Here is a 57,671-nt window from a genome sequence, read left to right as displayed (position 1 = left end):
CGCAGAGGTTGCAACCGTGGTACTGGTCGTTCAGCCAACGCCGACAGATAACTGTTCAGGTACGCAAAGTCTGCATTCCTTCCCAGATGCACCGCTTCATTAAAACGCTCTGCCACCGCAGGGGTATAGAGTTCATCCTCGACGGGATATACATAGCCCTGAGTGGGCAGCTGGAACTCACTGCCGGGAGTCGCTGCCTGACCCACCGCATCCGGACGCATATATGACTGATTCGAGGCAATCAGACTCAACAGCATAAAGAAACGCGCGCCATTACCGCTTTGAACGGCAGGCCCGAGATCGACAGTTAACCCGTCGATACGTTGCTGTATCTGTTCTGTTGTTATCGCCACAAATGGATTCGCACGCTGAGAAAAGGGACGCTCTAAACCAATTCAGAGGTTATCGGCAAAAAACGCTCACGCTTGACGCTCAACGGCTCGGAGAAAATTATTTTGGGTAGGTAATCTCATTAACGACCCAGTACATCTCACCCTTGGGTGTGCGCACCAACACCTCTTCACCGACCTCTTTTTTGAGCAGGGCACGGGCCATGGGTGAATCGATCGAGATATAGTCTTTGCGGTCAAAAATTTCATCATAGCCGGCAATTCGGAAGCGCCGGGTTTCACCCGCCTCATTTTCGACTTCGACCCAGGCGCCAAAAAACACCCGCCCCTCCTGCTCCGGGGCGTAATCAACGATCTTCAACAGATCCAGGCATTTGCGCAGATAACGAATACGCCGGTCAATTTCACGCAGACGTTTTTTGTTGTACTGATAGTCGGCATTTTCACTGCGATCACCCAGACTGGCCGCCCAGGTGACCTTCTGGGTTACTTCAGGCCGTTCTTTACGCCACAGATGATCCAGCTCTGAGCGGAGCTGTTCATAGCCATCACGGGTGATCAGGTTGGTTTTCATAAGGCTCACGGACTGCAACGGGTAGCTAGATGTTTAGCCCCGAAAATGGTCACTCTCGGAGGCATTTCAGGCGCATCTTAGCAAAACTCATCCCGTGAAGCGGCATGTAAAACAGAAAATCTGGGCTCGATCGATCGGGCCCAGAGACAGAACGCGTAAATCAGGCGAGCTTAACTTCCAGCAAAGAGAGTGCAGTACCGGTTTCCGTGACGGACACCAGTTTGAGCCCTACCTGTTGGAACAGGCGCTCAAACTCGGCCAGATCACGCTCCTGTCCACCCCAGGTCATCAGAAACGCTTCCAGATCTTTCGAGAAATGCGGCACATTACCCTCAGGTACAATGGCGTCAATCACGTAGAGACGACTTTCAGGGGCCATAGCTGCCTTAACGGTCTGCAGGATTTTGCAGCAATCCTCATCACTCCAGTCATGCAGAATCCGCTTCAGAAAGTAGACATCAGCACCCATGGGGACCTTATCAAAGAAACTGCCGCTGACACGCACCACAGATGTTTCATCAGTCGCTGTATCGCCCAGTCCAGCGATCACCTGTGGCTGATCAAACAACATGCCTACCAGATGAGGATTTTGCTGTAGCACTGCGGTAATAAAGCCACCCTGACCACCACCCACATCCACGACACTGGTTGTGTCCTGTAACGGGCAACAACCGGCAATCACCGGATTTTCCAGTTCGGCATAATTATCCATGGCCCGGGAAAACTGCTCACCCTCATGGGCATGTTCATCCAGATACTCAAACACCCCTTTGCCAAACAGCGCCGTGTAGGTGTCCTGTCCAGTTTCGATGGTGTGCTCCAGCTCGCCATAAGCTTCCCACATTGACCGGGTCACCAGATGAGCGGCATGTCGAACCGTACCATCCACACCCGACTGCAGGACATCTGACAAGGCAGTAGGGATAAATACCCCTTTATCGGTTTCAGCAAAGATCTGATAAGACGCGAGCAGGCGCATCAGTCGATAGAGCCTGTCTTCATTCAGACCGGCCTGCTGAGCAATCAGACTGACGGGCGTGCCCGAGGGATGTACATGATCGGCCAGACCCAGTTTGGCGGCAACATGGATCGCACGAGAGATAGCAAAGCCCCAGTAGAGCTCATTGATGCGGTGAATTGGGTTCACGTCTGTTGATGACATGGGCGGCATTCCTCCTTGTGTTATTTTTATGCGCCCATAACACTCAGCAACCCATATGCCATATATCCAACCTACTGATTTATATTGATTTATACATCACGGATCTTCAGTAGCTCAGTTGTTTCATAACCGCCTGCGACAGACTGTCCCAGTCACAGGCGTGTCATTTAGTCGGGCATCAGGGTTTAGGCAAGGCAAACACCACCAGTGCCCCACCCCGCCGGAAACCAAACAATGAGTTGCCCCCGGCAGCGACAGCCACATACTGCACCCCGTCCACTTCATAGGTGATCGGTGGTGCATTGACCCCGGCCCCACACTGGAAGCGCCAGAGTTTGTCACCATTTTCACTGTTGAAGGCATTCAGGTAACCATCACCCTCGCCCATAAATACCAGTCCACCGGCGGTGGTTAACACACCGCCCACCAGCGGTTTTTCGGTTTTATGCTGCCAGCGAATACGACCTTTTTCAGTGGTCGAGATGGCAGTCAGGGTACCCCAGTTAGGCTCATCCAGCGGTTTGAGTTCGGTATAACGAATCTGTTTTCCATCCTGACCGGTCACCAGATCTTTCACTACATAACGGATCGGAATATGCGATGCCGCCACGTAAGCCAGACCTGTTTGCGGATTAAGCGCCACCGGTGACCAGTTCGCTCCGCCCACGGCACCCGGTGTCACACGGGTACCCTCCGCGGTAGGAGCCGCAAACAGATTTTCCTGCGGTACAAACGCATCGGACTTGAACAACAACTCTCCGGTATGGCGGTTATGCACATAAAACCAGCCGGTTTTTGAGGCCTGCCCTACCGCTTCGACCACATCCTGATCTGTCTTCAGATCAAACAGCACCGGTGGGCTGGCAACATCATAACCCCAGAGATCATGCGGTACCTGCTGGTAGTACCATTTGAGTTTACCGGTATCCAGATCCAGCGCCGCCAGCGACATGGTGTAAAGATTGTCGCCGGGGCGGGAGCTGTCATCCATCTGCGGCGAAGGGTTGCCGATGCCGACATACAGCGTGCGGGTACGACTGTCGTAAGCAGGCGTCGTCCAGGCAGATCCACCACCATGTTTTGCCGCATCCGGGAACTGAGCCAGTACCGCTTTTTCCGCTGCGATATCACGCGGCAGTGCCATACCATCCGGTGTGGTTGTGCGGAAATCACCCTCCCAGCCCTGATCAGGTACGGTATCAAACTGCCAGACCCGTTTGCCGGTTTGCGCATCAAAGGCCGCGTAAAAACCGGGACGACCGTAATTACCGGCAAAACCCACCACGGCGCCGACAGGAGCCCCGTCGGTTTCAGCCTCCAAGTGCAAGCCGTAACCCACCCCGGTGATACCAATAATCACTTTACCGTCTACGACCTGAGGGGCCATGTTGACGCCGACCCCGGTGGTCCCGTAGGAAGCCTGACCCGCCATGCTGTTCGCGGCATCGAGCTGCTTCACAGTCTCTGTGGGGCCGAAATCATGGGCTACAGGAATATCCCATACCGGTGTGCCATTGGCGGCATCCAGCGCGATCAGACGCGCATCCACCGTACCGATATACACCTTGCCATAGGCCACTGCCACGCCGCGGCTGGCAGGACCACAGCACATTTTTTTGGTGGTCCGCTCATGTTCATACCGCCATTTTTCTTCGCCTGTCACCGCATCCAGAGCCACCACATGGTCAAAGGGCAAAGAGAGGTAGATGACACCGTCCACCACAATTGGCGTGGCCTGAAAAGACGCTGGTATGCCGGTTTGATAGATCCAGCGCGGCACCAGTTGGTCGACGGTTTCCCGATTGACCTGTTTAAGCGGCGAAAATCGTTGCTGCTGATAATCACGGCCATAGGCCAGCCAATTGCCCTTGTCACTTGTAGCCGCCAGTAAGCGGGCGTCATCCACCTCTGCGGCAAACGCGACTGGCGAGATAAAAAACAACAGGGGACAGAGCCAGTTTTTTATTTTCATTGGGCACCTCTTCTCCATTTGAATTCAGCAATTCGCTAACGCCAAAAACGCCGAAACTGCGATGTAGCTTAGTTCAGTTTTTCAAGCAATTGCTGCGCCAGCCGATGCCCTCTCTCTGGCTGGTCCAGCCCCCTTTGACTGAGGCTTGAAACGCCTAAAATCATCTATATAAATCAGATAGTTGAAAAAGATCTTTTTTTAAAATTCAGACCCAACATCCCGCGATTACATCAAGTGAAAAAAACCGCATCACTGTCGCAGGGTGAAACACATTGACTCAAAACATGATCAAAGCTGCTAAATTCATCCGTATGTCTGTATCTGCTGCTAGGCTTGTTCAATGGCAGCATGGAAGGGATTACAGATGACCGAGCCAAAACAGGAACACGGCGACAATGATTTTTTAGCGCTGGAAGTCGATGTAGGCCGTGCAGCGCACACGCTGACTAAAGCGCTGGACTATGTGGGCATTGATGATAAAAGCCATGGCCGCCGGGTCGGCCTGATCTGCCATCGCATTTCTCATCGGTTGAACTGGAACCGTGAACACAGACACTTTGTATTGCTGGCGGGCATGTTGCATGACTGCGGCGTCTCCTCAACCAAGGTGCATCAGAAACTGGTAGACGAGCTGGAGTGGCAAGGCGCTGAAGAGCACTGTATTCGCGGTCACTATTTTCTGCAAAGCTTTCCCCCCTTCAGAAGATATGCACAGGCAATCCGTTACCACCACACTCGCTGGGAGCATCTACCGGAGGAACTGACCCAGGAGGTAAAGGAGTATGCCAATCTGATTTTTCTGGCCGACCGACTGGATGTTTTGTTTGCCAGCTACATCAAAGATCACCCCGATTATCTGGTCCTCCTGAATCGGCAGCAGTTTCTCGATGAGCTGCGCCCTCACATTGGCACCCTGTTTTCAGCAGAGCACTTTGCAGCGCTTGATCAAGCCGCACAAAAAGAGAGTTTCTGGTTAGAACTGTTTGATGAGTATCTGGATGACGCCATCTTCGAAACCCTCTCCTCCAATGACTATAGGATCACACTGGGATTTGCTGAGATTGAATCTTTAGGCGAACTGATTTCCCAGATCGTGGATGCGAAAAGTCCTTTCACGCATTACCACAGTATCCGCGTGGCGGATCTGTCTTATGCCCTTGCCGAGCTGGCGGACATGGACCGCTACCAGACGCGGATGCTGCGGATTGCCGGGCTGTTGCATGACGTTGGCAAACTGCGCACCCCCGATGAAGTGTTGGAAAAACCGGGGGCTCTCACTCCGGAACAGCTGGCCCAGATGCATAGCCACCCACTGGACAGCAAGCGAGTGCTGCAGACCATCTTCCCGAATACCCCGATTGCCAAATGGGCCTCAGAACACCATGAGAAACTGGATGGTTCAGGCTACCCCTATGGCTGGAAGGCGGATCAGATTGATACACCCACCCGCATACTCTGCATTGCCGATATTTTCCAGGCCTTGTGCCAGAAGCGCCCCTATCGTAACCGACTGAATATTGAAGAAGTACTGACAATTATGGATGGCATGGACAGCGCGGGTCAGATCGATAGCAACATCTATCATCTGCTAAAAGCCAACAGAGAAAACTTATACAGTATTGCTGTATCTGAAGGGGTCAGAGTATTTCAACCCTGACCTGATCTGTTCCAAACAGCCCCGACCCGACTGGCAGTCAATCTCACTTGGTCATAGATGTCCTGATTAATACTCAGGAGTTAACGCATATTGAATATTTCCTGATGGAAATGTCCCGCAGACAGCCCCCCGGAGATTAAATCCTGCCGCAACTGCTGTCCCAATGCGTGAGGGCCGCAGAACCAGACACTGGCCTGATTCCACGTCGGCACCTGACAGGGCTTAAGGAGATCCATTGTCCTGAGTTTGACTATACTTTTGCGATACTCACTGATCCCGAATCGTTATGCATCTTCATACCTCACAAAACCGAATTCTGAATCCGAATGACGCACCCACTGCACCCGGTTTCCGTCAGATGTTCGCCAAAAACAAACTCACACTGGGTCTGTTTTTTCCGCTGGCCGCCTATGCCAATGACACGCCGAATCTTGAAGGACAGGCCGAGCTTGCCGCGCAAGCGGATCAGGGAGGGTTCAGCGCCTTGTGGAGCCGTGATGTACCGCTGCAGGATCCTGAGTTTGGCGATCTGGGACAGGTGATCGACCCTTTCGTCTGGATGGGTTATATGGCCAATCATGTCCAGAGGGCCACACTGGCTTCGGGGTCACTGATTCTGCCGCTGCGGCATCCCATCCACGTAGCCAAGGCGGCAGCATCAATGGATAACCTGACCAACGGGCGTTTTGTAATGGGCGTTGCATCCGGCGACAGAGCCGTGGAGTTCCCCGCCTTTGGTCAGGAACATGCGACCCGTGATCGTACGTTCCGGGAGGCTTATAACTACATAGAGCAATTACTGACCCGCTCCTATCCTTTGATTCAATCTGAACTGGGCACCATGAGCGGCGGCAATCTGGTACCCAAACCCGCTTATGGTCGGGTGCCAATCGGTGTAACCGGAAGCTGCAGACAAACACTGGAGTGGAACGCAAAACATGCTGATTTCTGGCTGACCCATCCGCGAGGGCTTAACACCACGGCTCAGGTGCTGCATCAGTGGCGCACAGCCGTCCAGGCTGCAGGGTTCGCATATGAGAAACCGGTGGCGCAGTCCCTCTATATCGACCTGAGCGATGATCCCAAACGGCCACCGGCACAGATTCATCTGGGGTATCGGATGGGGCGTGAAAGCCTGCTGAATCTGTTAAACGCCTATCAGGAGATCGGCATCAATCATGTGGCCTTCATACTGAAGTTTTCTCAGCGGCCGGTGAAAGAGGTGATACAGGAACTGACTGAAGAGGTAGTTCCTCTGTATCCGACCCACTCACTCTAGTAGGTTATCAATCCCCGGCCTGAGGCTGACCTGGCACTTTTGGAATATCGTCCCCCAGTGTCGCCCAGGACAGCTTGGAGTCGCACCAGATTTCAAGCCCAGGCTTAACCCAGGTCGGATCATCCAACGTGCCAGCCATAATGAAAGAGACACCCGGCACCACTTCAACCTGGGTCCGAAGAGAGGAGCCACAATGGCTGCAAAATGTACGCGCGACTTTATGCCCGCTGGTTCCGGCGTGCACAAAATCTTTGACGCCATCGCCTGAAATTTTAAGCGTATCCGATGGCACCGCCACATTCATTGTAAAAGCTGAACCTGTCTCTTTTTGACAATCAGTACAGTGACATGCAGCAACCATTACAGGTTCTGCATCCGATGAATAATGCACATTACCGCACAGGCAACTACCTGCAACTTTAGACATACCCTGCTCTCTCATTGTTATTTTGTTACTAAATATGGACCAATGACTGCGTCAGAACAAAGTCATTTTTATCTGACCATGCTGCCGAGAAAAAATCGACACATGTGCGTATGTATGATCGCAAGAACGTCCCACCCTCCTGCATGTTCAAATAGATTGACGTGTTGTTGGGCGTTCTGGGATGAGCCGCAAAACGACTGATGATCACTAAAAAAAACACCCCGACTGGCGGGGTGTAAGATGCTGGAAAACAGGATGTTCAGTTGAAATCAGTCTCCGACTGACAAAGAGGACATATCCATCACATAACGGTGGGCAATATCCCCTTTGCTCATTACGGCAAAGGCTTCATTGACCTGATCCGGTCGGATGATTTCACAAATCGGGTGAATATTGTGCTCGGCACAGAAGTTGAGTACTTCCTGGGTTTCTTTGATACCTCCGATCAGCGAACCGGCAATACGACGACGTCCGAAAACCAGAGGCACCGTCATAAACTCATTCATCGGTCCAATCTGCCCCACCAGCACCAGCGTGCCATCTACATCGAGCAATGGCGCATAGGGCGACACATCATGTTTAACCGGCACCGTATCTATAATCAGATCCAGCGAACTGGAGGCTGCCGCCATGGCGGACTCATCGGTAGAAACCAAAATTCCACTGGCACCAATCGCTTTGGCATCAGCTTCTTTTTGATTGGATCGGCTCAGGACAGTCACTTCAGCACCCATGGCTACGGCCAGTTTCACTGCCATATGACCTAGTCCGCCCAGGCCAATCACGCCGACCCGACTACCGGGACCGATATTCCAGGTACGCAAAGGTGAAAAGGTTGTAATGCCCGCACACAGGATGGGCGCCGCACGAGACAGATCCAACGCTGCCGGAATACGTAAAACAAACTCTTCACGCACCACAATATGCTTGGCATAACCGCCCTGTGTGATCTCACCGGATATACGATCAGGAGCACCGTAGGTCGGAGTCAGACCTTCACGACAGTACTGCTCTTCACCGTGATTACACTGATCACACGACTGGCAGCTATCTACCATGCAGCCAACGCCCACATGATCACCGGCCTGGTATTGAGAAACCTCAGGACCCACCTCCAGCACCCGACCGATAATTTCATGGCCGGGCACCAGCGGGTAGTGCTGGGGACCCCAGTCACCATTCACTGTATGCAGATCAGAATGACAGATACCGCTGTATAAGATTTCGATCGCTACATCGTTGGCGCGTAGCGCCCGACGTTCAAAATGGTAAGGTTTCATCTCTGCATCTGATGAATAGGCGGCATACCCTACAGTTTTCATGGCAACTCCTGACATATCACGCTAACCAGTCACAAACAGGCAACGCCGTCGGCATCACCTCAACAATGGATAGATTGTACTGACGCAAAGCCTAAAACTGCCTGCCAGATACTCGCCAATGTTTGCTCGATCCTCCGGGGTCTAAATCGAAAATGACATATACAGGCTTTATTCTTGCCAAATCCTTAAAATATGAACAGCACAATCCTCTGAGCGATTGGCCAGATCAGAATCTGACACAAAAACACCTCCTCAGGGCGGTTTGTAAAAGTGGTGGGGCGTTTAGGGTTACTCTAACCCAGGGGCCAGCATTACCCGCTCCGCTGTTATTGGCCACACCCTGCTTGGCTAAAACTCACGGCGAGTAAGGTTCTCAGCCTATTCGCCGATAAACTACGTATTGCTTAATTTCACATCACCACGACTGCATTGTGCGTGGTTGGCGCTTTTGAGGGTGACTTGTCTATCAGAGAAGGAGGGTTGGTAGTCTTTGAAAAGCCGCTTAGCGTGTCAGAACAAGGTTTCTCTCGCGTCGTGTGACTTAAGCGTAGATATCCTGAGCAATAAACTGACAAATAGTGAAGTGGCTTAAACAAACGTAAGCCAATAATAAAGGACAGTCTTTCTGACATCCCTTACCTGGCAGCAAGCTATTGATTATGTTGACTATTAGTAGTTTAGAGTGGTGAAAAAAGCGTGTCAGAAGCTATTAAAAACCATGATGAAAAAATACTTACTGCCGATGATCTCGAAGTAGGTTTTGTTTTACCTTGGGATTTATATTCCGCCAATGGATCAATGCTGCTCTCAAAAAATCGAGAAATTAAAAGTCAGCAACAAATTGAGCAACTGATTTCTTACGGCGCCAGATTTTATGAACAAAGCACACTAGAAATCACCGCTTCCGATAACGAACACGCAGAACTCTCAAAGAAACACCCCGCTGAGCCCCCCGTCAGTTTTCTTATTATCCAACAGCTTGCAAAACAGTTAGAAATCGCTTTTTCCCTGCTGACAGATGAAAAAGACAGAACGTTTGCCAATAAAATTCTCAGAATTGCGTTAGATATTCAGACAGCCTGTATGGAAAATGCCAATGCCATGATTGGCAGCATACAGCTCACATCAGAAGCAACGCATAGCGTCTTGCATCCATTGCATAATGCAATCCTCTGCGAGGTCTCCTATTCCCGAATAGGCAAGGGGCCTCTAGAACGCTTACAGGTGGTGGCGGCAGCATTGACCAGCGATATAGGCATGCTGGCGATCAAGGAACAAGTGCATCAGCAAGCTGAGCCGCTTACCCCCGAACAAAAAGAAATTATCAATAATCATCCAAACAAATCCCGTGAAATGCTGGAAAAGAAGGGCGTTACGGAAACCTGTTGGCTTGATGCCGTTCAACAACATCATGAACGAGTCGATGGTAGCGGCTATCCCTCTGCAATCAGTGGTGAAAACCTGATAACAGAAGCTAAATTAATCGCCATTATCGACAACTATACCGCGTTAGTGAGACCCCGCCCCTACCGGGACCGTATTACCCATAAGGATGCGTTGCGCCAGATGCTGCAACAAAGGGGCAATTCTATTGACAGTGAATTGGTGCGTTTGTTTATTAACAGCATTGGCATTTATTCACCAGGTAGCATGGTGAAGATGCAAAGCGGCGAAATAGGCATAGTCACAACACTGACTTCGAAAATTGATCAACCTGATGTTTTGCTTATTACAGATACCGACGAAAAACCTCTTAATCAGCCTTCCCACGTCAAATTGACCAACGAGGGCTATGTCATCAGCGCTATGCTCTGTTCTCAGAAATATAAGGCGCTATTGGAGAACCTGGGCACCATCTGGCCCATGCGCCACCCTTTGGCGCTTCAATCAGAATACGTTTATTGATGCACAGTCAGCGGGGAGTTGTCTCGCCACACCCGGCTCGACTCGAACCTCCCTTCGGGTACGGTTCTCATCCAATACGGCTGAAGATCAGTGCAATCCTGAATTTGAGGCACAAAAAAACCACCTCAAGGTGGCCTGGAAAAGTGGTGGGTCGTATAGGATTACTGACGCCCTGCGGGCCAGCGTCGCTCGCTCCGCTGTTGTCTCACCGCACACGGCTCGACTCGAACCTCCCTTCGGATACGGTTCTCATCCAATACGACTGAAGATCAGTGCCATCCTGAATTTCAGGCACAAAAAAACCACCTGAGGGTGGCCTGGAAAAGTGGTGGGTCGTATAGGATTACTGACGCCCTGCGGGCCAGCGTCGCTCGCTCCGCTGTTGTCTCACCGCACACGGCTCGACTCGAACCTCCCTTCGGGTACGGTTCTCATCCAATACGACTGTAAATCGGTGCCATACCGAATTTCAGGCACAAAAAAACCACCTGAGGGTGGCCTGGAAAAGTGGTGGGTCGTATAGGATTACTGACGCCCTGCGGGCCAGCGTCGCTCGCTCCGCTGTTGTCTCACCGCACACGGCTCGACTCGAACCTCCCTTCGGGTACGGTTCTCATCCAATACGACTGAAGATCAGTGCCATCCTGAATTTCAGGCACAAAAAAACCACCTGAGGGTGGCCTGGAAAAGTGGTGGGTCGTATAGGATTCGAACCTATGACCAATTGGTTAAAAGCCAACTGCTCTACCGACTGAGCTAACGACCCAACAGGTTCACGAATGTCTCGTGTAAGAAGTGGTGGGTCGTATAGGATTCGAACCTATGACCAATTGGTTAAAAGCCAACTGCTCTACCGACTGAGCTAACGACCCACTTGAAGTGGCTCCCCGAGCTGGACTCGAACCAGCGACCAATAGATTAACAGTCTACTGCTCTACCAACTGAGCTATCGGGGAACTGCTTGTTACATCCTTTGCATTTAATGGCGGAGGGATAGGGATTCGAACCCTAGGGCCCTCTCGGACCGCTGGTTTTCAAGACCAGTGCTTTCGACCACTCAGCCATCCCTCCGCAACAAAGGATGGGCGCGTATGTTACCCGAATGAGCTTGAGTGTCAACTGATAAGAAGGGGTTTTTACGAAAAAACCGGGGCGATTCGCAGACACCACCCCAATCAGACAGGAAGTTCAGAAAACACCCATAAATTCAACACCTTTCGTCGGTTAAAAAGTATACGAAAGCCGGGCTTTAGGGTTCTTAGAAACCGCTTTCATCCATGGCCATCAGGGTAGCAGCCCCCGCTTCAATCGCCCGCCTTAAAGCAGAGGTACGAGGCAATAGATGTTCCGCGTAAAAACGGCAACATAGACGCGTGTTATGCAAAAACTGGGGATCTTCTGCCTGCATCCGTTCGGCATCTAGGCTGAGCATGGCAGAACGCAGCAGAACCCAGCCGCCACAAAGGTAACCCAACAACATCATCAGGTTGACACTGACCGCACCAGGCAGATCCTGGTCATCCTGAACATGCTGTGCCAGATAAAGCAGTGCCTGCTGGCTATCCTGCAATGCCAGCTGCATCGCCTGCACCTCTGTAGCCAACTGAACGGAATCAGCCTGTTTCACATCGTTGTGAATTTCAGCCAGTAGCGCTTTCACAGCCTCACCCTGATCCATCAGGATTTTGCGACCCACCAGATCCAGTGCCTGAATCCCGGTGGTGCCCTCATATATGGTCAGGATCCGCGCATCTCGGACATGCTGAGCGACCCCGGTTTCTTCGATATACCCCATCCCCCCATGTACCTGCAGCGCCAGCGAGGTGAGCTCCTGCGCCATTTCAGTCAGCCAGCCCTTAACGATAGGCGTGAGCAGTTCAGTGCGGGACAGATGTTGCTGTTTTTGCTCCGGCTCTGTGGTGTATTCGGTGAGATCAGCTTCTGCTCTGGCAACATAGGCCAGTGCCCGCATCGCCTGCAGGCTGGACTTCATCTGCATTAGCATACGTCGAACATCAGGGTGATGAATGATGGTTACCCGGCTGCCATCGGTAAGGGTGCCCTGTATCCGCTCTTTCGCAAAGGCGACCGCCTGTTGATAGGCCCGTTCAGCAATGGCCAGTCCCTGCAGACCCACCGCCTGCCGGGCGTCATTCATCATGGTAAACATATATTTCAGACCGGCATGGGGTTCGCCGATCAGATAGCCCACGGCACCGGCATTTTCACCATACTGCATGACACAGGTGGGGCTGCCGTGAATTCCCAGTTTGTGCTCCAGCGCCACCGCCTGCACATCATTCAAGGTGCTGCTGAGGCCATCACCCTCGGGCAGATACTTGGGCACCAGAAACATCGAAATACCCTTAACTCCGGGCGGTGCATCTGGCAAACGAGCCAACACCAGATGGATGATATTTTCAGCCATCTGATGATCACCCCAGGTTATAAAAATCTTCTGACCAAACAGCCGGTAGTGATCGCCCTCTGGCTGCGCACGGGTTTTTATCGCCGCTAGGTCAGTCCCGGCATCCGGCTCCGTCAGGTTCATGGTACCGGTCCATTCACCACTGACCAGCTTAGGCAGGAACTGCTGCTGGAGCTGCGGCGAGGCGTGATGCAACAACGCGGATACCGCCCCCTGCGTCAGCAGAGGACAGAGTGCCCAGGAAAGGTTGGCTGATTGCCAGATTTCGTTAATCGCTACTGACAGCGAATGGGGCAGCCCCTGTCCGCCAAAGGCCTCGGGCGCAGCAACCGAAGGCCAGCCATTTTCAACGTACTGGGCATAGGCTTCTGCAAATCCCGGTGGCTGGATCACCCCACCCTGTTCCATTCGCGCTGGGTGAGTGTCTCCGGCTCGATTAAGGGGCGCCAGTACCTCTTCCCCCAGCTTCGCCGCTTCGGTCAGTACAGATTCAGCCAGCCCCTCAGCCATATCACCCAACCCGGCCTGCTCAAAAATAGAATCAATGCCTACCAGATGCCTGAGGACAAACAGCGCATCCTGCTGCGGAAAGCGATAATCACTCATGACCCAATCTCCAAAAGCGCTTTCTTTAAGGGTTGACCATGAATCACCCGCGGCCAATGGCAATAAGTGTCAACATTGCTGACAAAACAGTGCAGTTGGACAGATTTACTTTCTTCATTGGCATTCAGCAGGGATAATTAGAACATCAGCCGGCATCTTCGCCTGCGACAACTTTCAGGAATCACCATGGCAACACTGGGTCAGTTCAATACATTAAGAGTCACCAGAAGGAAGGATTTTGGGGTGTACCTGAATGCCGGCGAACTGGGTGAAGTTTTGCTGCCCCGCAGCCAGTGCCCCACTGATCTTGAGATCGGCGAGAGCATCCGGGTATTTCTCTATCTGGACAGTGATGATTACCTGATTGCCACCACCGCCCGGCCGCACGCCTGCGTCGGCGACTTTGCCATGTTGCGCGTAGCGGAAGTGAATGACACCGGTGCGTTTATGGATTGGGGTTTATCCAAACAGCTGCTGGTGCCTTACAGCGAACAGAAACCGCGTCCACTGACAGTAGGCAAGCGGTATCTGGTACACCTGTACATTGACGCCGCCAGCGAGCGCATTGTTGGCTCGACCCGTATTGATCGTTTTCTGGATAAAACCCCGGCCGATTACAAAGCGGGGGATGCCGTAGATCTGGTGGTTGCCAATCGCACCGAACTGGGCCAGAAAGCGATTATCAACCAGCAGCATTGGGGCATGGTGTTTCAGAGTGACCTGCTGCAACCGCTCTACCCGGGCCAGCGGATTCAGGGATACATCAAAGAGGTACGAGAAGACGGCAAAATCACCCTCAGTCTGCAGAAACCGGGTTACGGCCGGGTGATCGATACCACCGAAAAAATTCTCGAAATGCTGAGCGAGCAGGATGGCTTTTTACCGGTGCATGACAAGTCATCGCCGGATACGATTTTTCAACTGTTTGGTATCAGTAAAAAAGCCTTCAAGATGGCGGTGGGTGCATTGCTTAAGCAGGGCAAAATTGAGCTATGTGCCGGGGGTATCCGGCTTACGCGCTGAAACACGCCCCGGTATACAAGCTGAGCTTGGTGGATCAACAATAATCCGAACTCAAGTTCAGCTGAGTTCCACTGCACTTTGCGCCTGACGGGGCAGGCAGAATTCGATGAAGTCATCCAGTGGCATCGGACGTCCCAGCAGGTAGCCCTGAATATAATCACAACCCAGTGTCGCAAGCAGTGCCTGCTGCTGCATGGTCTCAACTCCTTCAGCCACCACCTGAATCCCCAGCGTCTGACCCATTTTGATCATCACTTCGGTCAGGGTACGCATCTGCGTATCATGCAAGATCCCCGACACAAAACTGCGGTCTATTTTCAGGAAATCCATAGGATAATCGCGTAGATAACTGAGTGAAGAGTAGCCGGTACCAAAATCATCAATGGCCACTGCGACACCTTTACTGCGCAGGTTACGGATCACTTTGCGCTGCTGTTCATTATCATCCATTAACAACGATTCGGTGATTTCGAAAATCAGATCCGCGTTGTTCATGCGGTTTTGTTCCAGAATATCGAGCCAGTGCTGCTCACAGTCACGGCCAAAAAATTCGGCCGGTGAACGGTTCACCGAGATACTCATGTTCACGCCTTTATCCTGGAACGACTGATAATCGTGACAGGCCTGCTGTAAGACCCAGTCTCCCAGATTGCGGATCACACCGGTTTGTTCAGCCACCGGTATAAACTCAGCCGGAGAGATCAGGCCTTTTTCAGGGTGGTGCCAGCGTATCAAGGCCTCACATTTATGGATCTGACCGGTCTTCAGATGCTGAATGGGCTGATAATAGAGTTCAAACTGATGAGTACGGATCCCTTCCAGAATCTCGTTGTGCATCTCCACATGCCGGCTCATCTCAAGGCTGATCGCTTCATTGAAAAACGCGATGCGATTGCGACCGGCACGTTTCGCTTCATCTTTGGCTCGGGTCGCGTTGAGCAGGAGGGTTTCTTCATCCTCGCCGTCCAACGGAAACATGGAGATACCTAAGCTGATGGTGATGGAAAACCGCTCATCATCCATCTCATAGGGTTCTATCAACTCCCGCTGCAGATTTTCAGCCAGCAGCTCTGCCTGCGCAGGAGAATCAATATCCTGCAGCACCATAATAAATTCATCGCCGCCCAGACGCGCGACCAGATCATCCGCACGCACAGTGCGGCTCATACGCCGGGCAAAACTTCGCAACACCCGGTCACCCATCGCATGACCCCAGCTATCATTGACTTCACGGAAGAAATCCAGATCCAGGTTAAACACCGCAAAACCGGAACCCTGTTGCCGGTGTTCCTCAATCAGACTTCTGAAACGCGCATTAAAATAGCGCCGGTTGGGCAACCCGGTCAGGCCATCAAAGTTGGCCCAGAAGCTGGCATTTTCCACGGCCATCAACCGTTCGCGGTAGTTGGCGCTGATCAGATACGCCGCCACACCCGCTAAAACACTCAGCACCACAGAAATCAGCCACCAATACTGGGTTTTCTGATATGGCAATTTCCATCCATTTTTGGGGATCGCAGCTAACTGCCAGCGTAAATTCGGCAACACCACATCCACCATGGCGGCGTCCGCCCCGAACACCGCTGCATCGCCCAGCATCACTTCAGTTTTCTGACCATCCATCTGGCGTGTTCGCAGGGCAACCTTCATACCCCAGAGGAAGGAATCAATGCCTGCCGCTTCAAGCATTTTCTCCATATTCAAAACAACTGCCACCACGCCCCACAGCTCGGATTTTTTACTGCCCGAATAAACCGGGATACGTCCGATAAACTTACGCCCGCCCTGCACCAGATTGATCGGCCCGGTCAGCGTAATGTCATCGTTATAAATGGATTCCATCACCCCTTTGAGCTGATCGGGCTGGTTACGGTAGTTCAAGCCGATCGCCGCCTCATTCCCCTCCAACGGGTACACATCACTGACAATCAGGCTGGGGGCCAGCGCAACATGACTAATGGCGGGATAATAAAACAGATACTCAGATACCAGACTGGCGAGCTCTTCATGTGTAATGTCAGGATTGATGCTGATTTCAGCGCGTAGGCCACGCAGCACCACAAGGTTGGAATTGACTTCACCCTCCAGACGGGCACCCAGGGTGAGCAGATGAACGTTTGCCTGGTTTTTCAGGGTTTCGAGCTCATGGTCTGTTTCGGTTTGTACCACCAGCGCAGCAATGGTAAAGACGGCGAAGCCGATTAACAGACCAATGGCCAGCGGCCAGTTTGTGAGTTGGCGCAGACTATTACGCAGAAATGTTACAGCGGCGGAAAACCGCCTGAACCGAGTGGTCTGAGCCACTTTGTTCATATCCTGCATACAACCCCCAAATGAAACACAATCCTAACCTGTCTGGTCGGCCGAACTTTTCACTCCTTGATCGTTACGTGCCGACAAAAACCTTTAAAAATCAGCCTAATTCCGAATGCATTCAGCTGACAGCATCATGTATACAGCATTTCGTGCTCGCTCTCCATCGCTGCGTAAAGGAGACAGTCAGAAACCGCAATTTCTGGCCGGGTGGTGATCATAAAAAGTTTCAGGGCCCGCCGGGTCAGCAGCTGATTTCCCGTGATATGAAAATACTGCTCAAACACATCTTCCCCCGCGGCATTACGTACCCGCATGGCACTGCGCCGATCCTGACCAACCCAGCCTATCACAGTCCCTGCCTCAACCAGCTCAAAATTATAGCGATCCAGATCGGGTGGTATGGTCAGGTCAGTGCCCAATACATAATGTTGCGCATAGGCGATGGCAGCGTCCCTGCTCAGCTCAAGTCGCACCGGGTGGTGGTAGAGATCAATCTCACAACCGGGGGGCAATTGCAGCACCTCTTCATCATGCAGATAGCGTTGCAATCCGGCGCGAGCTATCTCATCTGCCGCCTGATCCATCGCTCCGCCACACTCCACTGTCACCACAGGGCAATGCTGGGTACTGGTTTCCATCAGCGCGCCAAGTCGCAGGTTGGTGACAATCAACCGATTCGAGAACAGCGCAACCAGAGCCTCATGGGCACTGTCCTGCAGCGTCACCACGCCAAAGTCGGGGCTGTGTCCTGAAGTATTGTGCATATCGATCACACACTCAGGCTCAAACTCTGCTAACAGCGCCAGTATCTCTTCAGCCAGCAGGCCGGGTTCATCATTGTAAGGGGGCAAAAAGCAGCGATTCATATCGCGCTGCCCAACAAACGTGCGGTGAGTAAAAATTGGTTCAGACAGGGCCGCCAGTACAGAGGGTATAAAACAGATCAGGTTATACAGCGGCTTTTGTTGTGTCAGCAGCCAGGCATGCAAGGCTTTCAGGCCGGACGGTTCATTGCCGTGCAGCAGGGTCACCAGCCCGCGGCAGCGATCAGTGCGTTGACCTTCAACGAAGATCATCACCGGCCCGCCCATCTGCCGCAAAAACATCTCCGGGGTAGGTGCGATTTCGTCGATGCCTGGATTGATCAGTTTACGCAGTCTCAACATAGTCCCTCTCAATGTCCCCACTCAGCGACCGGCAGATTGGCCTGCTGATGTATTCTGTAGTTTTGCACCATCTTCACCAGTGCAGCATGTGACTGCAGCGTGCGACATAACCTGTGATATTCACCCCGCTGCCAGATGGCACCATTAGTGCCTGTCTGCAGACGTTTCTCAATGATACGCAGCTGAGTTTCTATCTCGCCCGGCTCAACCTCAAGTGACAACAGCCCCTGACGGGCAACCGGTATCAGACTGCTGGCAATCTCGACAACGGACTGTTTGGTCAGGCCGTGGGGGGGGTCGGGATTGGGCCACATTAATTCGGCTTTAAGACTGCGGCGCGCTGCAGTTTCAAAATTGCTGCGCAGTGTACTGAATGGCAGTGCCGGGATAATGTCATTGATCCGGTGTTTAAGGCCCGCAGCGACACCCAGATAAAAAGCGGCATTAGCTGCCATATCACAGGCAGAAGGCCCCGCCGGCAACGCCCGTATCTCAATCCTGAGGTGACCTCCCTGCGCCGGGTCATACACCACCCGGTTCCAGGGCCAGATGGTACCGGCATGCAGGCGTAACTCGTCCAGCTTTGGTACACCGCCCTGCCCGGCCACTAACAGACTGTCTTCAGTACCACTGACCGGCAACAGCGGCTCATGCAGGTGCACCATCTCGGCAAATAACTCATAGGCCCCTTCTCGCACCCAGCCGCTGCCAAAATCAACGCGAGAAGGCACGCCGCGCTGAGACTCTTCCGCCGAACGCCCATCTATCGCCTGCTGAAACAGCGGCACCCGGGTTTCATGCCAGAGCTTATGTTCCAGCATGAAGGGTGAATTTGCGGCCAGCGCCACCATCACAGGCGTCACCAGTTGCAACGTATTGAACAGATCGGCGAAGCTGTCCGGCGATACCTTAAAATGCAGCTGGAACGAAGTATTGGCCCCTTCCAGCGTCACATCCCGCGCCCGTAATGAAAGCGGTTCATCACCATCAATGTGGATAGAAAACATACTGCCGCGTTTTGCCGCCAGCGCGCGGGACAGGGCGGTAAAGCGCCGCTCATCCGTCATCGCATGCGGACCGAAGTCACTGCGTTTAAGCGTTGGCAGAATACCAATTGGCAGGACACTGCCCTGCTCCGGCAGCAACAGTTCATTCAGATGGGACATAGCCAGCTGCATCTCCCGCTCCAGCAGGCTGAAGGGTCGGTCGGCAGCAAATACCGGCGTCAGATTGTATTCAATGTTGAAACGATTGAGTTCCAGTGCCAGCTGGGGATGGCCACTGCGCTCAAGCAGGGTACGATTCAGCGATAGCGGACGTGTTTGTTCGTCCACCAGGTACATTTCGAGTTCCGCACCTATCGACACCTCACCGCAGCCAAAATCCGGCCGTTGCAGAACCTGCTTGAGGCTTTGCAGATTATCCAGCAGTCGCGACTGGAACGTCTTGTATTCACTCTCAGTGAAGCTGACCGTTTCAATTTGCTGTCCCATCCGGCATAACCCTCTGCGATGGCCACTGTATAAGCGTAGTCCTAATCTTAAAGCAGACCCAAGCCTCAAGGTTCAGCCGTCCGGCCCGATATAAATGAGGATTTTTTGCTACTGCACCAAACTGAGTTAAAGTTATTATTTCAGGGCTCCCAGAGCCGTTCTGAATGCCACCGGGTTTTCTTATCACCACTGCACTCACCCGGCTCGATACAGGAAATGAACACATGCAGTTTCGGGACTACCTGACACTTCTGGCCACACGCGATGGTTCTGATCTCTACCTTTCAACGGGCGCGCCACCCTGCGCAAAGTTTCAGGGCAAGCTGACCCCGCTCAGCAAAGAACCCTACAAGCCCGGTGATATCGAACAGATCGCCCGTAGTCTGATGGATGAGCAGCAACAGCTGGAGTTTGACGAAGAGCTGGAGATGAACCTGGCTTACTCCATCCCACAGGTCGGCCGCTTTCGTATCAATATTTTTAAACAACGCAATCAGTACGCGATCGTGGCGCGAAATATCAAAACCGAGATTCCACAAATGGAATCACTCGGCCTGCCACCGGTACTGAAAGATGTGATCATGGAAAAACGCGGGCTGGTGCTGTTTGTCGGTGCCACCGGTTCCGGTAAATCCACCTCTCTGGCAGCGCTTATCGACCACCGCAACCGTAACAGCGGGGGCCATATCATCACCATCGAAGATCCGGTGGAGTATGTGCATAACCATCGCAAATCGCTGATCAACCAGCGTGAGGTGGGTGTCGATACACGCAATTTTCATAACGCACTTAAAAATGCGCTGCGTCAGGCACCGGATGTCATTCTGATTGGTGAGATCCGTGACCGGGAAACCATGGAACACTGTCTTGCCTTTGCTGAAACCGGCCACCTGGCCATCTCAACCCTGCACGCTAACAATGCGAACCAGGCGCTGGATCGTATCATTAACTTCTTCCCACAGGACCGGCATAAGCAGGTTCTGCAGGACCTTGCGTTGAACATCAAATGCATTGTGTCTCAGCGTCTGATTCCGACACTGGATGGCAAACGCTGTGCTGCTATCGAGATCCTGCTGGGGACCTCGACCGTGCAGGAAAAAATCATGAAGGGTGATATCAAAGGCCTGAAAGAGATTATGGCCGGGGGCGAGACGTCCGGTATGCAGACCTTTGACGATTCTCTGTTCCAGCTCTACGAAGCGGGCACCATCTCGCAGGAGCAGGCGATTATCAACGCCGATTCCGCCAATAACATGCGGCTACGTATGAACCTGACCAGTTCTGCAGATGAACCAGGCACTGAAAGCACTGCCACGACTCAGGACAGTGTCAGCGTACCTGATGAAGATAATCCTCTGGCGGGTATCCAGCTACTGGATGACGACGAATAAAACATTAAGGCCGGTTATCCGGGATAACCGGCCAATGTTCAGAACGTTTTTTGCAGGGTAAACGCGCCACGCAGATCGCCCTGAGCAAATCCCCGTGCCTCATCTTCAGGATAGAGACCATCCAGCACTGCTGTAACCTCATTTGAAAGCTCTGCACCATGACAGGCCAGGCATTTATCCGCTACCGGTATCGCTTTCATCATTCTGAAGGTACGACTGCCATCTTCGCCCACCAGCACCTCTGAGTAAGCCAGCGTTTGCAGATCCGCCCCTGCCTCTGCCTTGGCCTGAAAATCTTCAAGCACAGCCACTTCCCAATTGTCCGGTGCGTTTTCGGGATTACGCAGTTTCAGACTGGTACGGCCAATCTGCCATTCAGAACCTTCCGTTGTGGCCGCCGTCAGGGGTAATGCCTTGAGATTACAGACCTGAATACCGTCAGCCGGACCGCCCTGAGCAATGGCTTTCTGAAGCTCTCCCGAAAGGCTGGTTGCGAGATTTTTGATCAATACTTTGGCTTCTCCCTGCAACGCCGGGATATCGATGAGTTGCGGATCTGCCACTGCAATTCCGCTCATGAACAGCACAGCGAAATAACCGATGGATTTCATAACTTTTCCTCTCAACACGTTCAGTTGAGAGGCATTATACATTTTACATTAGAATAATCTAATTTAACTACATCGCCCTGAGCGCACGACGCAACACCTTCCCAACCGGTGTTTTCGGTAGTTCGGAAAAAAAGTCGATGCGTTTAGGCACTTTGTAAGCCGCAAGGTGGGTCCGACACCAGCTTTGCAGGTCAGCCGCCTCCAGTGCCGGATTCGAACTGACCACACACAAGCGCACCACTTCGCCACAACACTCATCAGGCTGTCCAACCACCGCACACTCCACAACATCAGGGTGAGAGGTGACTACATCTTCGACCTCACTGGGATACACATTGAACCCGGAAACAATGATCAGATCTTTGGCCCGATCCAGCAGATGCAGATAACCCTCATCATCAATACTGGCGATATCACCGGTAATCAGATAACCGTCCTGCGTGAACACTTCACTGGTCGCCTGCTGTTGCTGCCAGTAACCCGACATCACCTGAGGGCCCTTCACACAGAGCATGCCGGCCTCTCCCGCTGGAACAGACTCACCCTCATGCCCAATCAACTTGACGTCGGTACAGCACAGCGACTTACCAATACTGCCGATATGCGGTGCATCCGGTGGATTAAGGGTCACTACCGGTGAGGTCTCGGACAAACCGTAACCCTCAACAATTCGACAACCCGTGATCGCACGCCACTGCTCTTCCGCTTTGTGGGTCAACGCCATCCCACCGGAAATCGTCAACTCCAGCCGACTGAAATCCAGCCGGGCAAACGCCGGCTGATGGCACAGGCCCATAAACAGGGTATTCAGGCCCAGAAAGCTGGTCGCCTGAAATTTAGCCATCACCTTAATCAGACTGGGTAGATCTCTGGGATTGGGAATCAGCACATTATGGCCACCATTCAGCAACACCAGTTGCGAACAGGTGAAGGCATAGATGTGATACAGCGGCAAAGGCGCAATCACCGTATCCGGCCAGTGACTGGCCGCTGGCTTCAGGGCATTTTCAACCTGCAGGATATTAGCGATCAGATTGGCATGACTCAGCACGGCCCCTTTGGCCACACCGGTGGTACCTCCGGTGTACTGCAACACAGCGGTATCACCGCTATTAAGCAACACCGGCTTCGGCGCTAGCCCCGTATATCGCGCCAAACAGGCTCGCAGTTCCATGGCCTGAGGCAGATCATAGGCCGGTTCCATTTTCTTCAGGTATTTAACCGCACCATTGATCAGCGTACGTTTCAGCACTCCGTGCAGGTCAGCAACCTGAGTCACAATCAGATAGCGTAAACGGGTCTGTGGGTAGATGGTTTCAACCTGATGCGCCAGGCCCTTCAGAATGACCAGTGCAACGGCACCACTGTCATTGAACTGATGCAGCATCTCACTGGGGGTATAAAGTGGATTGGTATTCACCACCACCAGACCCGCGCGCAAAGCACCAAACAAGACGATGGGATACTGAATCAGATTAGGCAGCTGAATAGCGATCCTGTCACCCGGTTGAAGGTCGGTCTCATTCTGAAGGTAACAGGCAAACGCAGCAGAGAGCTGGTCCAGTTCCCGATAGGTTATTGAACGCCCCAGACTGGTATAGGCAGGGCGCTCAGCAAAGGTCTCTGCAGCATACTGCAGCAGATCAAGCAGGGTTTGCAGGCCCAGAGGATTAATCTCTGCGGGGATCAGAGACGATGCCGAACAGGACACGGCCATACTCCACTCCACTGATTTCTTCTTGTGTGGTCAGTATGGCACAGGCCTGAGAGATTACCGTTTTCTGACGAAAACGGTATTTAAAATCAGCGATATAGGCCGCAATTAATTCAGGAAGCTAAACAGGTTCAGGCCCTGTACCTTAGCAAAACTGGCATAGGAGGCCTCCAGCACAGTTTTTTGTAATTCAAACCGACTGATCGCTTCGTTGTAGTCCAGATCCTCAAACGATGAGAGCGCCTCCTGGGTAAAGATCTTGTACTCCTCGTTTACGTCCGTCTGCTGTTCAAGTGCATTGAGACGTCCGCCAATACTGGCCACAGACTGCCCGTTACGATCTTCTATAGCCGTGAGGTTATTGAGTACATTTGCGATACTCTGGGCAAACGCATCCCGACCCGCATCGGTTGTGGTATCGGCTGTTTCCAGTGCAATTTTCAGGTCCAGAGCAGTATTAAGGATATTGTGCTGGCTGAAGGCTGACAGGGTCACCGTGGTATCACTGGCGACCGTACCAATGGTCAGCACTACACCCGCGTCTGCAGTCAGATCGATACTGCCGTCGGCAATATTACCGGTAGCCACTGTCACCGGCGGTACCTGGCTGTCGGTGACCGTATAGGTGCCAGCGCCGGTATCAAAGCTGATCTGAAGATCACCCCGGGTTTCCACAAAACTGCCCAACAGATCCGGATCAACCAGATCCAGATCACTGATCTGGGTACCGGACTGTTGCAGACTCGGCACCACGTAACCCGGGATTTTGCTTATTTTTTCAAACACTTCTGCCCCGGAATCGGTGGAAGCAATCTTCGTGTCCGGACCAATCTGAATGAAACGCTGGCCATCGTCACCGTTAAACACATAACGCCCGACAGTTTCATCAAAACTGTAGGCCTGGGTGAAACCTTTATGCCCGGAGAACAGGTATTCACCCTGAACATCCTTGGTGTTCATCAGACCTTCGAGTTCATTAATGATCTGCTCCACTTCGGAAGCAATGCCTTTACGGTCAGCACTGGTCAATATGCCACTGTTACCCTGAATGCTTAGCTCACGCAGGCGAATCGCAAGGTTATTGACCTGCTGAATGGCGTTTTCTTCCAGCGTCAATCGGCGTTCGGACACATCGATGTTTTTGCCAAACTGCTCAGTCCGGGCCACCTCTTTTTTGAACTTCTGAATCTGAGCCGAGGCCAGCGGATCATCGGACGGCTGCAATACTCGCTTACCGGTGGCAATCTGCTGCTGAGTCTTAAACAGATCACTGTTCGCCTTACTCAGATTATCAATGTTATTCAGATATACCTGTTGTGTAGAAATACGCATTTTCTACCTCCTATACGCTCTGTAACAGCGTATCGAAAATTGTCTGGGCCGCACGGATCAGCTGAGCGGATGCCTGATAGGCCTGCTGGAACTGCACCAGTTTTGCCGCTTCTTCATCCAGGTTGACCCCGGAGATAGCCGCCCGGGTCTCTTTGTTGATATCCAGTACAGACTTACTTGACTGACTGTTGAGCTGCGCCACGGACGCCTGGGTACCTACCCGTTCGACCACCTGACCGTATTTGTCCTGATAAGACGCACCTGAGATGGATTTGGCAAACTGCAGGTCCGACAGCAACAACGCGTTTCGGTTATCGGATACACCTCCCGTGTTGAGGTCAATCGTAAAACGATCACTCACACTGGGCAGGTTGCGAATCACGATCTCGTAACCCTGCAGCGCAATCGGCTCACCCGGCTGGTACAGACCGGTGGTGGTATCGCCATCCGCATCGGTTAATACATAAGACAATACGCCACTGGCATCCGCGGTAAAACTCAGCTCCAGCGGCGGGGTCAGTTCGCCCAGCACGCTGGACAGATCCGCATAGTCTTTATCGGTAATCGCAACCGAAACTGTACCCGTACCGGTATTCGCAATATTTTCAGACACCGCCAGAGGTGCCGCCAGCGCCAGTTGCTGAGCACTGGAGATCACAGTATCAATTTCAGAGGCAGCGTTACGGGCCGGCCGGATCAGGTATTTATCACCCACCACAAACGCGGGGCTGGTATCAATATCCAGCGTGAAACCATCAATGCGCAGACTTAGCTCTCCGGTTGCACTGTTCAGACTGAACTGGCCATCATCGGTCGGCGGGGCCGTCGGTGTCAGCGTCGACTGATTCCAGCGCATACCATCACTTTTGCGGATCAGGGTAAAGTTGGAATCTGAATTAAAGATCAGCTCATACTCTGTGGCCAGAACCTTACTGACATCATTGATGGTCACACCACCGGTGGCACTGCTGGCGTTATCACGTTCGGAGAGGAAACGGTTCGTGCGTGCCGTGGCACTGTTAATATCGGTGAACAACAGGCCGCCGGCATTGCCGTCAAAATCCATACCCAACTGGTGTTGTTCATTCATGCCATCGGCAAACACCAGCGCGATACGGCCCAGTTCATCGAGGGTTTTATTCAGTACTTTGTCACGGTATTCCAGCAAACCACCGACCTGACCACCAGACACCTGATTACTGATATCACTGATATTGCCATTGATACTGATCGCAATATTCAGCTGGCTGCTGTCAGCTGGACTGAGCACCGTCGTGAGGGGACTGGGGCGCAAACCAACCACCAAAGGCTGACCGTTGCCGATAAAAACACTCACCTCGCCACTGGGCTGATCCAGCGTTGTGAAACTGATGTATTTGGATAACTCTTCAAGCTGAGCATCACGCTGATCCAGCAGCTCACTTGGCACAGAGCCAGACGCCTGAGCGATGCGAATATCATCATTCAGCTCAGCAATATGGCTGCTGATGGTATTAATAGCCGCCACCGAACTTTCCAGCCGACCATTGATGGTGTCATTCTGGCGGCGGATATTGGCATCCAGATCATTAAAGCGCTGCACCAGTGCCTCTGCTTGGGCAATAAACAGCTCACGGTTGGGCAGACTGACCGGATCATCAACCGCGGTCTGCAGCGCACCAAAGTAATTATCCATGGCGGTGGAGATACTGGTCGCTTCACCGGCCATCAGGTTATCCAGCTCATTGGCAAAGGCTTCAAAGGTCAGCGAGCTGTTGTAGCCTGCGCTGTCACCCCAGATCTGTTTGTTGAGAAACGCATCCGCAATTCGGTCGATGTCGTTGATAACAACACCACTGACGCCCTCACGCGACTGAAATACAGGGCGCTGACGCGTGTAGCCCTCAGTATTGACGTTACTGATGTTCTGTCCGGTAACACTGAGTGCAGTCTGATTGGCCTGCAGGCTCTGGGTGCCAAGATTTAATAGACCGAAACTAGACATGATGAACTCCTGCCGAGGGGCTTAAAGTGTTGCTGCACGCTTAACCAAAGGCCGGGTAAACCAGTAATAAACTGATCAACCCTCTTTGGGTGGCGGGGTCTGCTGACCGGCTAACACCTCTCCCTCAAAAATACTTTTCACTTTTTCTGCATACGCCGGATCTGTCGCATATCCAGCTTCCTGCAAGCGTTCAATGTACGCGTATGGATCTGCTGCGCTTTCAAGCGCCAGCTGATAACGCGGACTGTTTTTCAGAAACTGCACATAGTCTCTGAAGCTTTCTTCATAACCGGCGTAACGACGGAATTGCGCCTGCTCCCGTACCGGCACGCCATCACGGTATTCCAGCGTGCTGACCTGAGCGGTATCACCCTGCCAACTCCGGCCCGCCTTGATATTGAACAGGTTAAAACTGCTCTGGTTTTCACCGCCAATAATGAACCGACCCCAGCCGGTTTCCAGTGCGGACTGGGCCAGCAACAGACGCGGATCGACACCCAGTTCGGCAGCCACTTCCTGTGCCATCGGCATCAGGGTCTCAACAAACGCCTCGGGTGAATCAAAGCGTTGCGGCTTGCTCGATTCCGCTGGCATTACAGTGGTTGCTACAAGATCAACGTCCGGTTTGACTCCCGGTGGCCGCTCAGTTTTTTGTCCCTGTTGCAGCAAAATTTCAGCTGCCATGGCCGCCGCCCGGTCCATCGCGGTGTTCAGCTGACGGCTTTCAAGATTCAGTTCCATTTCGCCGGAAGATTTCGCTTTTTCAGGTGACTGTGGCGCCTGACTCAGCTGGCGCACCAACACATCGGCCAGGCCAATGCCTTTGCCCTTGGCACTGGAGATTTCCAGCGCCAGCTGGTTATCAAACATGCCCTGATAAAACTCGGTCTGACTGCTGTTCATGAAGTTGCCTTCACCAAACGCGGCGTTCGCCTCACGCATGGAGCGCAGCAGCATATTCATGAACAGTTGCTCAAACTGTTCAGCCGCCAGACGCAGACCTTCCTGTTTATCCGTCAGGGCTTTGCTTTTGAGTTTCTGCAGCTCTGCCAGATCGGTATACAGCTGGGTACTCTGACCAGAAGTTGGCTTTACCATCAGATCACCACCAATTCCGCTTTCAGGGCGCCGGCCTGCTTCAAGGCTTCAAGAATCGCCATCAAATCACCCGGAGCGGCACCCACCTGATTCACTGCTTCAACGATTTCACTCAGGCTGGCACCCGGCGCAAACTCAAACATATGGCCGGAGCCTTCATCCACCTGCAAGCCGCTCCGCGGAGTCACAACAGTCTGGCCAGCGCTGAGTGGATCTGGCTGATCAACCTGTGGCGCTTCTGTAATGGATACGGTCAGGCCGCCATGGGTAATGGCAACCGGTGACACCTGTACGTTCTGGCCAATGATGATGGTGCCTGTACGGGAGTTGATCACCACCTTGGCCGCATCCTGCGCCGGTTCAACATTCAGGTTCTCCAGCACAGAAAGAAAACTCACCCGCTGTGAAGGATCACGCGGAGCGCGCACCCGAATGGAGGTTGCATCAAGAGAAGCTGCCATGTCCGGACCCAGCAACTGGTTGATCTGCTCTGCCACCCGACGTGAAGTAGTGAAATCGGAACGGTGCAGGTTCAGCATCAGGCTGTCACCCTGGGCAAAACCACTGGGTACAGCACGTTCTACCGTGGCCCCACCCGGGATTCGACCCACGCTCGGCACATTCAGCGACAAACGGGAACCATCATCACCCTGCACACCGAAACCGGACACCACCAGGTTGCCCTGACCAATGGCATAGACCTGACCATCAGCACCTTTAAGCGGGGACATTAACAAGCTGCCACCGCGCAGACTTTTTGCATCACCAATCGCGGATACGGTGATATCGATGGTCTGACCGGGTTTAGCAAAGGCAGGCAGTTCCGCATGGATCGCCACCGCCGCAATGTTTTTCGATTTAGGATTCACATTCGGCGGAATCGCCACACCAAAGTTATTCAGCATGTTACGGAAGGTCTGGGAGGTAAAACTGGTCTTATCGCCGGTCCCATCAAGACCCACCACCAGTCCATAGCCCACCAGCTGGTTACTGCGCACACCCGCCACACTGGCAATATCTTTCAGGCGTGCCGCTTCAACCGAGAAGCTCAACAACAATGTACTGATTAACAGAACAACTGATTTCATAGTCAGGCTACTCCTTACAATGGCCACAGTGCGCTGACAAAGAAGCGCGAGAGCCAACCCATTACGTTGGTGTCATTCACTGCCCCGGTACCGCTGTAGGCAATTCGGGCATCCGCCAGTTTGGTGGAGGCGATAGAGTTATCTGAGCCGATATCCTGTGGACGTACCATGCCGCTCACCCGGATATATTCATCGCCCTGATTCAGGGTCAGCCATTTCTCACCGCGCACCAGCAACACCCCGTTTGGCAGCACTTCGTGCACCGTGACACTGATGCTGCCGTTCAGGCTGTTGCTCATATCCGACTTGCCTTCACCCGCGAACTCAGTGGTACTGGTGGGCAGGTTAAAACTCAGCGGATTACCCAATACGCTGATGCCATTGCCAAATGCCGTGCCCTGCTCCAGAGAAACTGAAGTTTCTTTATCCAGCTCGGTTTTGTTTTTCTTCTTGGATGAGGTCTGTTCCTGCAGCGTGACTGTCAGAATATCGCCCACCCGATAGGCCCGGCCGTCACCGTACAGGTTCATACTGGTCGCCGCGTTATAAATAGAACCGTCCATTGGCTGGACCGGTTGCATATCCTGCGGACGAATGGGTGCGTACATCGGGTTATCAGGTTTGACCTGCTTCTGGACACAGCCCCCCAACATCACCAACACACCGACCAAAACCCATACTGAGCGATTCATGCCACTAACCTCTTACCTTAAAGTTGCTGCGCCACAAAGGAGAGCATCTCATCTGCCGTCGAGATCACTTTGGAGTTCATCTCGTAGGCACGTTGCGTGGTGATCATATCCACCAGCTCTTCCACCGCATTCACATTGGAACCTTCCAGTACACCCTGTTTCAGAATGCCGGTGCCGTTTTCACCAGGGTTGCTGACGATAGGGGCACCGCTGGCAGACGACTCCTGAAACAGATTCTGCCCCAGCGCTACCAGACCCTGCGGGTTAACAAAGTCTGCCAACTGCAACTGGCCAACTTCGGTCGGCGTCGGATCACCTGCGGTAACCACTTCAACCACACCATCGGTACTGATGGAGAAATTAACCACCTCAGCGGGCAGCGCGATGACCGGTTCCAGAAGGTAACCCTCAGCGGTTACCAATTCGTTATCCGCATTCAGATGCAACTGACCATTGCGGGTATAACCAATATCACCGTTAGGCATGGAGACCTGCAGAAAACCACGGCCATTGATGGCCACATCAAATGCCTGATCGGTGATCTGCAGTTCACCGGTATGGAACAGCTTCTGGGTACCGACAGTGCGCACACCAGAGCCCAGCTGAAGCCCTGAAGGCAGCTGAGAATCGGCGGCTGACTGGGCTCCCGGCTGGCGGCGAATCTGATACATCAGATCCTCAAACACCGCTTTATCTTTTTTGAATCCCACCGTAGCCACGTTGGCCAGGTTGTTGGAGATCACCTTCAGGTTGGTGTCCTGAGCGCTCAATCCGGTTTTTGCTACAAAGAGTGCACCGTGCATCTCATTTTCCTCTGGTAATCATTAACTCAAACGTAAAATTGCAGCCGCTGCTTCAGAATTTTCCTGAGCGGTTTTCATCATCCGCACCTGCATTTCAAACTGGCGTGAAGCCGAAATAATGCTGGTCAGCTCATTCACGGCGTTCACGTTGCTGGACTCGATATATCCCGAACGGACGCGCACGTTAGCATCCGGCTCCAGCACCTGATTGCCCTCAGTGACCATCAGGCCATCCCGGTCCTTGAACAGAGCTCCACGGTCCGGATTCACCAATTTAATCTGATCCACCAGCACCAGCTGATTGGCGTTATCGCCTAAGGGACGAACGGTAATCGTTCCATCCGTGGCAATATCCAGGTTTTCATAAGGCGGCAGGATGATCGGAATGCCACCATTGCCCATCACCGGCAATCCACTGCCGGTGACCAGCTGATTGGTGGCATCCACCTGCAACTCGCCACCACGGGTATAGGCTTCGGTACCATCAGGACGGATCACCGTCAGCCAGCCATCCCCCGCGACCGCCAGGTCAAGCTTGCGTCCGGTTTCAATCAGTGTGCCACCGGCAAGGTTCGTGGCCGGACGCTCTGTTTGTGCATACACCCGCGATGCATGCCCATCACCGAACACCTGCATCGCACGAGCCTGAGCCAGATCAGATTTAAATCCGGTGGTGTTTGCATTGGCCAGATTGTTGGCATGAGCCTGTTGCGACAGCATATTTTCGCGTGCGCCGCTCATTGCCAGATAGAGCACTTTATCCATGTTTTCCTGCCAGTCTTCTGCAACGGAATTACCCCTTGGCGGAGCAAAACACTTTCATATGCCTAGTAATTGCAAACGGCGTGCCAAAAAATAATCAAAAATAAGATGCTGATTTTAAAGAATAAAAAAATAAGACAGGCAGCAGATTGCCGCTTTTGCCGGAGAGAAGCGGTAAGGGCTGGCAACAGAGAGGAAGGGGTTGTCCATGCTAAAAAAAGGCCGTACAGAGTACGGCCCGAGCAATGCAAATCGAGACAAGGATCAGATCTGCAGAATCGCCTGAGTCACATTGTTGAGTGTTTCAAGCGTTTTCGAGTTGGCCTGGAAGTTACGCTGCGCTTCAATCAGGCTCACCAGCTCTGCTGACAGGTCAACGTTGGACTGTTCCAGCGCGGCTGATCGCAGGGTACCGTTCAAACCTGTACCTGGCGGGTTAAGAATCGCGTTACCTGAGGTCAGGGTGGCACTCCATTCGGTATCACCGGATGGCGTCAGGCCTGACTGGTTTTCAAAGGTTGCAATCGCAACCACACCCAGATTGGCGTTCTGACCGTTGGAGAAACTGGCGATCATCTCACCGGTTTCACCGAAGGTTACGCCGATCAGGTCACCTTTGGTGTAACCATCCTGAGTTGAAGCTTTCACAATGGATGCAGATGCAAACTGGGTTGAATTCTCCAGATCCAGTGTGATGTTGGTATTCGGATCAGCCGGGTCAGCACCGTAGATAGTCACTTTAGGCACTGCTGCACCGGCCACCACTGCATCACCATTAATTTCGTTCAGCAGACCGTTGGTTGGATTGAAACGCAGCAGGATCGGGCCGTCATCCGACAGCGTGGCAGATTCACCCGGATCATTTGGTTTACCCAATTCCAACTGAGTTTCACCGTTCAGATAGGCGTAAGCGCGGTAGTAACCCTGATAAGAGTTATCACCATTCACGACTGAGGTCGGCTCGTCTGCAGCACCACCATCAACAAAGATACTGTTGGTTGCATCATCAGAGAATTGCAGCAGATCATTGGCCACGTTACCAACGTCCGCTTTGTAGGTCACACTGACCTCACCTGAGGTGGAATCAAACAACACAGAGGCCACATCCGGATTACGGTCAATAATCAGTGATTGCTGTGCGGCCAGCTGCTCACCAATGGTACTTTTCGGAGTACCGGTGGCAAAAGAGAAGGACACGCCACCCAGCTCAAAGTTGACATCTGAGATCAGGTTACCGGAGGCATCAAATGCACCGGCGCCATTGGCTTCAAACGAGAACGTATGCACCTCATTGGAGGGACGTTCGTCGGTTGAGGTCGCAGTAATCGCAGCACCACCGACAATATTATCGACAATCAGATCACCGTACTGAGTTGAGTCCGACTTGAACGTCACATTCAGTTCATGATCGGTCGTATTGTAGGTGACCAGCAGGATGCGCGGATCCGCAGTTTGCAGATCGGACAGCACGGTAGAATCAAGATTGCCCGACGCATCAAAGTCAGTCAGCGCCACGTTGACATCAGAGATGTCAAAGCTGGTTGGGTCTGAGTCAAAGGTCGTTGTGCGGATCTCATTTACCGGACGCTGCTCAACAAAGTTGAACTTGATGGTGTGTTCGTTACCCAGACTGTCAAAGGTTCTAACGGTCGTGCTGTAGGTAAAGGAACCCGGTTCGTCCTTGTTGTAATTAGGCAATAGCTTGGTTTCATCCAGACGCGAGTCGATGTTGAACGACAGATCGATGGATTCGGTAGCTTTTGGCGGGCTCTCTTTCTGGGTGACTGCCAGGTTACCGATTGGCAGCCGGTTACCCTGCTCATCCAGACCGTAACCCTGCAGGTATTTGCCAGACTTGGAGACGATAAAACCGTCTTTATCCAGCTCAAAAGAACCAGCGCGGGTATAGGTCACACCGCCCTGGCCGTCGTCCAGCTGGAAGAAACCGGAGCCGTTAATGGCCAGGTCAAGGTTGTTGTTGGTGAACTCGATGGTACCCGCCTGAAAGTCCTGGGCGATATCTGTCACGGTTACACCGGAACCTGCCACGTTAGAGGAACCGGCACCGACGACTGCGGTGGCATAGATATCACCAAATTCGGTACGCGAGGATTTAAAGCCCACGGTACTCGCGTTGGCAATGTTGTTACCGGTCACGTCAAGGTCGGTACTGGCCGCCTTAAGGCCCGTCACTGCTGTGTTGAAACCTGCCATTGATCTACCCTCTTATACGCCGATCTGTTCAACATCACTGACATCAAAACTGCCAGCGTTGGTATTCACTTTCATACCAATACCATTTTCGCCCAACGTGACGCTGTTCACTGTGTGCGCCATGCGAGTGTTAATGGGCTGGTATTCTCCATCCACCATCTTCTCAACGGTGAAGGTAAAATCGCCCGGTGGAATCGTAGGTTGACCATTCTCATCAAACGGCATCTGCCAGGCAAAATCATGGCTGCCAGACTGAACAGCACCCAGATTCATGGTATCCACCATAGAACCACTGGAGTCATACACCCGAATCCGAACAGACGATGAGCTGGTGTCCAACGAAAACGCGCCATGCGCATAAGGACTGCCCGAAGTGCCCACTTCAACTGTATCGCCCGGCACATACACAGAACGGCCTACCATTGAGGATGCCTGCAAGGCCGCCTGACTGGTCAGCATCGACTGCGCCATATTCTGCACAGATACGTTCAGCTGATTGATACTCTCCACCTGAGACATGGTGGCAATCTGCTGCATGAAATCAGTGGTATCCGCTGGACTGGTAGGGTCCTGATTACTCAACTGAGCAATCATCAGACGCATGAACATGTCACTGTCTTCCGCCGCCTGCGAAGAGGTGGAAGAGCCTTTTTTCGTCTGATTTTGCGTGTTTATCTGTTCAAAAATATTTTGGTTAACGCCATTAACGTTGTTGCTCATGGCTGCTACCTCTCACCTTACTGACCCAGAGACAGACTCTGCTGCATCATCTGCTTGGCCGTATTCATAATTTCAGTATTAATCTGGAACGAACGTGAAGCGGAGATCATATCTGCCATCTCTTCTACAACGTTCACATTCGGGTAATAGATAAATCCGTTCTCATCCGCCATCGGATGGTCCGGACTGTATTCCTGCCGCAGTTCTGCCTGGCTTTCGATAATCCCCAGCACCTGCACACCCCGACCCGCGTCAGGCGCGTCTGCCGGCAGGGATTCCGAACCCGGCATCTGCTGCACAGCAAACACTGGCTTACGGGCCCGGTAAGTGCTGTCCACACTTGAACTGATACTCTCTGCATTGGCCATATTACTGGCGGTGGTGTTCATCCGGATGGTCTGCGCATTCATGGCAGATCCGGCGATCGCAAACACATTACTCAATGACATGCTTATTCACCTTTTATTGCAGATTTCAGGCCTGTGATTTTGCGATTCAACAACTGAAAAGATGCCTGATATGCCATCGCATTTTCAGTGTAACGCGCCATCTCCTGCTGCAGCTCCACGGTATTGCCATCCACTGATGGCTGCTGCGGCAGGCGGAACATCAGATCAGCCGCATAATCAGGATTGATCAGATCAGACTGATGCCCGGCGTGTGTAGCAACCGGCTTCAGTGCCGACGGCTGGTCAGTGACACCCTCCAGCATGGCAGCAAAATCCAGATCACGCGCTTTAAAGTTCGGGGTATCCGCATTGGCGATATTATTGGCCAGCACCTCTGCACGACGGGCGCGAAACAGCATCGCGTCATCGTGAATACCCAGTGCAGACTCAAAATTGATTGCCATTGTTTTGCCTCCAAACAACTCTGCCCAGATAAAAGCAAACAACGAACCAACTTTAAAAAATCATTTAAAATCTTATGGATAGGAATTTTTATCGTATTAAAAAGCCATAACCTGCAGGCAGAAACGGCAAACACGATCCGCTTATTGCCGCAGGCGGCAATGCGGTTTAGAGCGCTTGATAAACAATACCGGGACGGCAATGAATCATGCGGTATTTGTCATCCATGGCGGGAAGGAATTCTGAAGCCCCCAGAAAGAGATAGCCTCCGGGACGAAGTGAACCATGTAGCTTGTGCAAAATTTCGAGTTTGCGATCACTGGAAAAATAGATCAGCACATTGCGGCAGAAAATGACGTCAAATTTACCCAGAGCCGAATAGGAACCCAGCAGGTTGAGCTGCTGAAAGCGCACCATGTCACGTAAGCGGCTTTTGACCTGCCAACTGCCGGATGAGGTTTGCTCAAAAAAACGCTGACGCTGCTCAGGCGACAACCCGCGTCCAAGCGCCAGCATCTCATATTCACCCCGGCGTGCTGTAGCAAGCACCTGCGTCGAAATATCCGTCGCCACTACATCCACTGCAGGCAGCCTCAGCCGCCCCACTGTGCGGCATTCATCAACAATCATACTGATGGAATAAGGTTCCTGCCCGGTGGCGCAGGCGGCAGACCAGATACGTAAAGGCTGACCCGGCCGCTGCTCGGATAACTCCGGCAGCAACTTTGTCTGCAATAACATAAACGGATGGGAATCACGAAACCACAGGGTTTCATGAGTGGTCATCGCTTCTATCACCTGCTCGCGCAGGCGCATCGAACCCGGCCGCTGCAGCAGAACAAGCAATGCTTTGAGATCAACGCAGTGATTGACCCGCGCCAGTTCTCGCAAGCGGCTCTGCACCAGATATTGCTTGGATTCAGTCAGCAGGATGCCACTGTGTTCTTCCAGAAAGCGACAGAACTCGCGGAAGTCATCCGGCGCAATCTGGAATCCCGGCGGTTGCGGTGTGAGCATCTCGATTTTTAACTCTGAACGCGGAAATTAACGGACCTGGTTGATACGGTGCACCACGACAGAGGCCAACTCATCCGGATCAAATTTAGCCAGGAAACCATCCGCGCCCACTTTCTTCACCATCGACACGTTAAAACCACCCGACAGGGAGGTATGCAATACCACGTGCAGATGTTTGAGCTGGTCGTGACCTTTGATCATTGACGTCAGGGTATAACCATCCATCTCCGGCATCTCGATATCGGAAATGATCATCAGGAACATAGCGGGAACATCAATGCCTTTGCCAAGCAGCTGCTGCAGGGTATCCCAGGCCTCACGCCCGTTATTGCGTGACATCACCTTGATACCGAGACTTTCCAGACTGCGCTGCATTTGATTACGCGCCACGGCGGAATCATCCACAATCAAAATCTGATAATCCTGGGCTTTCTCACGCACGGCGGAGTCAGCCACTGTTTCACTGACTTCGGTTTTCATCGGGTACAGATCGGCCAGAATCTGCTCCACATCGAGAATCTCGACCAGTTTGCCTTCATACTCAAAGATGGCTGTCAGGTAATTTTCAACGCCGATTTCAGTTGGCGGCGGCATGATCTGATCCCAGTGCGTATTAAGAATACGATCAACCCGGCGCACCAGAAATGCCAACGTCCGGCGGTTATATTCCGCCACAATCAAAAAACACTGGCGCTGCTGGTCATGAGGAATCGGCGCCCGACCAACTGCCTCGGAAAGATCCAGTACCGGAATGGTTTCGCCACGGATGTGTGCCATACCCTTCACAGACGAGGTCTGGCGCGGTACTTCTGTCAGTTCCGGACATTGCAGCACTTCGCGCACTTTGAACACGTTAATGCCGTAACGCTGTTGAGATTCAAGACTAAACAACAGCAACTCAAGACGGTTCTGACCCACCATCTGAGTGCGCAGGTTTACACTATCTAGGATACCTGACATGATCTATTAATCCTGCAGAATAACGTTAACTTAAGTTGAATGATCGCATGTATGTGCCGCATCGCCAGCTTGATCGGAAACGCCCCGTGAACCGCATCCGCTTGATCTGCCTGTCAGCGCTTATCCTTATCTTATCGGCACCGCAATCCGGTTCTGCAGCCATCCCTGTCACTGCGTTAGAAAATGAAGCCCAAGCTTACCTTGTTCAACACTATCGCACTATAGCGCCGAGTGCCCGAACCGAAATCAAGATTAACCCCATTAACCGTGCAGTTAAACTCCACGAGTGCCAACAGCCCATTCATTTTGGCACACCCAGAGGCAATGGCCATCGCATTAGCTTTAAAGCCGTTTGCTCCGCTCCCTTCTGGCAGATCTTTATGGCGGCCGAGGTAAACCTGTTCGCGCCCGTTGTCGTCAGCCGCACAAGCCTGCCCAGAAACAGCGTATTATCGGCCGGCAATCTGCAACTGAAAGAGATGGACATCACCGGGCAAACCGACTTTTTTTATAACCTCACTACAGTCACTGGATGGACAACTAAACGCAGTCTGGCTGCAGAAACCATTCTCACCGCCGATATGGTAAAACAGCCGACCACAATCCAGCGCAATGACGCTGTATTGATTGAGGCTCAGCGAGATCACGTGGTGATTCGGGTGCCGGGGACCGCCCTGGAGGAGGGATCTATTGGTGAGCAAATCAGAGTGCGTAATGACCAGTCGGGACGCGAAATCAAAGCGATTGTAATCGCGCCCGGTCAGGTCAAAGTGCCCTAAACAGATACTGCTGGCCAGCCTGCCTGAAATTTATTAAAATTTTTACTTAATCACCTTTTCCGGCGCTAAAGTCGCAGGGATATCTGCCGATAATATCAGCAGATACAAATATGAGGATGGAATCATGTCGATCAATCTGACAGGACTTTCGGCTTCCCAGCTGAACAGCTCCCGTGCACAGAACAACGACAGCGGACAATCCAGCAAAGGTGTTTCAGTACAGGGTGCTGGAACAGCACCGCAGGGCGATACCGTTAAAATCAGTGATGCTGCGCAATCATTGAAGGATATCGCTACTTCTCTGGCCGGTGCCCCTGAAGTGGACTCTGACCGCGTCGCTGCAATCAAGGCGGCTCTTGCTGACGGTAGTTACAGCATTAACGCCGACAAAATTGCTGAAAAAATGCTGCAAATGGATGAGGCATTCTAACTTTTTATGCTCTCATCCCCGCAACAGCTTCAATTAGCTGTTCTTCTGCAAGAAGGCATTAAACTGCTGCAATCCCTTGATCAAGTCTACGATGCTGAACTCGAGATCCTGAGCAAACAGGATCTCGACGCTCTCAGCGATATCACCCAACGTAAGACCAGTTTACTGACTGAATTTCAGCAATTCCGGGTTAAACGCACGCAGTTGCTAGCGGAATTTGGTATCAGCAGCCAGATTAACGGCTATCAGCTACCCGCTGACACCGTTAATGAGACCTCAGTCACCGAGGCCGTGGTCACACTGGAAAAACTGTTACAGCAGATGCAACGCAAAAATTCTCGTAACGAGAATGTGATTGCCCGCAGTCAGCGTAATGTCCAGCAACTTCTGGCTATGGTCCGTGGCCACCGCCAGGAAGACAAACTCTACGACCAGTCCGGCACCGCGGGTCTCTACAAAGCTCAGAGCCGTATCGGCAAAGCCTGAAATCCTTAAAAGCCATGACAGAGACGCCAGCACTGGGTAAAATCAGGCCCGTCGTGTTTAGACGTCCCAGTAGCTCAGGTGGATAGAGCGGTCCCCTCCTAAGGGACAGGCCAGGGGTTCGAATCCCTTCTGGGACACCATTTAACCAGCTTTGTCTCTCACCAAAATCCACTACCCAGAACTTATCCGGCACCGGATAGTGCGCACAGCGGCCCACCAGTCTTGTTATTCACACAAGCAATCAAAAACATAAAATCAATAAATTTAAACAAATATTAACAGCCGCATACACTGGACTCCGTAACACTTTACCGAGGATACGGTCATGCGGAAAACACTGTCATTCGCTGTTCTACATTTTACGATTGCTTTCGGCCTGACCTACGCCATGACCGGTAGCTTTTTGACGGGCAGCGCTGTGGCGCTGATTGAGCCTGCAGTAAACACGGTTGCTTTTTACCTGCATGATCGGTTCTGGCCCACTTCGCCTAAGTCTACTGAAGCGGAAATTGCCGTATAACAGAGCCCAGTCTCAGCGCAGTAAATTACCAAGGCTGCCAGCAGGAAGCTCTTCAACTCCCCGGTGCAGGAGAACCTTCAATTGCTGATGTTTCTCCTGTACCTCATTCTCCAGCACCATCCGGGAAGAGAGGGTTAGATAACGCTGCACCATGCGCAGACGCTCTGAACGTTTTTCCTGACTGTCCCGCGCAGACTCAAGAAACAACTGCGCCAGGTTAAGCAATGCCGCAACGTTTGATGAATCATATTCCGTTGCCAGACCAAAATATTTCAGCGCTTCCGGCATGCGTCCGGCCAGATAGCTCTTTACGCCCTGACGGTTCACTTTGCGGCTCATATCCACATCACGACCCGGCGCTGAAACCACCGGAGGCTGCACAGGTTTATCCAGAATCGGAATCCGGTCCCCCGTAACAGCGAGTAATTCACGATCCAGATCCAATGGAACGGCCAGTTCAGCATTGGCCCGCTGCGCCTCTCTGGCACATTGATTCGCCCCATCCTGATCACCCAACTGCTGCAACATCTCACCCCGCAGCAATGACGCCTGAATACGCAAACGCTGGTCCTGGGGAAAGGCACTAAAGGCATCACTCAAAAGTTTATTGAAACCGCCATAGAGCTCATCCTGCCGTTGCTCGGAGCTAACCGCGACTTCCAAGCGTTTAAGGTTGGCGAGCTTAAGATAAGGCTCAGGAGAGCGGTAACAACTGTGCCGCCCCAACACGATCGATTTTTTGTAAGCCGATGACGCCACATCCAACTGTTTGGACTGGGTGGCAATCCGCCCCAGGGTCATCTGTCTCGGAATACCGAGAGGAGAAAGTTTAATGGCATCATTCAGTATCTCGCGTGCAGCATCCAGATCACCAAACTGCTCATAAACCTGAGCCAGCAGATCATAGGCCGGAATATAAAGCGGAAACTGACGGGTAAAATGCACCAGCAAACGCTCAGCCTCCTTGTTTTTTCCCTGCTGCATCATGGATTTGGCATACAGCATACCGGCTTCTTTATCTTTTTTGTCGGTATACATTTTGCCCGCAATCCGTTCTGCCAGATGAGGCTGGCCCGCCTGAAGCTGCAGCCGCGCCATCATTAAGCAGGCGGCATCATATTCATCGTCATAAGGCGCGAACGCATTGCGACAATACTGAATCGCCTGTTGCAATTTACCAGCAGCAACCAGCTCTTCAACCGGCGCAAACAGCGCTTTGCGGGTGAGTAACTGATCCAGTCGGTTTTTGAGCTCTTCAATTGAAAAGGGTTTGGTCAGGAGTGCGTCGGGACGACTGTCCAGTGCATGCAGAATAAGCTCCTGGGCCGCATCGCCTGTCATAAATACCCAACAGGTCGTGGGCTTGATATAGCCGCGATAACGACACTCTTCCAGCAATTGAATACCAGAAAAACTGTCGCTGCTATTATGTCCGAGCAGAATGACATCATAATCGTCTTCCGCTATGACAGAGAGAACCCGAGGCGTGATGGTGACGGCCTTGAGATTGACCACTCCCATACTACGCAGCATGTAAAACAGCGTAGCGCGCATATTACCGCTGCTATCGATCAGCAATACCTGCTTGTCAGAGTAATCTACCTGCGCCACTGAGCCATTCCATCTCCGGGGAAGCCCTCAGTATAAAAGGGCAAGACATGAGACAAAAGGCCAATAAGTGCTAAGTTACCGATTTTACATAAAAAAACGCCAGCCAAAAAAAATGCACCGGACCTTGGGTGAAAGATACGGTGCAAACAGTTCTATGCTGAGGTTGCAGCTTAAAACAACTTTCAGAAAAGAATCCTGACCCAGATCAATCATCTGACCGGTTAAGCGGCGTAAGCTGGATAAGACAATTGAGTAAGTGCGGACTTTTTGGGTTTCCGATAGACTCAGCATAACTACAAGAAGTGAGATTCTATGACTACAGCCTTTATCTCTCACGAGGATTGTGGCCTCCACAACATGGGCCCGGAGCATCCTGAAAGCCCGATTCGCCTGATTGCCATTCGTAAAGTGCTCGAAAAGACGGGCTTGATGCAGGAGCTGGAGCAACTGCAGTCCGTGCACATCATGCCGGAACAGATCAAACTCGCCCATGCCGAGCTGCATCAGAAACGCCTGGAGATGAAACTACCAAAAAGCGGCGTTATCTATACCGATGATGACACTGCACTGTGTCCGGATTCACTGCACGCAGCCAGCCTTGCCGCAGGTTCCGCCGTCATGGCGGTTAATCGTGTGCTGTCCGGCAAGGCCGATAATGCTTTTTGTGCAGTACGCCCACCGGGCCATCATGCCGAGCACAATCTGCCAATGGGCTTCTGTTTTTATAACAATATCGCCATTGCGGCGATGCATGCCCTGCAACAACCGGGTATAGAACGCGTCGCAATCTGCGACTTTGATGTCCACCACGGTAACGGAACCGTGGATATATTTAAGGACAAACCCGAGGTGCTTGTTTGCTCAACCTTTCAGCACCCCTACTATCCGGAACGGTACAGCGACATATTGCGGGACAATATTATTAACTGCCCGATGGACGCCCATTCCGGAAGTCAGATTTTCCGTACACTGGTTGAATCAAAATGGTTGCCAGCACTGCAACGGCACAAACCAGATCTGATTCTGATCTCTGCAGGATTTGATGCCCACCATGAAGACCCCATGGCGGATATCAAGCTGGACGAAGAAGATTACGCCTGGGTGACTCGCCTGCTGTGTGACACTGCACGTACCTATTCCAAAGGCCGCGTAGTATCAGTGCTTGAAGGCGGATATAACCCGGTGTCGCTGGCCTTCAGTGTGCAGGCCCATCTGGAAGTCCTGGCGGGCTACTGAATTTAAGACAATAAAAAGGGCTGCCTGAGCAGCCCTTTTTTATGCAGGATAAACTTAACCTACAAACTTGATCATAACACCCGCAGCAACCGCTGAACCGATTACACCCGCCACGTTTGGACCCATGGCATGCATCAGCAGGAAGTTCTGTGGGTTAGCTTCAAGACCCAGCTTGTTGGATACACGCGCCGCCATTGGCACCGCGGATACACCGGCTGAACCAATCAATGGGTTGATAGAATCACCACCCGCCAGCTTATTCATGAATTTAGCCATCAGTACACCACACGCAGTACCGATACCAAATGCCACGATACCCAGAGCAAGAATACCCAGTGTCTGGAAATCCAGGAATTTGTCGGCAGACAGTTTAGAACCGACAGACAAGCCCAGGAAGATGGTCACAATGTTGATCAGCGCGTTCTGAGCAGTATCACTCAAACGGTCAACCACACCACATTCACGCATCAGGTTACCGAAGCAGAACATACCCAACAGAGGGGCCGCATCCGGCAGCAACAAGGCAACCAGAATCAGCAGTACGATTGGGAACATGATCTTTTCAGTTTTGGACACATGACGCAGCTGCTTCATGGCGATCTTACGTTCAGCTTCAGTGGTCAGAGCACGCATAATGGGCGGCTGAATCAGCGGAACAAGCGCCATGTAAGAGTATGCAGCCACAGCAATAGCGCCCAGCAGATGCGGAGCCAGCAGCGTGGTCACATAGATCGCGGTTGGACCATCAGCACCACCGATAATACCGATGGCTGCGGCTTCCTGGATATTGAAATCCATGATGCCTAGAGCAGTCAGACCCACAGCGCCCATGATGGTGGCAAAGATACCAAACTGTGCCGCTGCACCAAGGAACAGTGTTTTCGGGTTAGCCAACAACGGACCAAAGTCAGTCATTGCACCTACGCCCATAAAGATCAGCAGTGGCGCAGCACCAGAGGCGATGGCAACGGTATAGAAGTTGTACATCATACCGTTCATATAGCCTGCATCTGAGGCAATATTCACGGCTGCTGCGTGCGCTACAGCACCAGCTGAGTGATAAGCATGCAAAATATCATGCGGATCAAGGCTGGTGATGCTCAGAGCACCCGCCAGTGCAGACAGCACTTCTGGTTTAGCAAAGTGAACAGCATTTTCTACCGCGGAGTAAGCCATACCGGCTTCCGGGATGTTGGCCATGATGCCACCAAAACCAATCGGTACCAGCAGCAAAGGCTCAAAGTTTTTCTTGATTGCAAGGTAGAGCAGTACCATGCCCACCAAAATCATGATGCACTGACCACCGGAAATATTGTAAATCCCGGAGGCAGTCCACAACTGGACTAGCTTTTCCATTGATCTACGTCCTTATGCCAGGGTCACCAGGCTGTCACCAACCTGTACAGAGTCACCTTCTTTGACGTCAACGGAAACAATCGTGCCTGAGCGCGCAGCACGGACTTCAGTTTCCATCTTCATCGCTTCCAGAATCACCAGCACGTCACCTTCCTGAACAGTCTGGCCAGCCGCAACTTCGACTTTCCAGATGTTACCTGCCAGTGGCGCAGGAACCGCTTCCGCTTCACCAGCAGGCGCAGCCGCCGCAGCAGGTGCAGCTGGCGCAACAGCAGTTACATTGCCGCCTTCAGCAACCTGAACAACATAGCTCTGTCCGTTAACAGTGATGGTATAAACTTGTGGGCCGGTAGATTTAGGTGCAGCCATTGCTTGTGCGTCCTCTAAAGTCGGTGCAGGTTCAAATGCGTCAGGGTTGCCACGGTTCTCAAGGAACTTCAGACCAATCTGTGGGAACAGCGCATATGTCAGAACATCGTCAATTTCGTTTTCACCAGTGGTCAGGGCAATACCCTTCGCTGCAGCGATACCGCGCAGTTCACCCACCAGTTTATCCATTTCAGCTTCCAGCAGGTCAGCCGGACGACAGGTGATTGCTTCACCACCGTCCAGAACACGCGTCTGGAGTTCAGCGTTGTAAGGTGCTGGTGCAGCACCATACTCACCTTTCAGGATGCCCTGAACTTCTTTGGAAATGGTTTTGTAACGCTCACCCATCAGCACGTTAATAACGGCCTGAGTACCAACGATCTGTGAGGTTGGCGTAACCAGCGGGATATAACCCAGGTCTTCACGCACACGTGGAATTTCAGCCAGCACTTCATCAAACTTGTCAGATGCGCCCTGTTCTTTCAGCTGGTTTTCCATGTTGGTCAGCATGCCACCCGGCACCTGGGCAACCAGGATGCGAGAGTCAGTACCACGCAGGGAACCTTCAAACTTGGCATATTTCTTACGTACAGCTCGGAAATACGCAGCAATCTCTTCCAGTTGATTCAGATCCAGACCGGTATCGCGCTCAGTACCTGCCAGCGCTGCAACCACAGACTCGGTAGAGGTGTGACCGTAGGTCATAGACATTGAAGAGATTGCGGTATCAACACGGTCGATACCCGCTTCACAGGACTTCAGGATGGTCATGTCAGACAGGCCAGAGGTCGCATGCGCATGCAACTGCACTTCCAGCTGGGTCTGGGCTTTCAGACGGGACACCAGATCAAACGCATCATAAGGTGTCAGGATACCTGACATATCTTTGATGTTGATGGAGTCAGCACCCATATCTTCCAGAGTTTTAGCGTAATCCACCCACATATCGATGGTATGGACCGGACTCTTGGTATAAGAGATGGTGCCCTGAGCGTGTTTGCCAGTCGCTTTAACAGCTTTAATTGCTGTTTCCAGGTTACGGGGATCGTTCATCGCATCAAAGATACGGAATACGTCCACACCGTTGGTGGCAGCACGTTCTACGAATTTGTTTACCACATCGTCAGCATAGTGACGGTAGCCCAGCAGGTTCTGGCCACGCAGCAGCATCTGCTGTTTGGTATTCGGCATTGCCTGTTTCAGGAGACGGATACGCTCCCAAGGGTCTTCGCCAATAAAACGGATACAGGAGTCAAACGTTGCTCCGCCCCAGCTCTCCAGGGACCAGTATCCAACTTTGTCCAGTTTTTCAGCGATTGGCAGCATATCTTCAATTCGCAGACGGGTTGCGAACAAAGACTGATGGGCGTCACGCAGAACCACATCAGTAATGCCAAGAGGTTTTTTTGCATCGGTCATGGGAAATGGCCTTTGTTATATGCTTATGCAGTTTATTCTTCTAGATGACAGCTTATTTGCCGCGGTACTTATGCACAGCAGCGGTCATCACAGCGATCAGTTCATCCTGATTATTTCCTGCTGCCGCTGCCGCAGCTACCGGCTTCTTTTTCGGTACTGGTGGTGCTTCAGGGAATAATTTACCGACAAACTTCGACATAAAGTTTGTGGAGATGACGAGCAAAGTCAGAAAAACAAAGACAAAGCCCATGCCGAAGACCAACAAAGACAGGCCTTCTGAAAGCAGATTATCCATCGAATGGGTGCTCCTTTTAATGTCCCCAGTTGCCAGGTGAACGGGCTTTTGGCCCTGATTTACATCAGTAATCTCACAGCTGGCAGATGTGCTGGTTTTAGATGGACCCCAATTAAACCCGAATTTGCAAACTCAGGCAACACAGGCAATTTACTTTATTTATCAGCAGGAAAGCCGAAATTTGACTCATTTCGATGTATTTTTACTACAAAAAAAATCCTACTTTTTGGCAGTATCAGGTCTGAATACCTTGATATTACTGAAGCCTTTTTCTTGTAGTTGCTGCGCCTGAAGCTGGCTCATGACGCCTTTTTCACAATACAGCAGGTATTCTTTTGATGTTTCTAGCGTTTCAACAGCCTGATCCAGCTTATAGAAAGGTATGCACAATACCGGACATCCCGGCATATTCAGGGGTTTTTTCTCCTGCTCGTGGGGCGCGCGCACATCCACGATCACCTGATTTTCACCCACTTTAGTCAGCGCTTCGATCTCCGAATGCACCGCTACATTTTCGACAATGTCATCAATACTGATCACCTCAGAGCGCTCAATGGCCCGGGTCAGCACATCTTCATCAAAATTGGCCTCTTCCTTTTCTACCTTGTCGCGTTTGGCATGGGTTGTAGGCTTGTCAGAGATGACACCACAGTATTCAGGCATGCTACTGGCAAATTCAAATGCCCCCAGTTTACGGGTGATATCAACAATGTCCTGTTTATCCATGGTAATCAGTGGACGAATAACAAGTTTGCTTGTTGCAGCATCAATCAGTGCAAGGTTTGGCAGCGTCTGACTCGATACCTGAGCAATGCTCTCACCCGTTACCAGGGCATCGATGCCCATCTTGTCGGCGACCTGCTCAGCGGCGCGCATCATCATTCGCTTCAGAATGACACCCATGTGGGAGTTATCAACACTCTGCAGAATCTCACCTACGACCTCATCAAACGGCACCGTAATAAATTTCACCCGGGCTGAAGAGCCGTATCTCTGCCACAGATACAGCGCCACCTGCTTTACGCCAATCTCATGAGCATGCCCACCCAGATTGAAAAACAGGAAATGGGTTTTACAACCCCGTCGCATGGTCATGTAACTGGCGACAATAGAATCAAACCCGCCAGAGATCAGAGAAAGGGTCGCTTCCTGGGTGCCAAGTGGAAAACCACCCTGACCCGGATAGGTATTGGTCACAACAAACAGTTTGTCGTTATTGATTTCGAGATCAACAAACAGATCAGGCTTGTGCACATCGACACCGGTAGCTTCCGAATGCTGCCTCAAGCCGCCGCCCACATAGCGCTCTACGTCAATCGAGCGAAACTCGTGTTTGCCACTGCGTTTCACGCGTACTTTGAAGGTTTTGCCTTTCAGGCGCTCAGCATAGGCTTGGAAAGCATGTTCATAGATGTCGTGGAAATCACCCAGCGGATACTCAGTCACTTCAACATAGCTGTGTATACCTGGCGTGCGCCCCAGAAGATCCACAACACTCTGAGTGAGGGCTGCATCCTGACTGGGACACTCCACTTCGACCTTATCCCAATGCCCAATGATTTTAATGTTCTCGTCATAGCGCAACAGCATATTCTGTAGATTGCTGCGCAGACGCTGAATCAGTCGTTTACGAACCGGCCGGCTTTTTACAGTGATTTCAGGGAATAAACGGACAATAAATTTCATTGCGGGGTACCGGCTGCGTGAAGAAGATCAGAAAAGGCGCCGATTATAATGATTCTGGCCTGGGATATACAGTCAGGTAAGTGGCGCGCCCGGCACGATTCGAACGTGCGACCGCCTGGTTCGTAGCCAGGTACTCTATCCAGCTGAGCTACGGGCGCGTAATGCAGTACAGATTTTTTTTGAGGTGGCGCGCCCGGCACGATTCGAACGTGCGACCGCCTGGTTCGTAGCCAGGTACTCTATCCAGCTGAGCTACGGGCGCGTAATGCAGTACAGATTTTTTTGAAGTGGCGCGCCCGGCACGATTCGAACGTGCGACCGCCTGGTTCGTAGCCAGGTACTCTATCCAGCTGAGCTACGGGCGCTTACTTCAAAATGGCGGTGAGCGAGGGATTCGAACCCTCGATAGGGGTAAACCTATACGCCCTTAGCAGGGGCGCGCCTTCAGCCACTCGGCCAGCTCACCAACACCGGCGCGTACTATACAAAATTGATTTTCAAAATGAAAGGAAAGAATTGGAAAAATTAACCCTGACTCTCGTCTTCATTTTTTTCACGCTGAATGCGCTGATAAATCTCTTCACGGTGTACAGATACGTCCTTGGGTGCATTCACACCAATACGGACCTGGTTACCTTTCACACCAAGAACAGTGACAGTGACATCGTCACCAACCATGAGGGTTTCACCAACCCGGCGGGTCAGAATGAGCATAGGGATCTCCTTTTATGTCCAGGTATCGGTTTTTAGCCCGATTGCATGCCGGCACGCATCCAAATCCCTGCCGCATCATGCCCTGATTCGATACACACCCGTCTAACTATAGACAAGGTATTGGAATTAAAGCTATTCGCTAATGGTTTCAACTGCATCCAGATTAAAGGCTGTATGCAATGCCCTGACTGCAAGCTCCAGATACTTTTCGGCAATGATCACCGAAACTTTGATTTCAGAGGTCGAAATCATCTGGATATTGATGTTTTCATCCGCTAACGCATCAAACATTTTGCTCGCGACTCCAGCATGAGAACGCATGCCCACGCCAACAATCGATACTTTGGCAATTTTATTATCGCCGACCACTTCTCGCGCACCCAGCATTTGAGCTGTCTGCTGAAGAATCTGGCGGGTTGTTTCGAAGTCGTTACGATGTACCGTAAACGTAAAGTCTGTGGTCTGGTCTGCCGCCACATTCTGCACAATCACATCGATTTCAATATTTGCTTTACTGACAGGCCCCAAAATCTTTGAAGCTACACCCGGTACATCAGGTACACCCCTGATCGTCAGCTTGGCTTCATCACGATTAAATGCGATGCCTGAAATAACAGGTTTTTCCACAGTATCCTCTTCCTCAACACTGATCAATGTGCCCGGACCATCAATAAAGCTCGAAAGCACACGCAGCGGCACTTTGTATTTGCCAGCAAACTCTACCGAGCGGATCTGCAACACCTTAGATCCAAGACTGGCCATCTCCAGCATCTCTTCGAAGGTAATACGATCAAGACGCTGCGCTGTCTCAACTACACGCGGATCTGTCGTATATACGCCGTCCACATCAGTATAGATCCTGCATTCATCGGCTTTCAGTGCAGCAGCCAAAGCAACTCCGGTCGTATCTGAGCCTCCGCGCCCCAGGGTTGTAATATTGCCTGCCGCATCAACACCCTGAAAACCGGCCACAACCACAATCCGTCCGGCCTGCAAATCAGCCTGAATATTGGCTACATCAATATCCTGAATGCGTGCTTTCATGAAGGCATTGTCAGTCAGAATACGCACCTGACTGCCAGTATAGGATCGCGCTGCAATACCCCGTTTCTCCAGTGCCATACACAGCAAAGCAATGGTCACCTGCTCACCGGTAGAGACAAGCACATCCATTTCACGTGGCGATGGCTGGTCATCTATGGATTTTGCCAACCCGATAAGGCGATTGGTTTCTCCACTCATGGCAGAGACAGCCACAACCAGATCATGCCCCTCGGCACGACAGGCCGCCAGTTTATCAGCGACGGCTTCAATTCGCTCAATGGTGCCGACAGAGGTGCCGCCGTATTTATGGACGTAAAGCGCCATCAATTAGTTCCTAATTCAAAGCACTGTCTGCAAGCGTTCCGGCACTGACGCCAGCACACCCGAGAGTGCTGCAACATCGGTACCGCCACCCTGAGCGAAGTCAGGACGACCGCCACCCTTGCCACCCAGACTAGCCGTAAGGTCACGCACCAGATCGCCTGCTTTAGCTCGACCGGTAAGATCCTGGGTTACACCCGCAGCGAGTGAAACTTTATCCTCACTGACCGTTGCCAGCACAACAATGCCACTGCCTAACTTGTTTTTAAGCTGATCGATGGTATCTCGCAGCGCCTTGGGTTCAACACCCTCAAGCTTGGCCGCCAGCACTTTAACACCATTAATTTCGACCACTTGTGACAGAAGGTCAGAACCCGCGGCCGCTGCCAGTTTACTTTTCAGCTGCTCGAGCTCTTTTTCCAACGCACGGTTCCGATCCGACAAACTCTGTACTTTATCCAGCACACTGTCACGGGAGCCTTTTACCAAAGCCCCAATCGCCTGCAGGGTGTCATCCAGCTGGCTCACCCAACGCAACGCAGTTTTACCAGTAACAGCCTCTAAACGGCGCACGCCAGCAGCAACCCCACCTTCAGAGATAATCTTAAACAGGCCAATATCACCTGTACGCTCTGCATGAGTACCACCACAGAGTTCCATCGAGAAGCCTGAGCCCATGGTCAGTACACGGACATCAGCGTCGTATTTTTCACCAAACAGCGCCGCAGCACCTTTTTCTTTGGCCTGTTCCAGCGGCATAACTTCAGTTTCAACCGCTGAGTTCAGTCGAATCTGGTCGTTCACCAGCGCCTCGACCTGAGCAAGCTGCTCTGCAGTCATGGCTTCAAAATGAGAGAAGTCAAAGCGCAAACGATCCGCATCGTTCAGCGAGCCTTTCTGCTGTACATGATCACCCAGCACTGTTTTTAATGCGGCATGCAGCAGGTGTGTTGCAGAATGGTTTAACTTAATTGCCTGACGGCGTTCGCCATTCACTTCAGGCAACACATGGTCGCCTACTTTTAGTACACCAGACTGAACCTCACCATGATGCAGGTGATTGCGGCTTTCTTTGGTGCAATCACTGACCTGGAAAACACCGCCTGCAAATGACAGGACACCCGTGTCACCCACCTGGCCACCGGATTCAGCATAAAAAGGAGTCTGATTCAGAACCACTACACCTTTCTGACCCGGGTTCAATTCAACAACAGCCTGTCCTTCAGCAAACAGCGCCACCACTTCAGCGGAACCCTGTAACTGGGCATAACCGGTAAACTCAGTTTCACCTTCAACGCGAATCGCATCGTTATAGTCGATATCAAATTTGCCGGCTGCGCGGGCGCGTTTACGCTGCGCTTCCATCTCACGCTCGAAGCCAACCATATCGACTGACAACTCAAGCTCGCGAGCCACATCCGCAGTCAGATCGACAGGGAAACCATAGGTGTCATAGAGTTTAAAAACAGTATCACCCGGAATTTCACTGCCCTGCAGTGAGTCGATCACTTCCTGCAGCAGGCGCATACCGTGATCCAGCGTTTTTGCAAACTGCTCTTCTTCTTTTAGCAACACACGCTCAACCTGAGCCTGCTTTTCAACCAGCTCCGGATAGGCGTCGCCCATCTCCTGCACAAGTGCAGCCACCAGCGTATTAAAGAAGGGACCTTGTGCTCCCAGTTTATTGCCATGCCGTACTGCGCGACGGATGATCCGGCGCAGTACATAACCCGCACCTTCATTGGACGGCAATACACCATCGGTAATCAGGAAAGCACAGGAGCGGATATGGTCTGCAATAACACGCAGTGATTTGTTATCAAGATCGTCGCAGCCCACGGCAGTTGCCGTAGCCTTCAACAGGTTCTGGAACAGGTCGATTTCGTAGTTGGAATGAACATTCTGCATCACTGCAGCAATACGCTCCAACCCCATCCCTGTGTCTACAGAAGGTTTCGGCAGAGGCGCCATCTGACCATCTGCACTGCGGTTGTATTGCATGAATACAACGTTCCAGATCTCGATGTAACGGTCACCATCTTCTTCAGGACTGCCCGGAGGACCTCCCCAAACTTCAGGACCGTGATCAAAAAAGATTTCGGTGCAAGGGCCGCATGGACCGGTGTCACCCATCGCCCAGAAATTATCTTCATCCAGTTTGGAAAAACGCTCTGGATCAACGCCGATCTCTTCTTTCCAGATACGTTCAGCTTCATCGTCCGAATGATGCACCGTGACCCACAGACGCTCCGCTGGCAAACCCATCACTTCGGTCAGAAAGGTCCATGCAAAACGGATAGCATCCTGTTTGAAATAATCACCAAAGCTGAAGTTACCCAGCATTTCAAAAAACGTATGGTGGCGCGCGGTATAACCGACATTCTCAAGGTCGTTATGCTTACCACCGGCGCGAACACAGCGCTGAGAGGAGGTTGCGCGGCTGTAACTGCGCTTGTCACTACCCAGAAATACATCTTTGAACTGCACCATACCCGCATTGGTAAACATAAGGGTCGGGTCATTCGCCGGGATCAGTGAACTACTGGCCACCACTTCATGGCCCTGAGCTTTAAAAAAATCTAGAAAAGCCTGCCGGATCTCAGCACTTGTCATGTATTTCATGGGATGAACCGTATGCTATCCATATCAAAATTCTGGAAGTGACCACTCACTTTGGGCGTAAGATTTGATCACCATTAAAAAGGCGCAATAGTATATATCGTGATCGATTCGGGTACGAACTTTTTTGCCAGCCGCCCAATGACAATTAGTCCTGCAAAGATTCAGCCGCAAGCCTGAGCGCGCTGGAAGCTTCAGCATTGCTAAAACCCCGTTGTAAAAGGTAGCGCATCTGGCGGGCATACTCCTTCCTATCACCCCGTTCAGGTAACTGATTAAAACGTTTTTGCCACGCCTCATAGGCCAGCTCAACCCAATCAATCGCTAAGGCTTCGTAAAGTGACTGTTGCAGTTCACCCGCTATCCCTTTTGACTTTAGGTCATAACTGATGCGTTGCCAGCCATGGCGCTGCATCACGCGCTGACGAATAAAGCTTTCCGTAAAACGTGAATCACTCAGGTAACCACTCTTTACTAACTCATCCAGAATTTCGTTCACCATGTCGGGCTCAACCGATTTGATAAAACGCATTTCTAGTTCGTGCCGGCTATACTCACGCCTCGACAACAAACGCAGTGCTGTATTTCTGAGTTCTGCAGCGTCCATCCCTTCCTCAGCCTCAAACGAAAAAAGGCCCAAGTGGGCCTTTTTAAAGATGTATAGATCAGGACAAATCAAGCTGAGCGCTGGATGACTCCTCAGCTTCTTCAGCTTTTACCGGTTTACTCACATTGAGTAGACGACTGCGGATTTCAGTTTCAATCTCTGTCGCCACCGCTGGATTGTCCTCAAGGTATTTGGCTGCATTGGCCTTACCCTGTCCGATTTTTTCACCATTATAGGCATACCAGGCACCTGATTTATCAATCAGACCCTCTTTGACACCTAGGTCAATCACCTCGCCCATATGGTAGATACCCTGACCATACATAATCTGGAAATCTGCCTGACGGAATGGGGGAGATACTTTATTTTTGACAACTTTGACGCGGGTTTCGTTACCAACCACCTCATCACCGGATTTGACGGCACCGGTACGACGGATGTCCAAACGCACAGACGCGTAAAACTTGAGTGCGTTACCCCCGGTTGTCGTTTCCGGATTACCGAACATCACGCCAATTTTCATACGAATCTGGTTGATGAACACCAGCAGGCAGTTTGAACTTTTAACGTTACCGGTCAGCTTACGCAGAGCCTGTGACATCAGGCGTGCCTGCAGACCAACATGGGAATCACCCATTTCACCTTCAATCTCAGCACGTGGAACCAGTGCCGCAACGGAGTCAACAATGATCACATCCACCGCATTTGAACGCACCAGCATATCGGTAATTTCAAGTGCCTGCTCACCGGTGTCAGGCTGAGAAACCAGAAGATTTTCAACATCCACACCCAGTTTTTCAGCATAGATTGGATCCAGTGCGTGTTCGGCATCAACGAAGGCACAGGTTTTACCCATTTTCTGCGCTTCAGCAATAACCTGAAGTGTCAGGGTGGTTTTACCTGAGGACTCAGGACCATAGATTTCAACAACCCGGCCAAAAGGCAGACCGCCAATGCCCAGCGCAATATCCAGGCCCAGAGAGCCGGTGGATACCGATGGAATCGCTTCTCTGGGCTGATCCCCCATGCGCATGACTGCGCCCTTACCGAACTGGCGTTCAATTTGACTCAGAGCTGCATCAAGTGCTTTTTTACGATTTGCGTCCATTATCCACCTGCTTTTTTTAAATCGTGCGCAAAGGAAAATACTGTATGTTTGGACAGTATTATTTCACAAGATCTGAGAAATGCAAGCCGGGTTTTTCATAAAGATTCATAACCCAAAAATCAGACAGGCAAATAAGCTAACACCCCTTCCAGCGCCTGCGTCACTGCTTGCTGCTGAATTTCAGTACGATCACCCGAAAAAAAGCACAGGCTTGTCACCGTCGGTTTACCCTGCACAGCCCATGCAAACCAGACCGTACCCACCGGTTTATCGGCGCTCCCGCCATCCGGGCCGGCAATACCACTGATAGCGACTGTGATGGTCGCATTGCTACGCGCCAGTGCGCCTTCGGCCATTTCCGTCACAACCGGCTCAGAGACCGCGCCGTACTGTTCTAACGTGTCCGTTTGCACACCCAGCAAACGGGTCTTGGACTGATTGGAATAGGTCACAAAGCCGCAGTCAAACCAGGCAGAACTACCAGCTATCGAGGTAATTGTGGCCGCTACACCCCCTCCAGTGCAGGACTCTGCAGTCGCCAGTATCGCCCCGACTTCTTGCAAACGGGCACCCGTTTTTGTCGCCAAATCAAACATCGCATCAGTCTCATATCAAACCGGAAGTTTCCATCATACGCCTTTGCCCGGTTCTTTTTCCTCTGCCGGGACTGCGCAATCCGCTTTGATGATGTATTTTTTTCCATCCGCTGTCGTCAGAACGTTAAGCACCTGCCACCCTTCTGCGATGGCATCTTTAAAAGCACCGGCGCAATGCAGCTGATTCCAGACCCTTTGCTGCTCTTGAAGCCAACCCGGTTTTAAGTGCTGACTGGTGTATGAGGTCCATTTCTTGAATTCAATCATGCGGGCAAAGCAGACCACGCCCATGCCATCAAAACGTGTAGCATGATCAACCCACTGCGGCGCTTCAGTATTGGCTTTTTGCGCGATGAGTTTAGCTGCTTTGCACACCACAGCATCATTAACCTGTGCAACGGCCGAGTGACTTATTGCCAGCAGCAACAAGCCCATAAAAAGCCACTGACTCCAGCGCATACAGTTAGTTAACTGAGGCACTGCGTTGCTCGTTATCAGATGGCATAGTCTCTTGCTGGCTCTCCACCAATGAAAGCCCACATTTCACGCCTGCCAGTGTTTTAAGTTCGGGATTTTCCAGCTTTACGCTGATGCCTATAGTGCCACTTGCCGCATCAACCACTTTATCAACAGCCTCCACAATCCCCTGATAGCGCCCGCCGACAGGCTCAACCGGTTGCACTTCAATGGTATCGCCCGGCTTAACCTTATCAATCATGTCGAGCGGCAAAAAACCTTCAGCGCGCAACAGATTAATCTGTGCCAGGGTCACTATGTGCTCGCCTTCAGTGACGTATTCTCCCGGCACCATGGCTTTTTCCATCACCAAACCATCCAGCGGGCTAACGATCTCTCGTTGTTTCAGTAAGGCTTTTGTGCGGGCCAGATCCAGTGCATTAAGTCGGCTCTCAACCTGTGCTTCCTGCGTCTGCAAGGTAGCCAGACGCAGGGTGGTTCTGGCTTCTTCAATATCCTGGTCAGACATTAACTGACGAGTGTGCAAGGTATTTTTTCGCGCCAGTGAGGCTTCTTCGTATTCCTGCCTTGCTTTAGCAATCTGAACCGGCAGATAGTTCGCAGCACGCGCTTCGGCGAGTTTTACCGATGCCTGCTGCACGTCAGATACCAGACGGGCTATCACCTGCCCTTTCTGGACTTTTGCTCCACGCTCAACCACAACCGCATCCAACACTCCCTGGGTTTCTGAACCCAAACGCACCTCCATCCAGGGCTCAATCATGCAGTCAAAAGACTCTGCCCAGCTGTGCAAGGTCAGCGTACATAAACACAGGGCGACGCCTGCCTTTAGAGGACGGTATCTATCCATGTTGTGCCTTTACTCCTGGGTACCCGTAAATACCAACATTTTCCGGTAATGTTCTTCAAGGGAGATCAACGCAGCGCGAGTCTGATTTTTATGTTTCTCCCATCGTTTAAACGCTTTTTTTACAAACCACTGTTTGGTCCAGCCAGCGGGCAAGAAGGTGGTCGAACATGACCTGAGCAACAGCTTTTGCTCCCATGTTTTTAAACCCTGCAGAAAGAGGGGATCTTCCAGGCTGGCATACCATTCATACTGTATTTGCCATTCATACTGTATTTGCCATGCCTGGACGCCATCCATTTGCAGTGAGAGACACTGCCTGTTTTCAGCCAGTATCGATAAAACCCTCTCCCGCTCAGTCGTTTGTGTCGTCACCAGCAAAAGCGGGTATCCCACTGAAGTTGACAGCGCCTCCGGCGACAGCAACAGACGGTCATCCAGCAACTTGAAACGCAGGTTTTCCTGTTTTAGTTTGGCGGAAAGCCGTTCTGCCTCTTGTTTATCCGTGGTTTCAACCAGTGCATACCGGCCGGTCTGAGCCTGGTTATGACACCATTCGACCACCTGCTGTATTTTCTCCTCACCATCAGCCAGCACACGCGCCGGAATCGGGATGGCGGGTAAGGTAGTTTCAGAGAGTGGGATTATCCGGTGTACACGCTGCAGCTCCGGGTAACCTGCAAATTGGCTGTTCACCAGCACCGACAGCTGACAAAAGCGTTGAAAAAACAGTCTGAAACTAATCCTGCCGGTCGCGACGGCAGCTTGCACCGGTCTTAAACCACATTTAATCGCCAGAAAGTCATGCAGTTCAGGCCTGGCCGTTTTTGTGATCGCGTCACTGAGGCTGATTTGGCCCTCTTCGCACTGATAGTCATCCGGCATTTTCAGCACGTGGAAAGCTATCAGTGCAGTAGTCACCTGCTGATCCAGATCGACCTGAAATGCCAGTTCCCCGGGAAGCGTTTTGCTAAGCAGCAGTAATCGCTGTTTACCCTCTGCCGTCAACATGACAGTGTCAGCCTCAAACACAAAATCAGTTTCGGGTTCCAGTTGGGCAGCGAGTCCGGCGATTGCATGCAGCTCGATTTCACGGCTTTCACATTCACGACGCTCCGTGGCCACAATAGGAGTCACTGCCGATTCATAGAGAACATCCTGTCCATCAGCGATAATTGCACTTCTCAAACCCGGCAATAACAAGCGATCCTGCAATCCCCTGTTACGTAATTTTCGAATACGGATTGAAAGATCACCGGGTGAGCGCCGGCCACGCACCCGATAATCCCGGAGATAATCCAGAATCAATTCAGACGCGCCAATATGGACAATGCCAGTGCGGTAAAGCTCGCTGCGATTTTGCAGAGGCGTCGTTCGGTACAACACTGTTACCGGTAGCTCCAGCCATCGATAAAGCGGCAGGAGAAAGCTATGCATCGCATCTGCATTGGTTTCATGTTTATGCACGACAAGCGCAGAGCCACTTTTTACAAAACTAACGATGGCAAAAGCCCCGGCGAGAAGCCCCCTGTCCTCTGCAGTGTCTGCGGGTGCAGCCGAGAATGTCTCCCTCAAAGATCCTGCCAAATAGGTCAGGTGGCGATCGGTGATTGAGATAGACAACGTCCGATCCATTGCCGTAGCGATCATTGCCATCAGCCGAACCTGATCAACGTTTTCGCCCTCACCACACATGGCCAGAATTTCTGATCTGAGAGAAGCGTCAGCTTCCCCCTTGAGCTCATCCATCACATATCTGACAGCATAACTGAGCTCTACTGCCTGCCGGTGACGCCTGGACGAATGCAGACCGTTGCGCAGACGAAACCATTGGAACGCGAGAAAACCCATTGGTTTCTGTAGTTTTTCCGGATATAGCAGTGCACTTCTGTCCATCGCCACTACACCCTGATCTCTTTCAGGAACAGCTGTTTAAGCTTATCCAGCAGCTGATAACCAATGGGCTGATAACCATGCATAAATTTGACATGTACTCTTTGCCCTACTCTTGGCAATAAGGGAGGCTGCTTGAATCCCAATTCAAAATGGAACATTTTGTTGAGCGTTTTCGGCTTATCACCGCCCGCCGTTGGACTGAGCGCAATACGTCCACCACCCGTCGTAGCCAAAGCAGGAGAAGGCAACGAATCATCTGCAGCGGGCACCTCCCTTATTAGCTCAGCAGGTAACTCTGTGCTCATGTTGTCGCTCAACAGCAGTGATATCGATTCAAT

General features: G+C 51.9%; 50 protein-coding genes, 9 tRNA genes and 3 other RNA genes (2 of these 62 running past the window's edge). 11 read left to right on the top strand and 51 right to left on the bottom strand.

What is annotated here, in order from left to right:
* The 4 genes from P2G53_RS07300 to P2G53_RS07285 form a co-directional block, all read right to left on the bottom strand.
* A protein-coding gene (locus P2G53_RS07300) for a hypothetical protein (protein ID WP_275815716.1) crosses the window boundary here: on the bottom strand, positions 1 to 353 show its 5' portion. 91 nt of this gene lie to the left of the window's left edge; only the first 353 of its 444 coding nucleotides appear in the window; its start codon is at positions 351 to 353; the stop codon falls past the left edge of the window.
* 97 nt (positions 354 to 450) lie between these two features.
* Entirely contained in the window at positions 451 to 924 is a 474-nt protein-coding gene (gene greB, locus P2G53_RS07295) for a transcription elongation factor GreB (protein WP_275815714.1), read from the bottom strand.
* Positions 925 to 1,084: 160 nt separating this feature from the next.
* Positions 1,085 to 2,086 (bottom strand): methyltransferase, encoded by a 1,002-nt coding sequence (locus tag P2G53_RS07290; RefSeq protein ID WP_275815712.1) that lies wholly within the window; start codon positions 2,084 to 2,086, stop codon positions 1,085 to 1,087.
* 178 nt (positions 2,087 to 2,264) lie between these two features.
* On the bottom strand, positions 2,265 to 4,058 hold the full coding sequence (locus P2G53_RS07285; protein WP_275815710.1) for a PQQ-binding-like beta-propeller repeat protein: 1,794 nt from the start codon (positions 4,056 to 4,058) through the stop codon (positions 2,265 to 2,267).
* Positions 4,059 to 4,422: 364 nt separating this feature from the next.
* Between P2G53_RS07285 and P2G53_RS07280 the strand changes: the two genes are divergently transcribed.
* Both P2G53_RS07280 and P2G53_RS07275 read left to right on the top strand, forming a co-directional pair.
* Complete coding sequence (locus tag P2G53_RS07280) at positions 4,423 to 5,715, top strand: HD domain-containing phosphohydrolase (protein ID WP_275815708.1); 1,293 nt, start codon at positions 4,423 to 4,425, stop codon at positions 5,713 to 5,715.
* A gap of 286 nt (positions 5,716 to 6,001) precedes the next feature.
* Positions 6,002 to 6,994, top strand: coding sequence for an LLM class oxidoreductase (locus tag P2G53_RS07275; protein ID WP_275815706.1), 993 nt, complete (start codon positions 6,002 to 6,004; stop codon positions 6,992 to 6,994).
* 7 nt (positions 6,995 to 7,001) lie between these two features.
* On the opposite strand, the gene P2G53_RS07270 is transcribed toward P2G53_RS07275, so the two are convergent.
* Both P2G53_RS07270 and P2G53_RS07265 read right to left on the bottom strand, forming a co-directional pair.
* Positions 7,002 to 7,421: a GFA family protein gene (locus tag P2G53_RS07270; protein WP_275815704.1), complete on the bottom strand. Its 420-nt coding sequence runs from the start codon at positions 7,419 to 7,421 to the stop codon at positions 7,002 to 7,004.
* Positions 7,422 to 7,690: 269 nt separating this feature from the next.
* On the bottom strand, positions 7,691 to 8,743 hold the full coding sequence (locus P2G53_RS07265; protein WP_275815702.1) for an NAD(P)-dependent alcohol dehydrogenase: 1,053 nt from the start codon (positions 8,741 to 8,743) through the stop codon (positions 7,691 to 7,693).
* A 696-nt stretch (positions 8,744 to 9,439) separates the two neighbouring features.
* Between P2G53_RS07265 and P2G53_RS07260 the strand changes: the two genes are divergently transcribed.
* Positions 9,440 to 10,648, top strand: coding sequence for an HD domain-containing phosphohydrolase (locus P2G53_RS07260; RefSeq protein ID WP_275815700.1), 1,209 nt, complete (start codon positions 9,440 to 9,442; stop codon positions 10,646 to 10,648).
* A 144-nt stretch (positions 10,649 to 10,792) separates the two neighbouring features.
* On the opposite strand, the gene P2G53_RS07255 is transcribed toward P2G53_RS07260, so the two are convergent.
* The 8 genes from P2G53_RS07255 to P2G53_RS07220 form a co-directional block, all read right to left on the bottom strand.
* Positions 10,793 to 10,922, bottom strand: a non-coding RNA gene (locus tag P2G53_RS07255) — RtT sRNA.
* 52 nt (positions 10,923 to 10,974) lie between these two features.
* Positions 10,975 to 11,104, bottom strand: a non-coding RNA gene (locus P2G53_RS07250) — RtT sRNA.
* A 52-nt stretch (positions 11,105 to 11,156) separates the two neighbouring features.
* A non-coding RNA gene (locus tag P2G53_RS07245) (RtT sRNA) lies at positions 11,157 to 11,286 on the bottom strand.
* A 52-nt stretch (positions 11,287 to 11,338) separates the two neighbouring features.
* Positions 11,339 to 11,414 (bottom strand) — tRNA-Lys (locus tag P2G53_RS07240).
* A gap of 30 nt (positions 11,415 to 11,444) precedes the next feature.
* Positions 11,445 to 11,520, bottom strand: a tRNA-Lys gene (locus P2G53_RS07235).
* Positions 11,521 to 11,528: 8 nt separating this feature from the next.
* A tRNA-Asn gene (locus tag P2G53_RS07230) sits at positions 11,529 to 11,604 on the bottom strand.
* Between the two features lie 27 nt (positions 11,605 to 11,631).
* Positions 11,632 to 11,719 (bottom strand) — tRNA-Ser (locus tag P2G53_RS07225).
* 187 nt (positions 11,720 to 11,906) lie between these two features.
* Entirely contained in the window at positions 11,907 to 13,682 is a 1,776-nt protein-coding gene (locus tag P2G53_RS07220; protein WP_275815698.1) for an acyl-CoA dehydrogenase, read from the bottom strand.
* 186 nt (positions 13,683 to 13,868) lie between these two features.
* On the opposite strand from P2G53_RS07220, the gene P2G53_RS07215 reads away from it, so the two are divergent.
* Positions 13,869 to 14,705 (top strand): S1-like domain-containing RNA-binding protein, encoded by an 837-nt coding sequence (locus P2G53_RS07215; RefSeq protein WP_275815696.1) that lies wholly within the window; start codon positions 13,869 to 13,871, stop codon positions 14,703 to 14,705.
* A 57-nt stretch (positions 14,706 to 14,762) separates the two neighbouring features.
* On the opposite strand, the gene P2G53_RS07210 is transcribed toward P2G53_RS07215, so the two are convergent.
* From P2G53_RS07210 to P2G53_RS07200, 3 genes are all read right to left on the bottom strand, one after another.
* Positions 14,763 to 17,009 (bottom strand): EAL domain-containing protein, encoded by a 2,247-nt coding sequence (locus tag P2G53_RS07210; RefSeq protein WP_275815694.1) that lies wholly within the window; start codon positions 17,007 to 17,009, stop codon positions 14,763 to 14,765.
* A 143-nt stretch (positions 17,010 to 17,152) separates the two neighbouring features.
* The gene (locus tag P2G53_RS07205) at positions 17,153 to 18,187 is read right to left on the bottom strand and encodes a succinylglutamate desuccinylase/aspartoacylase family protein (protein ID WP_275815692.1); all 1,035 of its coding nucleotides are present in this window, start codon (positions 18,185 to 18,187) and stop codon (positions 17,153 to 17,155) included.
* Positions 18,188 to 18,195: 8 nt separating this feature from the next.
* Positions 18,196 to 19,680, bottom strand: coding sequence for a glutamate--cysteine ligase (locus tag P2G53_RS07200; RefSeq protein ID WP_275815690.1), 1,485 nt, complete (start codon positions 19,678 to 19,680; stop codon positions 18,196 to 18,198).
* 224 nt (positions 19,681 to 19,904) lie between these two features.
* Here P2G53_RS07200 and P2G53_RS07195 point away from each other — a divergent pair, with 224 nt between their 5' ends.
* The gene (locus P2G53_RS07195; RefSeq protein ID WP_275815689.1) at positions 19,905 to 21,071 is read left to right on the top strand and encodes a PilT/PilU family type 4a pilus ATPase; all 1,167 of its coding nucleotides are present in this window, start codon (positions 19,905 to 19,907) and stop codon (positions 21,069 to 21,071) included.
* A 38-nt stretch (positions 21,072 to 21,109) separates the two neighbouring features.
* Here the strand turns inward: P2G53_RS07195 and P2G53_RS07190 are convergent, their stop codons facing one another.
* The 15 genes from P2G53_RS07190 to P2G53_RS07120 form a co-directional block, all read right to left on the bottom strand.
* Positions 21,110 to 21,682 (bottom strand): DUF3365 domain-containing protein, encoded by a 573-nt coding sequence (locus tag P2G53_RS07190; protein ID WP_275815686.1) that lies wholly within the window; start codon positions 21,680 to 21,682, stop codon positions 21,110 to 21,112.
* 67 nt (positions 21,683 to 21,749) lie between these two features.
* A complete protein-coding gene (locus tag P2G53_RS07185) occupies positions 21,750 to 23,399 on the bottom strand; it encodes an AMP-binding protein (RefSeq protein ID WP_275815684.1) in 1,650 nt (549 codons plus the stop codon).
* 105 nt (positions 23,400 to 23,504) lie between these two features.
* On the bottom strand, positions 23,505 to 24,728 hold the full coding sequence (flgL, locus tag P2G53_RS07180) for a flagellar hook-associated protein FlgL (protein ID WP_275815683.1): 1,224 nt from the start codon (positions 24,726 to 24,728) through the stop codon (positions 23,505 to 23,507).
* Positions 24,729 to 24,738: 10 nt separating this feature from the next.
* A complete protein-coding gene (flgK, locus tag P2G53_RS07175; protein ID WP_275815681.1) occupies positions 24,739 to 26,712 on the bottom strand; it encodes a flagellar hook-associated protein FlgK in 1,974 nt (657 codons plus the stop codon).
* A 75-nt stretch (positions 26,713 to 26,787) separates the two neighbouring features.
* On the bottom strand, positions 26,788 to 27,810 hold the full coding sequence (gene flgJ, locus P2G53_RS07170; protein WP_275815678.1) for a flagellar assembly peptidoglycan hydrolase FlgJ: 1,023 nt from the start codon (positions 27,808 to 27,810) through the stop codon (positions 26,788 to 26,790).
* Positions 27,810 to 28,898 carry a flagellar basal body P-ring protein FlgI gene (locus P2G53_RS07165; protein WP_275815677.1) on the bottom strand — a complete coding sequence of 363 codons (1,089 nt, stop codon included), beginning with the start codon at positions 28,896 to 28,898 and terminating at the stop codon, positions 27,810 to 27,812. Before P2G53_RS07165 ends, flgJ begins: the two co-directional genes overlap by 1 nt.
* 14 nt (positions 28,899 to 28,912) lie before the next feature.
* Positions 28,913 to 29,590, bottom strand: a complete 678-nt coding sequence (flgH, locus tag P2G53_RS07160) for a flagellar basal body L-ring protein FlgH (protein ID WP_275815675.1) — start codon at positions 29,588 to 29,590, stop codon at positions 28,913 to 28,915.
* A 17-nt stretch (positions 29,591 to 29,607) separates the two neighbouring features.
* Positions 29,608 to 30,393, bottom strand: coding sequence for a flagellar basal-body rod protein FlgG (gene flgG / locus P2G53_RS07155; RefSeq protein ID WP_275815673.1), 786 nt, complete (start codon positions 30,391 to 30,393; stop codon positions 29,608 to 29,610).
* Positions 30,394 to 30,414: 21 nt separating this feature from the next.
* Complete coding sequence (gene flgF / locus P2G53_RS07150; protein ID WP_275815671.1) at positions 30,415 to 31,158, bottom strand: flagellar basal-body rod protein FlgF; 744 nt, start codon at positions 31,156 to 31,158, stop codon at positions 30,415 to 30,417.
* 261 nt (positions 31,159 to 31,419) lie between these two features.
* Complete coding sequence (locus tag P2G53_RS07145) at positions 31,420 to 33,369, bottom strand: flagellar hook-basal body complex protein (protein WP_275815669.1); 1,950 nt, start codon at positions 33,367 to 33,369, stop codon at positions 31,420 to 31,422.
* A gap of 12 nt (positions 33,370 to 33,381) precedes the next feature.
* Positions 33,382 to 34,089 carry a flagellar hook capping FlgD N-terminal domain-containing protein gene (locus P2G53_RS07140; RefSeq protein ID WP_275815667.1) on the bottom strand — a complete coding sequence of 236 codons (708 nt, stop codon included), beginning with the start codon at positions 34,087 to 34,089 and terminating at the stop codon, positions 33,382 to 33,384.
* A gap of 17 nt (positions 34,090 to 34,106) precedes the next feature.
* Entirely contained in the window at positions 34,107 to 34,538 is a 432-nt protein-coding gene (gene flgC, locus P2G53_RS07135) for a flagellar basal body rod protein FlgC (protein WP_275815665.1), read from the bottom strand.
* A gap of 2 nt (positions 34,539 to 34,540) precedes the next feature.
* Positions 34,541 to 34,942 carry a flagellar basal body rod protein FlgB gene (gene flgB / locus P2G53_RS07130; protein ID WP_275815663.1) on the bottom strand — a complete coding sequence of 134 codons (402 nt, stop codon included), beginning with the start codon at positions 34,940 to 34,942 and terminating at the stop codon, positions 34,541 to 34,543.
* A 166-nt stretch (positions 34,943 to 35,108) separates the two neighbouring features.
* Positions 35,109 to 35,957 carry a protein-glutamate O-methyltransferase CheR gene (locus P2G53_RS07125; RefSeq protein WP_275815661.1) on the bottom strand — a complete coding sequence of 283 codons (849 nt, stop codon included), beginning with the start codon at positions 35,955 to 35,957 and terminating at the stop codon, positions 35,109 to 35,111.
* A 27-nt stretch (positions 35,958 to 35,984) separates the two neighbouring features.
* Positions 35,985 to 36,917 carry a chemotaxis protein gene (locus tag P2G53_RS07120; protein WP_275815659.1) on the bottom strand — a complete coding sequence of 311 codons (933 nt, stop codon included), beginning with the start codon at positions 36,915 to 36,917 and terminating at the stop codon, positions 35,985 to 35,987.
* Positions 36,918 to 37,003: 86 nt separating this feature from the next.
* Here P2G53_RS07120 and flgA point away from each other — a divergent pair, with 86 nt between their 5' ends.
* From flgA to P2G53_RS07095, 5 genes are all read left to right on the top strand, one after another.
* The gene (gene flgA, locus P2G53_RS07115) at positions 37,004 to 37,696 is read left to right on the top strand and encodes a flagellar basal body P-ring formation chaperone FlgA (protein WP_275815657.1); all 693 of its coding nucleotides are present in this window, start codon (positions 37,004 to 37,006) and stop codon (positions 37,694 to 37,696) included.
* Positions 37,697 to 37,820: 124 nt separating this feature from the next.
* Positions 37,821 to 38,126: a flagellar biosynthesis anti-sigma factor FlgM gene (gene flgM, locus P2G53_RS07110; RefSeq protein ID WP_275815655.1), complete on the top strand. Its 306-nt coding sequence runs from the start codon at positions 37,821 to 37,823 to the stop codon at positions 38,124 to 38,126.
* A gap of 6 nt (positions 38,127 to 38,132) precedes the next feature.
* On the top strand, positions 38,133 to 38,612 hold the full coding sequence (locus tag P2G53_RS07105; RefSeq protein ID WP_275815653.1) for a flagellar protein FlgN: 480 nt from the start codon (positions 38,133 to 38,135) through the stop codon (positions 38,610 to 38,612).
* A 63-nt stretch (positions 38,613 to 38,675) separates the two neighbouring features.
* A tRNA-Arg gene (locus P2G53_RS07100) sits at positions 38,676 to 38,752 on the top strand.
* Positions 38,753 to 38,937: 185 nt separating this feature from the next.
* Positions 38,938 to 39,132, top strand: a complete 195-nt coding sequence (locus P2G53_RS07095; RefSeq protein WP_275815651.1) for a DUF2061 domain-containing protein — start codon at positions 38,938 to 38,940, stop codon at positions 39,130 to 39,132.
* Positions 39,133 to 39,144: 12 nt separating this feature from the next.
* Here P2G53_RS07095 and P2G53_RS07090 read toward each other — a convergent pair whose 3' ends face one another.
* Positions 39,145 to 40,743: a response regulator gene (locus P2G53_RS07090; protein WP_275815649.1), complete on the bottom strand. Its 1,599-nt coding sequence runs from the start codon at positions 40,741 to 40,743 to the stop codon at positions 39,145 to 39,147.
* Between the two features lie 312 nt (positions 40,744 to 41,055).
* Between P2G53_RS07090 and P2G53_RS07085 the strand changes: the two genes are divergently transcribed.
* The gene (locus P2G53_RS07085) at positions 41,056 to 41,979 is read left to right on the top strand and encodes a histone deacetylase family protein (RefSeq protein WP_275815647.1); all 924 of its coding nucleotides are present in this window, start codon (positions 41,056 to 41,058) and stop codon (positions 41,977 to 41,979) included.
* A 54-nt stretch (positions 41,980 to 42,033) separates the two neighbouring features.
* Here the strand turns inward: P2G53_RS07085 and P2G53_RS07080 are convergent, their stop codons facing one another.
* The 18 genes from P2G53_RS07080 to P2G53_RS06995 form a co-directional block, all read right to left on the bottom strand.
* Positions 42,034 to 43,335: a sodium ion-translocating decarboxylase subunit beta gene (locus P2G53_RS07080; protein WP_275815645.1), complete on the bottom strand. Its 1,302-nt coding sequence runs from the start codon at positions 43,333 to 43,335 to the stop codon at positions 42,034 to 42,036.
* 12 nt (positions 43,336 to 43,347) lie between these two features.
* Positions 43,348 to 45,123 (bottom strand): sodium-extruding oxaloacetate decarboxylase subunit alpha, encoded by a 1,776-nt coding sequence (oadA, locus tag P2G53_RS07075; RefSeq protein WP_275815643.1) that lies wholly within the window; start codon positions 45,121 to 45,123, stop codon positions 43,348 to 43,350.
* Between the two features lie 52 nt (positions 45,124 to 45,175).
* Positions 45,176 to 45,418: an OadG family protein gene (locus P2G53_RS07070; RefSeq protein ID WP_275815641.1), complete on the bottom strand. Its 243-nt coding sequence runs from the start codon at positions 45,416 to 45,418 to the stop codon at positions 45,176 to 45,178.
* 219 nt (positions 45,419 to 45,637) lie between these two features.
* A complete protein-coding gene (gene thiI, locus P2G53_RS07065) occupies positions 45,638 to 47,104 on the bottom strand; it encodes a tRNA uracil 4-sulfurtransferase ThiI (protein ID WP_275815639.1) in 1,467 nt (488 codons plus the stop codon).
* A gap of 81 nt (positions 47,105 to 47,185) precedes the next feature.
* Positions 47,186 to 47,262: transfer RNA gene (locus P2G53_RS07060), tRNA-Arg, on the bottom strand.
* Between the two features lie 27 nt (positions 47,263 to 47,289).
* Positions 47,290 to 47,366, bottom strand: a tRNA-Arg gene (locus P2G53_RS07055).
* Between the two features lie 26 nt (positions 47,367 to 47,392).
* A tRNA-Arg gene (locus tag P2G53_RS07050) sits at positions 47,393 to 47,469 on the bottom strand.
* 11 nt (positions 47,470 to 47,480) lie between these two features.
* Positions 47,481 to 47,570, bottom strand: a tRNA-Ser gene (locus P2G53_RS07045).
* A 59-nt stretch (positions 47,571 to 47,629) separates the two neighbouring features.
* Positions 47,630 to 47,818: a carbon storage regulator CsrA gene (gene csrA, locus P2G53_RS07040; RefSeq protein WP_275815638.1), complete on the bottom strand. Its 189-nt coding sequence runs from the start codon at positions 47,816 to 47,818 to the stop codon at positions 47,630 to 47,632.
* A 132-nt stretch (positions 47,819 to 47,950) separates the two neighbouring features.
* A complete protein-coding gene (locus tag P2G53_RS07035; protein ID WP_275815637.1) occupies positions 47,951 to 49,186 on the bottom strand; it encodes an aspartate kinase in 1,236 nt (411 codons plus the stop codon).
* Positions 49,187 to 49,201: 15 nt separating this feature from the next.
* Positions 49,202 to 51,796 (bottom strand): alanine--tRNA ligase, encoded by a 2,595-nt coding sequence (gene alaS, locus P2G53_RS07030; RefSeq protein WP_275815898.1) that lies wholly within the window; start codon positions 51,794 to 51,796, stop codon positions 49,202 to 49,204.
* A gap of 154 nt (positions 51,797 to 51,950) precedes the next feature.
* Positions 51,951 to 52,334, bottom strand: a complete 384-nt coding sequence (locus P2G53_RS07025) for a regulatory protein RecX (RefSeq protein ID WP_275815636.1) — start codon at positions 52,332 to 52,334, stop codon at positions 51,951 to 51,953.
* A 133-nt stretch (positions 52,335 to 52,467) separates the two neighbouring features.
* Complete coding sequence (recA, locus tag P2G53_RS07020; RefSeq protein WP_275815635.1) at positions 52,468 to 53,517, bottom strand: recombinase RecA; 1,050 nt, start codon at positions 53,515 to 53,517, stop codon at positions 52,468 to 52,470.
* A gap of 119 nt (positions 53,518 to 53,636) precedes the next feature.
* A complete protein-coding gene (locus tag P2G53_RS07015) occupies positions 53,637 to 54,113 on the bottom strand; it encodes a CinA family protein (RefSeq protein ID WP_275815634.1) in 477 nt (158 codons plus the stop codon).
* Between the two features lie 33 nt (positions 54,114 to 54,146).
* On the bottom strand, positions 54,147 to 54,593 hold the full coding sequence (locus P2G53_RS07010) for a hypothetical protein (protein WP_275815633.1): 447 nt from the start codon (positions 54,591 to 54,593) through the stop codon (positions 54,147 to 54,149).
* Positions 54,577 to 55,440 (bottom strand): efflux RND transporter periplasmic adaptor subunit, encoded by an 864-nt coding sequence (locus P2G53_RS07005; RefSeq protein ID WP_275815632.1) that lies wholly within the window; start codon positions 55,438 to 55,440, stop codon positions 54,577 to 54,579. The genes P2G53_RS07010 and P2G53_RS07005 overlap by 17 nt, the downstream gene beginning before the upstream one ends.
* Before the next feature lie 9 nt (positions 55,441 to 55,449).
* The gene (locus P2G53_RS07000) at positions 55,450 to 57,333 is read right to left on the bottom strand and encodes a hypothetical protein (RefSeq protein WP_275815631.1); all 1,884 of its coding nucleotides are present in this window, start codon (positions 57,331 to 57,333) and stop codon (positions 55,450 to 55,452) included.
* Positions 57,334 to 57,338: 5 nt separating this feature from the next.
* Positions 57,339 to 57,671 carry the 3' portion of a hypothetical protein gene (locus P2G53_RS06995; RefSeq protein ID WP_275815630.1) on the bottom strand. 1,812 nt of this gene lie beyond the right edge of the window, so 333 of the gene's 2,145 nt are visible here — the last part of the coding sequence; its start codon lies beyond the right edge, outside the window; it ends in the stop codon at positions 57,339 to 57,341.

It is taken from the genome of Neptuniibacter sp. CAU 1671, from assembly GCF_029222905.1.
Classification (GTDB): Bacteria; Pseudomonadota; Gammaproteobacteria; order Pseudomonadales; family Balneatricaceae; genus Neptuniibacter.
Note: the sequence above shows the minus strand (reverse complement) of the source record. Positions and strands in the feature narration are given on the sequence as shown.

What these genes read in the sequence shown, in the direction of transcription:
- P2G53_RS07005 (WP_275815632.1), bottom strand. Translation starts at nt 55,440, where the DNA reads ATGGATAGATACCGTCCTCTAAAGGCAGGCGTCGCCCTGTGTTTATGT.
- P2G53_RS07200 (WP_275815690.1), bottom strand. Translation starts at nt 19,680, where the DNA reads ATGGGACAGCAAATTGAAACGGTCAGCTTCACTGAGAGTGAATACAAG.
- P2G53_RS07085 (WP_275815647.1), top strand. Translation starts at nt 41,056, where the DNA reads ATGACTACAGCCTTTATCTCTCACGAGGATTGTGGCCTCCACAACATG.
- flgC (WP_275815665.1), bottom strand. Translation starts at nt 34,538, where the DNA reads ATGTCATTGAGTAATGTGTTTGCGATCGCCGGATCTGCCATGAATGCG.
- P2G53_RS07165 (WP_275815677.1), bottom strand. Translation starts at nt 28,898, where the DNA reads ATGAAATCAGTTGTTCTGTTAATCAGTACATTGTTGTTGAGCTTCTCG.
- P2G53_RS07275 (WP_275815706.1), top strand. Translation starts at nt 6,002, where the DNA reads ATGCATCTTCATACCTCACAAAACCGAATTCTGAATCCGAATGACGCA.
- P2G53_RS07125 (WP_275815661.1), bottom strand. Translation starts at nt 35,957, where the DNA reads ATGCTCACACCGCAACCGCCGGGATTCCAGATTGCGCCGGATGACTTC.
- P2G53_RS07015 (WP_275815634.1), bottom strand. Translation starts at nt 54,113, where the DNA reads ATGTTTGATTTGGCGACAAAAACGGGTGCCCGTTTGCAAGAAGTCGGG.
- P2G53_RS07035 (WP_275815637.1), bottom strand. Translation starts at nt 49,186, where the DNA reads ATGGCGCTTTACGTCCATAAATACGGCGGCACCTCTGTCGGCACCATT.
- P2G53_RS07270 (WP_275815704.1), bottom strand. Translation starts at nt 7,421, where the DNA reads ATGTCTAAAGTTGCAGGTAGTTGCCTGTGCGGTAATGTGCATTATTCA.
- P2G53_RS07080 (WP_275815645.1), bottom strand. Translation starts at nt 43,335, where the DNA reads ATGGAAAAGCTAGTCCAGTTGTGGACTGCCTCCGGGATTTACAATATT.
- flgL (WP_275815683.1), bottom strand. Translation starts at nt 24,728, where the DNA reads ATGCGTATTTCTACACAACAGGTATATCTGAATAACATTGATAATCTG.
- P2G53_RS07105 (WP_275815653.1), top strand. Translation starts at nt 38,133, where the DNA reads ATGCTCTCATCCCCGCAACAGCTTCAATTAGCTGTTCTTCTGCAAGAA.
- P2G53_RS07285 (WP_275815710.1), bottom strand. Translation starts at nt 4,058, where the DNA reads ATGAAAATAAAAAACTGGCTCTGTCCCCTGTTGTTTTTTATCTCGCCA.
- P2G53_RS07120 (WP_275815659.1), bottom strand. Translation starts at nt 36,917, where the DNA reads ATGTCAGGTATCCTAGATAGTGTAAACCTGCGCACTCAGATGGTGGGT.
- P2G53_RS07205 (WP_275815692.1), bottom strand. Translation starts at nt 18,187, where the DNA reads ATGTTGAGACTGCGTAAACTGATCAATCCAGGCATCGACGAAATCGCA.
- P2G53_RS07070 (WP_275815641.1), bottom strand. Translation starts at nt 45,418, where the DNA reads ATGGATAATCTGCTTTCAGAAGGCCTGTCTTTGTTGGTCTTCGGCATG.
- flgF (WP_275815671.1), bottom strand. Translation starts at nt 31,158, where the DNA reads ATGGATAAAGTGCTCTATCTGGCAATGAGCGGCGCACGCGAAAATATG.
- alaS (WP_275815898.1), bottom strand. Translation starts at nt 51,796, where the DNA reads ATGACAAGTGCTGAGATCCGGCAGGCTTTTCTAGATTTTTTTAAAGCT.
- csrA (WP_275815638.1), bottom strand. Translation starts at nt 47,818, where the DNA reads ATGCTCATTCTGACCCGCCGGGTTGGTGAAACCCTCATGGTTGGTGAC.
- greB (WP_275815714.1), bottom strand. Translation starts at nt 924, where the DNA reads ATGAAAACCAACCTGATCACCCGTGATGGCTATGAACAGCTCCGCTCA.
- P2G53_RS07095 (WP_275815651.1), top strand. Translation starts at nt 38,938, where the DNA reads ATGCGGAAAACACTGTCATTCGCTGTTCTACATTTTACGATTGCTTTC.
- P2G53_RS07290 (WP_275815712.1), bottom strand. Translation starts at nt 2,086, where the DNA reads ATGTCATCAACAGACGTGAACCCAATTCACCGCATCAATGAGCTCTAC.
- flgH (WP_275815675.1), bottom strand. Translation starts at nt 29,590, where the DNA reads ATGAATCGCTCAGTATGGGTTTTGGTCGGTGTGTTGGTGATGTTGGGG.
- P2G53_RS07220 (WP_275815698.1), bottom strand. Translation starts at nt 13,682, where the DNA reads ATGAGTGATTATCGCTTTCCGCAGCAGGATGCGCTGTTTGTCCTCAGG.
- P2G53_RS07185 (WP_275815684.1), bottom strand. Translation starts at nt 23,399, where the DNA reads ATGGCCGTGTCCTGTTCGGCATCGTCTCTGATCCCCGCAGAGATTAAT.
- recA (WP_275815635.1), bottom strand. Translation starts at nt 53,517, where the DNA reads ATGGACGCAAATCGTAAAAAAGCACTTGATGCAGCTCTGAGTCAAATT.
- flgG (WP_275815673.1), bottom strand. Translation starts at nt 30,393, where the DNA reads ATGCACGGTGCACTCTTTGTAGCAAAAACCGGATTGAGCGCTCAGGAC.
- oadA (WP_275815643.1), bottom strand. Translation starts at nt 45,123, where the DNA reads ATGACCGATGCAAAAAAACCTCTTGGCATTACTGATGTGGTTCTGCGT.
- P2G53_RS07265 (WP_275815702.1), bottom strand. Translation starts at nt 8,743, where the DNA reads ATGAAAACTGTAGGGTATGCCGCCTATTCATCAGATGCAGAGATGAAA.
- P2G53_RS07000 (WP_275815631.1), bottom strand. Translation starts at nt 57,333, where the DNA reads ATGGACAGAAGTGCACTGCTATATCCGGAAAAACTACAGAAACCAATG.
- P2G53_RS07215 (WP_275815696.1), top strand. Translation starts at nt 13,869, where the DNA reads ATGGCAACACTGGGTCAGTTCAATACATTAAGAGTCACCAGAAGGAAG.
- flgJ (WP_275815678.1), bottom strand. Translation starts at nt 27,810, where the DNA reads ATGGTAAAGCCAACTTCTGGTCAGAGTACCCAGCTGTATACCGATCTG.
- P2G53_RS07025 (WP_275815636.1), bottom strand. Translation starts at nt 52,334, where the DNA reads ATGCGTTTTATCAAATCGGTTGAGCCCGACATGGTGAACGAAATTCTG.
- P2G53_RS07280 (WP_275815708.1), top strand. Translation starts at nt 4,423, where the DNA reads ATGACCGAGCCAAAACAGGAACACGGCGACAATGATTTTTTAGCGCTG.
- P2G53_RS07195 (WP_275815689.1), top strand. Translation starts at nt 19,905, where the DNA reads ATGCAGTTTCGGGACTACCTGACACTTCTGGCCACACGCGATGGTTCT.
- flgB (WP_275815663.1), bottom strand. Translation starts at nt 34,942, where the DNA reads ATGGCAATCAATTTTGAGTCTGCACTGGGTATTCACGATGACGCGATG.
- P2G53_RS07145 (WP_275815669.1), bottom strand. Translation starts at nt 33,369, where the DNA reads ATGGCAGGTTTCAACACAGCAGTGACGGGCCTTAAGGCGGCCAGTACC.
- P2G53_RS07190 (WP_275815686.1), bottom strand. Translation starts at nt 21,682, where the DNA reads ATGAAATCCATCGGTTATTTCGCTGTGCTGTTCATGAGCGGAATTGCA.
- P2G53_RS07140 (WP_275815667.1), bottom strand. Translation starts at nt 34,089, where the DNA reads ATGAGCAACAACGTTAATGGCGTTAACCAAAATATTTTTGAACAGATA.
- flgM (WP_275815655.1), top strand. Translation starts at nt 37,821, where the DNA reads ATGTCGATCAATCTGACAGGACTTTCGGCTTCCCAGCTGAACAGCTCC.
- thiI (WP_275815639.1), bottom strand. Translation starts at nt 47,104, where the DNA reads ATGAAATTTATTGTCCGTTTATTCCCTGAAATCACTGTAAAAAGCCGG.
- flgK (WP_275815681.1), bottom strand. Translation starts at nt 26,712, where the DNA reads ATGTCTAGTTTCGGTCTATTAAATCTTGGCACCCAGAGCCTGCAGGCC.